The sequence below is a fragment of the Phytohabitans aurantiacus genome, assembly GCF_027923225.1.
GTDB classification, from domain to species: Bacteria; Actinomycetota; Actinomycetes; order Mycobacteriales; family Micromonosporaceae; genus Phytohabitans; species Phytohabitans aurantiacus.
The window spans coordinates 1-57175 of the sequence record NZ_BSDI01000063.1; the positions used below are offsets into that span (position 1 = coordinate 1).

Consider the following 57175-nt stretch of genomic DNA (forward strand, 5'->3'; position numbering starts at 1 on the left):
GAGACGGTGGAGATGTGCACGCCGGACGCGCGGGCGACGTCGCGGATGGTGGCGGGCACAGCGGCGTCTCCATTCCTGCTCGTGTGGTGGTCGTCACTGGGATCGGCCAATTAATGCAAACGGTTGCGGCCGTGTCAACGGATCTTGGTTTCAAATGTGTTGCGGTGGCGCGCCTATTGGGGGTGTGAGCGATACAAAACGGACGTCGTCGGTGCAAACCTTTGCAGCCAGAGATCGGTTAGAACGGGCTGGTTCCGGGAAGGTACGGTTGGCGGAACCACCGGCACCCGAACGGACAACGCGCAATGACCACCTTCGACCACCCGGCGCTGCTCTATCGCGACTCCGCTGAGTACCTCGCGGGTACGCTGCCGTTCATCGAGGCTGGGCTGGCGGCGGGCGAGCCGGTGCTGGTGGCGGTGCCAAGGGGCAACCTCGCGCTCATCGAAGACGGTCTCGGTGAGCAGGCCGCGATGGTGACGCTGCGCGACATGGGCCAGGCCGGGCGCAACCCCGGCCGCATCCTGCCGGGCGTGCTGCTGGCCTTCGCCGCCGCGCACTCCGGCCGGCCGGTACGCGTCATCGGCGAGCCGATCTGGGCTGGGCGCAGCGCGTTGGAGTACCCGGCCTGCGTGCAGCACGAGGCGCTGATCAATACCGCGTTCGCCGACCGCGACGGCGCCATTCTGTGCCCCTATGACGTCGCGCGGCTCGCGCCCGATGTGGTCGACGACGCGTACCGGACGCACCCGGTCGTCGAGACCGCGACCGGCCGTGCCGACAGCGCCCACTACGGAGATCCGGTCGTGTTCGCGGCCCGGTTCAATCAGCCGCTGTCCGATCCGCCGCCCGGCGCGGTGACCATGGTCGTCGATGGCGGCAGCCTGGCGGCGGTGCGGCAGCTGGTGGGCGCGCGCGGCGCGGCCGCCGGTCTCGACTCGTTGCGGATCGCCGACTTCACGGTGGCGGTCAACGAGCTCGCCACCAACTCCGTCAAGCACGGCGGCGGCGCCGGCACGCTGGCGGTGTGGTTGGAAGGCGGCGCGCTCGTGGCCCAGGTGTCCGACAGCGGCCACATCGCCAACCCGATGTCCGGGCGGGTGCCGCCGCCGCTCGACAGCGCGAACGGTGGGCGCGGGCTGGTGCTCGTGAACCAGCTCTGCGACCTGGTTCGCGTGCACACCACGCCCGACGGCACCACCATCCGCGTGCTGCTGTACCTCTAGGCCGCCGTGCGGCGGCGGAACAGCGCGCCGGCCGCGGCCACCGACACCAGCAGGATGCCGCCGCTCCACGCGAGTGCCAGCCACGGGGCGGTGCCGAGGTCGGTGCCGAGCATCAGCCCGCGCAGCGTCTCGATGATCGGGGTGGCCGGCTGGTGCTCGGCGAACCCGTGTATCCAGCCCGGCATCGTGTCGATCGGCACGAACGCGCTGCTCGGGTACGGCAGGAACATCACGAAGAACGTGAAGCCGCCGGCCGCCTCGGCGGAGCGTACGAGCAGGCCCACCGCCGCGGACAGCCACGAGATCGCGAACACGAACAGCAGCAGGGCACCGGCCGCCGCCAGCCATTCGAGCGGCCCCGCCGTCGGCCGGAACCCGATGATCAGCGCGATGCCGAGCACGAGCAGCGTGGAGGCGACGTTGCGGATCACACTGGCCACGACGTGGCCGGTCAGGAACGCGACGCCGCCGACGTCCATCGACCGGAACCGGTCGACGATGCCGCCGGTCACGTCCTGACTGACGCTGACCGCCGTCGTGGACGCCCCGAACGCCGCGCACAGCATGATCACGCCGGGCACCACGTAGGTGACGTACTTCGTGCCCGTCTCGATCGCGCCGCCGAACAGGTACACGAACAGCAGCATCAACATGATCGGCAGCATCAGCGCGGTGAGCAGGGCGTCGAGGTTCCGCCGGGACAGGCGCACCGAGCGGTCGACCATCACGAGGGCGCTAGACATCGGCGGTCTCCTTCTCGCGTGCCGGCGTTCCGGTCAGGGCCAGGAAAACGTCGTCCATGGTCGCCGCGTGCAGCGCGAACCGGTCCACCGCGCGCCTGCCCGGATCGATCTCGTCGAGCAGCGCCCGCACGTGCGCGGCGCTGCCGTCGGTGGCCACGCCGAGCGTCCGCCGCGCCGGGTCGCGCAGCAGCACCCGATCGCCGAGGCGGGCGGCGGCCGCGTCGTACGCCGCCGGGTCCGCGAGCGTCAGATCAAGGCGCCGGCCACCGACCTGCTCCTTGAGCCGGGCCGCGGTGCCGTCCGCGACAAGTCGCCCATGATCGAGTACCGCGATGCGGTCCGCGAGTTGGTCGGCCTCTTCCAGGTACTGGGTGGTGAGGAAGACCGTCACGCCACCGCGTACCAGATCGCTGACCACGTCCCACATGGCCTGCCGGCTGCGCACGTCGAGCCCGGTCGTCGGCTCGTCCAGGAAGATCACGGACGGCTGGCCGACCAGGCTCGCGGCGAGGTCGAGGCGGCGCCGCATGCCACCCGAGTACGTGCCCGCGCGGCGGTCACCGGCGTCCACCAGGTCGAATCGCTCCAGCAGTTCCGCGGCCCTTCTCCGGGCGTCCGGCCGGCTGAGTCCGGTGAGTCGGGCCATCATGCGCAGGTTCTCGGCGCCGGTCTGCAACTCGTCGACCGCCGCGTACTGGCCGGTGAGGCTGATCGCCCGGCGCACCCGGTGCCGCTCGCGCACCACGTCGAACCCGGCCACCGTGGCCCGGCCGCCGCCCGGCTCGGTCAGCGTGGCCAGGATGCGCACCATCGTCGTCTTGCCGGCACCGTTGGGCCCGAGGAGGGCGAAGAGGGTGCCGGGCGCGACCCGAAGGTCGACGCCCGTGAGCACCCGCTTGGCGCCGTACGACTTCTGCAGGGCGGTCACCTCGACCGCCGGTACGTTGTACGAACACATGTGTACACCGTACGACGCCTTCTCAAACAGCGCAAACTGTACTAGGGTAGGGCTGTGAGTACTAGTACAGATGCGCCGTACGCGCGGATCGCCAGCGACATCCGGCGGCGGATCGCGGCGGGAGAGTTGCGCCCGGGCGACAGGGTGCCGTCGACGCGGCAGCTCATGCGCGAGTTCGGCGTCGCGCTCGCCACCGCGACCAAGGCCCTCGCCATGCTGCGCCAGGAGGGTGTGGTGACCGCCGTGCCCCGGGTGGGCACGGTGGTGGCCGGCTCTCCGACGGGCGCTTCGGCTCCTGCTCCTGTCGTTCCCCGCCGCGCGCGGCCTGGGGAGCCTGCCGTCGATCGCGACGGGATCGTCCAGGCCGCGATCCGGATCGCCGACGCCGAAGGGCTCGCCGCGCTCTCGATGCGCCGCGTCGCCGCCGACATCGGCATCCCGACCATGTCCCTGTACCGCTACGTGCCCAGCAAGGAGGACCTGCTGCTGCGCATGGTCGACGCGGTGTTCGCCGAGGATCCACTCCCCGAGCCGGCGCCGCACTGGCGCACGAGCCTCGAAGACCTGGCCCACCTCCAGTGGGCGATCTGCCACCGCCACCCGTGGGTCGCGCGGCAGGTCTCGATCACCCGCCCGATGGCCGTACCGAACGGGATGGCGCACACCGAGGCGTCGCTGCGCGCCCTCGACGGCCTCGGCCTCGACAAGGCGACGATGGTGCACGCGGCGGTGACCATCGCCGGGCACGTGGTCGGCACCGCCCTGCACCTGGAGCAGGAGGTCGAGGCCGAGCAGGACACCGGGCTGAGCAACGAGGAGTGGTACGAGGCGCAGGACCTGACCCTGGGCAGGCTGCTCGCCTCGGGCCGCTTTCCGATGCTGGCCAGCCTCGACGAGATCCCCGACTTCGACCTCAACCTCGACATCGTCTTCGAGCTGGGCCTGCGCCTGCTGCTGGACGGCCTGGCGGCAATGATCGGCGCTGAGCGGGCTTTGCAGCGCGATCATGATCAGTTAGGGTAGGCATGCCTTAGTCGAGGGAGGGTGCTGTGACGTTTCGGGTTTTCCGGGTCGAAGTGCGGGCGGTGCGCAAGCTCAGCCCCAGCTTCCTGCGCGTGACGTTCACCGGCGACGACCTCGACGCGTTCGAGGACACCGGCTGGGACCAGCGCATCAAGCTGGTGCTGCCGCTGCCCGACAGCGGCGTCGCGCACATGCCCGCCGGCCCCGACTGGTACGCGAAGTGGCGCGAGCTGCCCGAAGAGCGGCGCAACCCCATCCGCACGTACACGACTCGCTACGTGCGGCCGGCGGTGCGCGAGCTCGACCTTGACGTGGTACTGCATGGCGACGGCGGGCCGGCCGCGCGCTGGGCGCAGACCGTGCGCCCCGGCGACATCGTGGGCCTGGTCGGGCCCGATGCCGATGCCGGCGGCCCGCACGGCGGCATCGAGTTCCATCCGCCGGCGGATGGGCGTCCGCTGCTGCTCGCCGGCGACGAGACGGCGGTACCGGCGGTCGCCACGATCGTCGAGCAACTGCCCCGCGGCGCGCGCGGGGAGGTCCTGCTGGAGGTACCCGAGTCCGGCGACATCCTGGAGCTCGGCGCGCCCGCGGGCCTGCGGATCACCTGGCTGGCACGCGACGGCGCGGCGCACGGCAGCCTGCTCGTACCCGCCGTCACGTCGGCGGCCGGCCGGCTGCTGGCGAAGGCTCCCGCGCTCGCGGCCGTCGGCGGCGGCACGGTGCTCGACGACATCGACGTCGACACCGAGATCCTCTGGGAGGTGCCCGAGGACGGCGCGAGCGGCGGCGACCTGTACGCGTGGCTGGCCGGCGAGGCCGGTGTGATCAAGACACTGCGCCGCCACCTCGTCAGCGAGCGCGGCGTCGACCGCAAGGCGGTCGCCTTCATGGGCTACTGGCGCCTGGGCCGCACCGAGGACGACCTCTAGAGCTTCCACCATCTAGCTCAGAGCCTGGTCCCGAACCTGATCCTAAAAAGTCTCTAAAGAGCAGGTTCAGGATCGAGCCTCGAGCTGCCGCGATGCCCGTCGCGGTAGCTCGGAATTTTCTGGGCATTTGACGCCGGAACACCTCGAGGCCGCCCGGCCAGCGCTCGGGTCGGCGTGCGTAGCAGCAGTATCAGGGATATTGCTGCATCAACGCGCTGCGGATGCCGCAAGAACCCCGAACATGCGGCATCCGACCGTCTCCGCGCGGCGGTGGTTGCGCTTGAGCTGCGCGCAGCGCAGGTTCCGCCCTTGCCGTCGATCAAGGGAAGTCCCGTCGATCAAGGGCGAACGCACGTGAAAAGAGATCGAACCACGTGCGTCTGCCCTTGATCGACGGCAAAAGGGCGCGCGGGGGCGGGGCGGTGCGTGGGCGGCGCGGGGCGGGGCAGGGGTTGTGGTGTTAGAGGGGGCGGGCGAGCATCCATTGGTGGCCGAAGGGGTCTTGGAAGCGGCCGCCTCGTTCGCCGTACTCCTGGTCGGCTATCGGGTAGATCACGGTGGCGCCGGCCGACGAGAGGCGTTCGCCGAGGGCGTCGACGTCGTCGACGTACAGGGCCATGATGACTGGCGTGCCGCCCAGCGTCGTCGGTGAGCGGTCGGCGTCGTCTTCGTCCTTGACGGCGACCGTCGCGCCGGCGATCACCAGCTCGGCGTGCACGATCTTGCCGTTGGCGTCGGTGTGGCGGGCGGTCTCCTTGGCGTCGAAGGCGGCGACGTAGAACTCGATGGCGCGAGCGGCGTCGCGTACCACAAGGCGTGGATAGAACATGTCCTCATCGTCGCGCCGGATCGGCCACCACGCTTGTAAGAATCAGACCGGCGCTTGTAAGAATCAGACCGGCACGTGGTTCGCCTCGCCCGGCGAGCGCGGCGCATAGCCTGTCGGGAGCATGCCCGCCAGCTCCCGGAACTCGTGGATCATGTGGGCCTGGTCGTGGTAGCCGCACGCGGCCGCCCGGCTCGCCCAGTCGCCGTCGGTCGCCAGCAGCCGCTGCAGGCGCCGCACCCGCGCGAACCGTTTCGGCGTCAGCCCCACGCGCTCCACGAACCGCCGCGCCAGGCCGCGCGGCGTCCAGCCCAGCCGGTCGGCGGTCTCGGCGACGGTCGCGCCGCGCGCCAGCGACCGCACCGCCACGCCGGTCGCCGGGTCGGGCGACAGCGGCCGGCACGCCGCCTCCAGCAACGCCCGTTCCATCACGGCGAGCATCGCCTCAGCCCGCCGCTCGCCGCCCGAAAGCCCGCCGCCGCCTCCAAGCCGAGCGCTGCCGGCGAGCGGGGAGCTGGCGAGGCGGTCGCGGAGGTCGGTGCCGGGCCACAGCTCGTCGAGCGGCACGAGCTGGTCGCGCACCGCCGAGGCGGGCGCGGGGAAGAAGGGGTACGCGCCGCCGGGGCGGAACGCCACCCACGCGATGGCGCGCTGTTCGGCCGGGTCGATCAGCGACGGGCGGCCGTGCGCGCCGAGCAGCGCCGCGCCCGGCGCGCTCTGGGTGACACCGCCGTCGATCGGGTACGCGTGCAGCGCGTCAGCGTCGAGGTTGACGAGCAGCTGGGCGGTGCCGGTGGGCAGCGACAGCTCCCGCGCATGCGCGAACCGCCCCTCCAGGTAGCCCATCGAGGAGACGAACGGCGCCAGCGCGGGTGACCTGGGCCTCATCGACACGTACATGCCACCACCGAGCCTATCGGCAATCATGGGGGCATGCCGGTGAGCGAGGAGGAGAGCGCGGTCTGGACGCGCGTCGATGGCATCTGGGAGACCGGCATCGACCTGCTCAGCGCCCGCTTCGTCGGCCACCGGTACGCGCCGCACCTGCATGACGAGTACTCGATCGGAGTGTGCACCGGCGGCGCCGAGCGGATCGACTACCGCGGTGCCAGCCACATCGCGGTGCCGGGCACGGTCGCCCTGCTGGAGCCCGGCGAGCCGCATACCGGCGAGGCGGCCGCCAGCGGCGGATGGTCGTACGACGCGGCCTATGTGCCGCCGGAGCTGTTCGGCGACGGCCCGCCGCACTTCCCCCAGCCGGTGGTCACCGACCCGGACGCCGCGCGCATGCTCGGCGCCGCCTACCGGGCGCTGATGCGCGGCGCCGACCCGCTGGAGGGGGAGACGCGGCTGCTGCTCGCGCTCGACACGGTCGTCTGCCGGTACGCCGTTGGCGTCACCGCCGCCGAGCGCCGCCTCGGTGGCCGGCTCGTGGCGACCGTCATGGCGAGCCTCGGAGACCGCATCGTGGCACCGCCGAGCCTCGCGGAGATCGCCGGCGAGGTGGGCCTGTCGCGGTACCAGGTGGTGCGCGCCTTCCGCGAGGCGGTGGGCATGCCGCCGTACGCCTGGCTCGCCCAGCACCGCGTGCGGCGCGCTCGCACGTTGTTGCTGGCCGGCCACCGGCCAGCGGACGTCGCCGGCCTGGTGGGCTTCGCCGACCAGGCGCATCTGACGCGGTGGTTCCGGCGCGTGATGGGCGTCACGCCGGCGGTGTACCGCAACAGCGTTCAAGACATCGGGCGCGCCAGCGGGTGAGCATGTCCCCGTGACTCGACGGGGATGGCTGCTGTTCGTCGCGATGGGCCTCATCTGGGGCACGCCGTATCTCATGATCAAGGTCGCGGTCGACGAGGTGTCGCCGCCGATGGTGGTGTTCGTCCGGTGCGTCTTCGGCGCGATCGTCCTACTGCCGGTGGTCGTACACCGGAAGCAGCTGGCGTCGCTGCGCGGGCGCTGGTGGTGGCTGATCGCCTTCGCCGTCACGGAGATCGTCGGCCCGTGGCTGCTGCTCTCGGACGCCGAGCGGACGCTCTCCAGCGGCACCACCGGCCTGTTCATCGCGACCGTGCCGGTCATCGGCGTGGTGCTCGCGTGGATCGCGGGGGACCGAGGGGTGACGCCGGCGCGCTGGGCGGGGCTGCTGCTCGGGTTCGGCGGCGTGGCGCTGCTGGCCGCGCCGACCGTGGAGAGCAGCGGTGCCTGGCCGGCCACGGAGATGCTGCTGGTGGCGATCGGGTACGCGGCCGCGCCGCTGATCGCCGACCGCGCCCTGCGCGACGTGCCCGGTCTCGTGGTGACCGCGACCTGCCTGGCCTTCGCGAGCCTTGTCTACGCCCCGGCGGCGGCGTGGACGTGGCCGGACAGCCTGCCGTCCGGGCGGGCGCTGCTGGCCCTCGCCGGGCTGGCCACGGTCTGCACGGCCCTCGCGTTCGTGCTGTTCTTCGAGCTGATCAAGGAGGTCGGCGCGGCCCGCGCCACCGTGATCACATACGTGAACCCGGCGATCGCGGTCGCCCTCGGCGCGGCGGTGCTCGGCGAGCCGCTGACGCTGAGCGTGGGCGCGGCGTTCGCGCTGATCCTGGTCGGCTCGGTGCTGGCGACCCGTGGCGGCGGCGCCATCTCAGAAAGCGTCAGCCCAGCACCGGTCAGCCCAGAACCTCTGCCAGAAACTCCAGGTGACTCGCCTTCTGGTACGCCAGACCGCCCTCATGACCGTTATACGGCCACACGTTGATGGCCTTGCGCCCCGCGTAGTGGTTGTACGCGGCGTACACGGTCGACGGTGGGCACACGTCGTCCATGAGCGCGACGGAGAAGTTGGCCGGTGCGGTGGCGCGGGTGGCGAAGTTGACGCCGTCGAAGTACGACAGCGTGTCGAAGACGGTGTCGACGTGGTCGCGGTGGGTCTTGAGGTACGTCACGATCTCCTGGTACGGGAACGCGTTGGTGATCTCGGTGGCCCGCCGGTAGTGGCACAGGAACGGCACGTCGGGCATCACACCGGCCAGGCCCTCCACGAGCCCGGAGACCGCGATCGTGATGCCGCCGCCCTGGCTGCCGCCGCCGATCGCGATCCGCTCCGGGTCGACGCGCTCGTGGCCGCGGGCGGCGTCGACGGCGCGCACCGCGTCGGTGAAGACCCGGCGGTAGTAGTAGTGCTGGGGGTCGGTGACGCCCCGGGTCATGAAGCCGGGCGTCTGCGGCCCGCCGCTGCCGTCGGGGTCGGGGGTGTCGCCGACGAGATAGCCGCCGCTGCCCTGGCCACGCGTATCCATGACGAAGTGCGCGTATCCGGCGGCGCTGTAGTGCAGCCAGTCGTGCGGCAGCCCGCGCCCGCCCCCGTACCCGATGTACTCGACCACGCACGGCAACGGGCCCTCGGCGTGCTTCGGCAGCAGGAACCAGCCGCGCACCGGCTGCCCCGCGAAGCCCGCGAACGTGACGTCGAAGACGTCGACGGTCTTCAGCCGGGTGGGGTGCGGCTCGAACCGCGGCTCGGTGCCGGCCGCCCGTGCCTGCTCCACAGTAGACTTCCAGAACGCGTCGAAGTCAGCGGGCTCCACGCGGTCCGGGCGGTACTCCTGAAGTTGCTCGAGTGGCCAGTCGACGAACATGCCCGCACGGTACGTCATGTTGACCATGGAAGGGAAGGGCGCGCGGTAGGGTGGTGGCGTGCCCGTCACGGCCGCTGAGACCTTCACACCGATCGCCCGGTACGCCGCGCGCCTGCACGCCATCGCGGGTGGCACGCATCACGTCGCGTCACCGCTGGGCGCGTGGCTCCTGCTGGCCCTGTGCGGCGCGGCTGGCCATGACGTCGAGGAGGCGCTCGGCGTCGACGCCGACGACGCGCTCGCCTTCGCCGCCGACCTGCTGGGCACCCCGCACGACGCCGTCCTGTCGGCGGCCGCCGTCTGGACCCGGGCCCGCGCCGACGCGCTGCTGCGCCGGCTGCCGGCCGCCGTCGAGACCGGCGACCTGCCCGGCCAGGACCGCCTCGACGCGTGGGCGCGCGAGCACACGCTCGGCCTGATCGAGAGCTTCCCGCTGCAGGTGCCGCCGACCGCCGTGGTCGTGCTCGCGACCGCGCTCGCCACGAAGGTGTCGTGGGGCATGCCGTTCGACGTGGTGCCGGGTTCGACGCTGGGCGGCCCGTTCGGGGCTCGACTCGCCAACGCGTTGCGCACGCCCGAGGGGCATGGGCACCGGCAGTTCGTCGCGTCGTCCGCACGCGCCGGCGACCTCGTCGTGCACACCGCACGGGCCCGCGAGGGCCTGGCGGTCACGTCGGTCGCCGCCGCGCCCGACGTGCCGGCCGCCGACGTGCTCGCGGCCGCGTACGAGGTGGCGGGCGGCACGGCTGTGGCGCGGTCGCTGTTCGACCTTCCGCTCGGCGACGGGCCACTGTGGACGATCAGCGAACGGCACGCGCCGGTCACCGCCGCGAGCGGGCGTGAGGAGCGGTGCGCGGCCATCCTGCCCGCCTGGGAGGCCCGCAGCGAGATCGACCTCGGCCACCCCGACCTCGGCTTCCCGGCGGGGGCGCGGGCCATCGCTGAGCTTCTGGGCCTGACCGAGTACGACTACGAGGCGCGCCAGTCAGCGGTGGCTCGCTACACGCGGGTGGGCTTCGAGGCGGCGGCGGTGTCCGCGATGTTCACGACGACCGGGTTCACGATGCCGCGCGAGGGCCTGGTGCGCACGGCTGAGCTGCGGTTCGGCCACCCGTACGCGGTGGTGGCGGTCGCGTCGGGCGGTGGACCGTGGGACGGCGTGCCGGTGTTCTCGGCGTGGGTCGCTAACCCCAGTGGGTCGGCCGGCTGACCGACGCCGGCAGGCGCGTCGTGCGGTCGCCCCGGGCGGCGTTCACCTGCGGCTGGGTGAGGAAGAGGCTGTCGCTCAGGTTGGCGCCGCGCAGGTCCGCCGCGCGCAGGTCAGCTCCGATCAGGTCGGCGAGCCGCAGGTCGGCGCCGCGCAGGTCCGCGCCGATGAGGTACGCGCCGCGCAGGTTGGCGCCCCGGAGGTCGGCACCCCGCAACCGGGCACCGATCAGGTCGGCGCGGGCCCTCTCGGGTCGCCGCCGCACGCCGGCCCGCGCCAGCTCGCTCACCTTGCGGAGCAGGGGGTCGGCTGCCTCCCAGTACACCTTGGGAGCGATCGTGGTGAGGTCGCTGCTCCGCGTCGCGGCCTCGACCCGGTCGTAGGTTGCGGTCAGGTCTTTGTTCATCGATCGGGCGGCGGGCAGCGCGCGTGCCTCGCGCAGGTACCAGAGCAGCTCGTGCAGCTCGCGCATGACCGTGAACGCCGCGAACATCGGCGCGGCGGTCTCGGGCGCCTCGCGCCAGCTCCGCCCGCCGAACGTCACCTGCGCCACCTTCTGCCCGGCGCCGAAGCAGTCGAAGACCACGCAGCCGGGAAAGCCGCGGTCGCGCAGGTCGCGGTGGATGCCGCAGCGGAAGTCGTCCTGGAGGTTGGCGCAGGCGTGGCCGGCCGGCTTGTCGATCGCGAAGTCGGCTGATTTGGCGAACGCGGGCGCGACGCAGCACAGCCCGAAGCAGCGCTCGCAGTCGGCGCGGAGCTCGTCGGTCACTGGGTTCACCGGCTTCACTATCGGATCTCCAGACCGATGTTCTGGGCGATCACCACCGCCTGCTCGGGCGTGATGATCGCGCCGCGCAGCTCGACGCTCGCCGGGTCGAGCGTGGTGAGGTCGCTGCCACGCAGGTCGCAGCCGCTGAGGTCGGCGCCGCGCAGGTTGGCGCCGGAGAGGTCCGCGCCGATGATGGTGGCGCCGGCACAGTTGGCGCCGCTGAGATCCACCTCGCGCATGCGTACGCCGTCGAAGGTGACCCCGCGCAGGTCGGCGCGCGCGAGCGAGGCGAACGACCAGTCGCCGCCCTTGACGCGCATCGGTCGCACCGGTGACTCTTCGAAGGTGCTGCCGGTCAGCTTGCACCCGTCGAACTCGGCCTCGAAGAGGTTGCACCGCGTAAAGGAGCACCGCAGAAACGCCGAGTCGGCGTGCCGCGACGCGTTCAGGCGCACGTTGCCGAACGTGCACTCGTCGAACACCACGCCCCGGGTCTGCGCCTCGGTCAGGTCGATGTCGTTGAAGTCGCACCTGCGGTAGACGCGCTCGACGAACTCGTCCCCGTACCAGTCCTCGTGCGCGAACGACTCGTCCTCGACCAGGGTCTCCATCTGTAAATCCTTGCCGCTAATCGTCAAGATGATGAAAGAATGTTACGTTCACCCGCATGATGCGAGCTTTGGGTGCCGCTGTGGGTGTCGCGGTACTGATGGTAGTGGGTGTGATCGTGGCACCGGCGGCGTCCGCCGCCACCGCGCTGACCGCCTCGAACTTCCGGCTGCAGGCGAGCGCGTACTCCAGCCTCATCGACGACCTGGACGCCGCGCTGCCGAACGTCAGCGTCCCCGCCGTGCTCGCGGACGCCAACCGGGAGGCGGAGGCGTGCGCGCCCACGGTCAGCAACCGGGTCGCGTCCTTCTGCTGGGACCCGGGTGACAACGGGGTGACCTACTGGTACCCGCAGGGCATCACCACCACTGCCGACGCGCTGGGCGCCGGCACGTACGAGGGTGCCACGGCGATCCTGGTGAGCTGGTACGACGACGGGACCAGCGGGATCGAGCGCGGCGTGCGAGTGTCCTTCGTGGACTACTCGACACCGTCGGCGCCGGTCTACCGGCACGTGCTGCTCGTCGAGCCGTACACGCGCACCGACGGCAAGGCCTCGTTCCGGGCCGTCAACGTGCACGCCGGCGGCATCTTCTGGTACGGCCACTACCTGTACGTGGCGTCGACAAGCCAGGGCTTCCGGGTCTTCGACATGCGGCACCTGTGGCAGACCAGTACGGCCAACGGTGCCGCGATCGGGCTGCAGTCCGACGGCACCTACCAGGCGTTCGGGTACAAGTATGTGCTGCCGCAGGCGTTGACGTACACGCGGTCCACGGCCGGCGGGTACGCGGCGCTGCGGTTCTCGTTCGCGTCGCTCGACCGCACCAGCACCCCGGACAGCGTGATCGTCGGCGAGTGGGACGGCGGCGGCGCCGGCACCCGCCTGGTGCGCTTCCCGATCGACGCGAGCACCCGGATGCTCACCGCGTCCAGCGACGGCCTCGTGCGGGGCAGCCAGGCGTACGACATGTCGATCGCCAGCATGCAGGGCGGCACGGCGATCCGCGGCAAGTACTACCTGTCGGTCAGCGACAGCGACACCGGCCGCGGAGAGGTGAAGACGTACACGCCCGGCGGGTCCGTGACGACGTACACCAACCACCTGCCCATCGGCCCCGAGGACGTCTCGTACTGGGAGGCACGCGACCAGCTCTGGAGCCTGACCGAGTACCCGAACACCCGGTCGATCTACGCGATCCGCGCGTCGGCATACTGAGCTGTGCTTATCGAAGAACCGCTAGCCGGCAACGCCACGGCGGGGGTGGTGCGCGTCGGTGACACCGTGCGCCGCCCCGCCGGACCGTGGAGCGACACCGTCGACGCCGTACTGTCGCACCTCGCGGCGGTCGGTTTCGACGGCGCGCCCCGGCCACTCGGGCGCGACGAGCGGGGGCGGCAGGTCCTCGAGTACGTGCCCGGCGAGGTCGGCGACGTCACCGGCACGTACTCCGAGGCCGAACTGGCATCGATCGGCCGGATGCTCGCCGACCTGCATCTCGCGCTGGCGTCCTTCCAACCGCCCGCGGACGCGGCCTGGAACGAGCTGATCCCACCCGATCGCGCGGACCAGGTCTGCCACAACGACGTGGCACCGTGGAACCTCGTCAAGTCGGCGCGCGGCTGGGTCCTCATCGACTGGGACGCCGCCGCGCCCGCCTCCCGCCTGTGGGACGTCGCCTACGCCGCCCAGAGCATGGCGGGCCTGCGCGCCAACCGCCCGGTACCCGAGTCGGCGGCCCGCCTCCGCGCGTTCGCCGACGGCTACGGACTCGACCAGGACGGCCGCGATGCCCTGCCCGCACTGCTGGGGCGGCGTGCCGGCGCGATGTGGGAGATGCTCCGCCAGGCCGCCGAGGAGCAGCGCCAGCCGTGGGCACGGATCTGGGTCGACGACGGCCCGTACTGGCGCTCCACCGCCGACTACCTGGACGCCAACGTGCCGGCGTGGCAGGCCACCCTGACTTGACCTGCCCTGACCTGGCCGGGGCGTCCGCGGGGCATGCTGCCCTCCTTTTGCGGCTTGGCGCCGTCGTGCCGCTGGCCGGTCAGCGCAGGCGGCGGTGCCCTTCGGATGCCGACGCGCCTGGGCACGCTGCCGGCGACGACCGCAACGCCCAGAGCAAGTGGGGCATCGCGCCGTCCGCCAATAAGATCTGTCAATGACGGTCGCCGGTCCTCCTACGTCCGCCTGTGGTAGATGTTGCGTCGGGGTCGACGTTCACTGTCCACATAGGGTGGTGGGATGAACTCGGGTCGGCCGTCGTCGGCTATCCGTACTTCCCATTCTCCGCGGTGGATGACCCGGTGGTGGTGTCCACATAGGAGTACGCCGTTGTTGAGGGCGGTGTCGCCGCCGTTTGTCCAGTGTCGAATGTGGTGGCCGTCGCACCATTGTGGTGGTCGGTCGCATCCGGGGAAGGCGCATCCGCCGTCTCTGACGACCAGTGCTCGTCGTAGTGGTCCGGTGAACAGGCGTCGTTGTTGTCCGACGTCGAGGATCTGTCCTTGTCCGCCGAGGACGATGGGGATGATGTGGGCGTCGCAGGCGAGTCGTCGCACCTGTTCGGCGGTGAGTCGTTCGCCGGTGTCGAGCTGCCCGACGCCTAGTTCTTTACGCACCACGTCGTATGGCACGGTGACTACGACCTGTGGGCGGTCTCCGCCGTTGGCTGGTAGTTGTTCGGTGCGTAGGGCGAGCCGGCATACCTCGACGAGGGCGTCGGCGCGGCGTTGGGCGGGTGTGCTTTCCAGGTCGGGTTTGCACAGCGGGTCGAGGGCGGCGTTGACGATCGCGGCGGCCTCAGGGTCGAGCCAGCCGGTGACCCGGAATCTGCCGTCGCCGTTGTTGGTCAGTGTGAACGCGCGGGTTTGTTGGGCGCGTTTCTCGTCGCGTTCGGTGGCGCGTCGGTCGGCTTCGTCGGCTGCTTCTGGTGCGACGTGGGTGAGGATGCGTTGGGCGGCTTTGCGGAGGATGGTTGGTTCCCAGTCGGCGAACTCTGTGATGAGGGCCTTTTCGGCGAGGTCGACCATGTCGGGGGTGGCTTCGGATGCCAGATCCTGGACGGTTTTGGCCACGATGTGTGCCTGCTCGGTGTTGACCGCCGCCGTGGACAGCGCCACATCCAGCGCCGGCCGTTGGTCCAGTGTCTTGGCCAGGTCGACGGTGCGTCGTGCGGTGTGGATGGTGATGTGGAGGCGTTCGCGGAGCCAGACGGCGGTATTGGCGGCTTCCTGGGCGATGGGCAGGTTGCGGCCTTCGATTTCGCGGATGAGGTGGAGTTTGGTGGCTGTGAGCATCTGCTCGGCGTCGTGGATGGTGTGGAGGGCGTCGACGAGGTCGGGGTTGGACAGCGTCCAGGCGGGGGTGCTGGCGCAGTGGCCGGCGGTGTCCCGTAGCTGTTCCAACGTTTCTCGCACGCATTGATTCTCGTACGTTCGTGCGAAGATCGTTGCCCCCGCAGGCGCCACGCCGACGCGACACGCCGGGCACCGCAAAATTAGTCCCGCGCGGCCGGCGGGAGCGGAGCGCTTCCGACCGCGGCCGCCCTACCTTGCAAGCCTGTGGCAAATGGCGTCCGCGAGTGAGTTTCAGCCACAACTGCCGAGATTCCTGGATTCGAGCTACCGCGATGGCCGTCGCGGTCGATGCCGTTGCTCCCGCGGCCTCACCCTCCGCGTCCTCACGACCCAGCCACACAGGGGTTGATCGTGAATCGCGGTGGGTGAGGCCGCGGGAGCTACGGTCTGGCGCACGACGGGCGTCGCGGTAGCCCAAAGCGCGATCCTGGGCCTGGTGCGGGCGTCGCGGTCTCGCGATTGCCGCGGCCGGCGCTTCGCGCTTCGGCTGACGAGCCACCGATCGACGACGACTCGAGCGCTTCGGCTCCGCCCTAGCGTGCCATCTCGGCGGAGGCTGGCGTGGCGCCGATCAAGGCCATGTCGATCGATCAAGGGCGAACGCACGCGGAAGAGAGAGCTGCAGGCGCCGGCTGCGGACCGGCGGAGGTCCATGCGCCGGTATCGCCGCTGCGAAGGGCGCGAGTTGGCCGCGCGGCGGGGCGGAGGCGTCGCCGATCAAGGGCATTCGCAAGGATCAAGGGCGAATGCACGCCGAAAAGAGATCGAACCACGTGCATTCGCCCTTGATCGGCGGGGAGAGGGCGCGGTGGGGCGGGCGCGGCGGAGGCGCGAGGGTGGGGGCGGGGTTAATGGAGGAGGGTTTGGGCTTCGGTGGCTAGTAATGGGTAGTGGTAGGCGGTGGCTAGGCGGTTGGCTTCCGTTGCCAGTTCGCCGGCGGACGCCGCCTCGCCCAGAGCCGCGCGGGCTCGGGCCAGGCCCAGCCGAGCCTGGACCGCTGGGTAGCGCTCGCCGGTGTCTTCGGCCAGGGCTAGCGCCTGCTCGTACAGGTCGGCGGCGGTGCGGGTGTCGCCGGTGGCCAGGTGGATGGATGCCACGGTCTCCAGGGCTACGGTCTCGGCTTGGGGGACGCCGGTCTCGCGGGCGAAGGCGAGCGCGTACCGGCCGTCGGCGAGCGCCTCGTCGTAGCGGCCGGCATCGCGGTGGACGGTGGCGAGGATGCGCCGGCTCTCGGCCTCGCCGGTGCGGTCGCTGACCTCGCGGTGGAGGTCGAGGGCGCGGACGAGGTGGTCGAGGGCGGCCTCGTTGTCGCCCAGATCGTGGTAGATCTCGCCGAGGTTGCCCAGCCCCATCGCCTCGCCGTACCGGGAGCCGATTTTCCGGTACAGCGCCAGCGCCCGCTCGTGGCAGTCGTGCGCCTCGGACAGCCGGCCCAGCTCGCGCAGGGCGAGCCCGAGGTTGCCGAGGCTGCCGGCGAGCAGTGGGATCTGGCCCATCTTCTCGAAGTGTTCGGAGGCGTCGCGCAGGTACCGTTCGGCCTGGTCGGTGCGGCCGAGCTGGCGGTACGCGTTGCCGAGCAGGCCGAGCGCCGCGCCCTCACCGTCGCTCCACGCTATCCGGCGGGCTAGGTCGAGCAGTTCCTCGAAGTGGGTGCGGGCCAGCTCGCCGGCGCCATCGCGCATGTAGACGGCGCCCAGGTTCAAGTGCATCGCGGCCTGGCCGCGCAGGTCGCCCTCGGCGATGGCCGCGCGCAGGCCGGCTTCCCCTGTGGACAGCCAGTCGGCCCGGCGGCCGCTCACGCTGTAGTAGCCGCGCAGCATGTCAGCGAGCAGCCACGATGCCGGCCGGTGCGCGCCCCCGGCGGCACTCCGGGCAACGAGAACGAGATTGTCGGCCTCGTCGTCCAGCCAGCCGGCCGCGGCGGACACATCGTCGAAAGTGGACTCCGGCGGGGTGGGCGGATGCAGGCGGATCCTATATGGATACATCGCTTGCGCCGCCGCGTCGGTCGTGTGCACGTACCAGTCGATGAGGCGGCGCACCGCCGCTGCCCGCTCCGGCTCGCCGTACCGCTCCTCGGCGCGGCTCACGGCGTACCGGCGCAGCAGGTCGTGGCAGGCGAACCGGCCGGGCCCGACCTCGTCGAGCAGGTGTGCGGCGGCGAGCGTGCGCAGCAGGCGGCCACCCTCCGCGGGTGTCAGGCCGGTGAGCGCGCCGGCCGTGGCCGCGGTGAAGTCGGCGGTGGGCGCGAGCCCCAGCAACGCGAACAGGCGCGCGGCGGCCGGCGCGAGCGTCGCCTCGGACAGCTCGAACGCCGACCAGACCGCGCTGTCACCGTTCAGCTCCAGCGCCGCCAGGCCGTCCGGGCCGCGGAGCGCGGCGGCGAGGTCGGCGATGCCGCGCCGCGGTTCGTCGGCGAGCTTGGCGGCCACGATGCGCAGCGCCAGCGGCAGGTGCGCGCACGCCTGCGCCAGCGCCGCCGCGGCGGGCGGGTCGGCGTCGACCCGCGCCGCGCCCAGGGTGTGGACGAGCAGCGCCCGCGCCTCGGCCGGCGGCATGGTGTCGAGGGCCAGCCGGTCGGCGCCGTCGCGGGCGACCAGGCCGGAGAGGTGGTTGCGGCTGGTGACGAGTACGAAACAGCCGGCGCTGCCGGGGATCAGCGGGCGTACCTGGTTGGCACCGGCCACATTGTCCAGTACGACGAGGACGCGCTTGCCGGCGAGCAGGCTGCGGAAGAGTCCGGCCGCCTCGTCCACATCGGACGGTATCCGCTCGGGTGGGACGCCCAGCGCTCTGAGGAACACGGCGAGCGCCTCGGCCGGCGGCACCGGGGGAGTGGTGGCGAACCCGCGCATGTTCACGTAGAGCTGCCCGTCCGGGAAGTGCCGCCGAGCGGTGTGTCCCCAATGGACAGCCAGCGCGGTCTTGCCGACCCCGGCGGTGCCGACGATCGCGCACACGCCGACCGTGGACGCGGTGGCGCCGCGGGCCGCGTCGAGCCGGTCCAGGTACGTGCCGCGGCCGGTGAAGGCGGGACTGCCGGCGGGCAGCTGTGCGGGGGCGACCGCCGGTGCCGGGTCGCGCTCGGGTCGCAGTACACGCTGATGCGCCGCGCGGAGCTCGGCGCCCGGCTCCACGCCGAGGTCCGCGACAAGTCTCTTGCGGGCCCGGTCGTAGGTCGACAGCGCGTCCGCCTGCTGGCCGCTGGCGGCCAGCGCCAGCATCAGCTGCGCCCACAGGCGTTCGCGCAGCGGATGGCGCGCGGTCAGGGCACGCAGCTCGGGTACCACCTCCGCGTGCCGGCCGAGCGACAGCTCGGCGTCGACGCGGCGCTCGATGGCGTTCAGGTGTCGTTCGTCCAGTAGCTGGGCGACCTCGCTGGTCGACTCGATGTCCGGAAGCGCGGGCCCGCGCCACAGCGCCAGCGCCCGGCCCAGGTGCGCGACCTCGGCGGCGGTGTCGCGTGTGGACGCCGCCTCGTCGGCCGCGGCTATCGCGGCGTCGAACTCGGCCAGGTCGAGCTCGTCGCCGGGCGCCAGCGCGATGAGGTATCCGGGTGGGCGGTGGACGACCCGTTCGGGGCCGTGCCCGTCGAGCGCGCGCCGCAGCCGCGAGATGTGCACCTGGAGCGCGGCGCGCGCGTTGGCGGGCGGGTCGTCGCCCCAGACGTGGCGGACGAGGGTGTCGGCGGAGACGACCTGCCCCGGCTGGAGCAGCAGAGCGGCCAGCAGCGCCCGCTGCCGGCCGGATGCCACCGGAACGCTCGTGCCCGCCGCCTCGACGAGCAGCGGGCCGAGCAGTCCGAATCTCACCGCGCCATCCTCACATGGCGATGCGCTACGCGGGGAAGAGGCGGATCGCCACGCCGGTGCTGCTGTAGACGGGCAGGGCGCGCAGGCCGGGAACGGTGACGCGGACGGTGCCGAACGTGCCGCGGACCCGGCCGGCCCGGATCAGCTGCACGGTGCGGCCGGTCGCGGGAACGTGCTTGGGGTCCAGCCGGACCTCCAGCGTGCTCTCGCGGGCCAGGGTGAGCGCGCCGCCGACCACCAGTGCGGGCCGGCCGTCGGTGCCGGCGGTCACCGCGAGGGTGCCGGCGCCGACGTGCACGTTGCCGCGGCCCAGGGCGTCCCGGGAGCCGGCGACGAGGGTGCCGGCCGCGATGGTGGTGCCGCCGCTGTACCGGTTGTCGCCCGACAGCGTCAGCGAGCCGCTGCCGCGCTTGGTGAGCCCGCCGCAGCCGGCGATGTCGTTGCGCCACGCGTCGGCCGCGTGGAAGCCGCCGAGCGCGGCGTCGAGCGTCACGTCGACCGCGGAGTCGAAGGCGCCGTAGCCGTCCGCGGCGGCGAACAGGTTCAGGCGGCCCCACAGCTCCGGGCTGTCGAGCAGCACGTACCCGGACGGCAGCGCGGTCGTGCGCAGTACCTCGCGGCGCTGGGCCGCCGACAGGTACGGCTGGCGGGTCTCCAGGAGCACCTCGGCGCCCTTGGGGACGACCATCTCCCGGCGCCGGCCCTCGCGCGGCAGGATGTACGTCATGCGGGGCGTGAGCGCGCGGAGGTTGGCCTCGCGGTCCGCGTACGGGTCGGTGTCCAGGCCGGACGAGTGCGCGTACGCCCACAGGTCGGTGGTGCCGGTCTGCGCGGCGAAGTACTCCAGCGCCTGCGCGCGGGCGGCCGCCTTGAGCTCGGCGTTCACCGGGTTCGACAGCGTCGCCGCGGCGAGCGCGGTGCCGAGGATGCGCCCGCCGATGACGTCCACAGGGGAGTGCATGCCGGCGACGATGCGGGTGTGCGCCTCGGTGGCCGCGTGTGCCATCAGCTCCTGGAAGCGCTCCGGCACCGCGTACGCGTAGGCCAGCCCGGCCAGGTACACGGCGTTGGTGTGGCCGCTGACGAAGCCGGCGTCGTCGACCGGGGCCTTGCTGCGCTGGCGGAGCAGTTGCGGTGCCACGATCACGTCGGTCTCGTAGACCGGGTAGCCCAGGTCGTCGAGGGCGCCGGTGTCGACGACCACGCTGTCGGGGTTCAGCCGCCAGGGCCGCGGGTACTGGTAGCCGTACTTGCTGGGGTTGCTCGACGTGTGCGGGCCGCGTACCGCGTTGACGAGCTGCGCGACGAGACCGAGGGCCGAGTCGGTGGCGCCGGAGCCGAGCGCGGAGCCGGGCGGGGCGTCCGCCGGCAGGGTGTCGCTGATCGTGGTCGGCGGGGTGCCGTCGGGGGCGCTGGTGATGCCGGTGACCGCCTTGGCGCCGGTCCGGTACAGCTCGGCGAGCGGTCCCAGGCCGGCGATCATCGAGTAGCTCTGGTGCTGCCGGTCGACGATGAACGCCTGCTTCGCCTCGGCGTCGGTGCGCTTGGCGGTGACCAGGGCGCAGTACCCGACGTTGGCCCGCAGGAGGTCATGGTCGACCGGGACGCCGCTGTCCCACGTACTGCCGGTCTTCCACACGCGCTGCATGCCGCTGAGGATGACGACCGCGGCGTTGTTCTCAGCCGTGGTGTTGGGCAGCTCGTTGGTGTGGTACCAGTCGACGAACGGCAGCAGCGCCGCGGACTCGGCGACGGCGGCGTTGAGCGACTCGGCCCGTGCCGCCGAGCTGACCAGCGGTCCGGCGGCGATGCCGGCCGCGACGCCGGTGGCGGCCCCGAGGGTGGTGCGCAGGAAGCGCCGACGATCGATCATGCTGTTCTCCCATCTCCGGGCACGAGACACTAGCCGAGTAGCGGTGACTTTGGAAAGACGTCCTTACAAACTCATGCCTAAAACCGGACGAACCAGGGGACTGTCGCGAGCGGTGGGTGGAATGGCACACTTTCGCGGAGTGTGACGGGGAGGCGGCCCGGCCGGGGTCGCGCACAAGCGGGGTGACCTTTCATGAAGGGCGAGGCTGGGTCGCGCACGGCGCCACTGCGCCCGAGCGATCCCGCGCGGCTGGGCCGCTACGAGCTGCTGGGGCGGCTCGGCGAGGGCGGCATGGGCACCGTGTACCTCGCGCGCGGCGCCGACGGCAAGCTCGTGGCGCTCAAGGTGGTGCGCGCCGACGTGCTCGACGACGAGTTCCGGCGGCGGTTCCGCAGCGAGGTCAACCGGGCCCGGCAGGTGCCGCCGTTCTGCACCGCCGAGGTGCTCGACGCCGACCCGGACCACGAGCGCCCCTACCTCGTCGTGGAGTACGTCGACGCGCCCAGCCTCTCCACCGTCGTCAGCGAGCGCGGCCCGCTCAGCCCGGCCAACCTGCACAGCTTCGCGATCGGGGTGGCCACCGCGCTGACCGCGATCCACGGCGCGGGCGTCATCCACCGCGACCTCAAGCCCAGCAACGTGCTGCTGGCGCCGGGCAGCCCGAAGGTCATCGACTTCGGCATCGCGCGGGCCGTCGACCCCACGAGCCGGCACACCGACACCCACCAGATGCTCGGCACCGTGGCGTACATGGCGCCGGAGCGCTTCGGCCCCGACTCCGGCACCGACGTCACGCAGGCGGCGGACGTCTTCGCCTGGGGCGCGGTCGTCGCGTACGCCGGCACCGGCCGCACCCCGTTCGCCGCCGACTCGCCACCGGTGATCGCGGCACGCATCCTGACCCAGCCGCCCAACCTGACCGGCCTGGTGCCGCCCATCCGCGACCTGGTCGAGCGGGCGCTCGCCAAGACGCCCACCGAGCGGCCCACCGCCCGCGAACTGCTCGACCTGCTGCTCGGCGCCACCTCCGACCGGTCGCCGGAGCTGGCGGCGGCGCTGGATCGGCAACCCGACCTGCGGGTCGCGGCCGAAGAGGCGCAGGCCGCCACCGAGCCGCACGCGTCGCGCCATCTCACGGCCGTAGCCGTGCCCGGGTACCTGGCGGATGTCGCCGCCGGCGCGACCGAGGCCGCCGGGCCCGCGACCGAGGCCGAGACGCCGGTGTCGCCGGCGCCCACCGTGCCGGCACCGCCGCCGGCGCGAAGCGGCCGGGCCGGGCGGATCGCCGTCGTCGCGGTGGCGCTCGCCGTGCTCGTGACCTCGCTGACCGTGGCCGGCATCGCCGCGGGCGTGCTCCCGCTGGAGAAGACCGGAAGCCCGCCGGCCGGCGCCACACCGTCGGCGACGGCTTCGACGCCGAGCGGCGCACCGAGTACCCCGGCCGCGCCGCCGACGATCGTCAGCCCGCCGCCCAGCAAGGTCGTCATGGCGGACCCGCTGACCAAGCCGGGCCTGTGGCCGACCCGGGAGGAGCCGGGGCAGCTCGCCACCTGCGACTACGAGGACGGCCTCGTCGTCACGCGCGGCAAGCAGGGCCCGTACCGGTGCCGCGGCCCCATGGACCCGTTCACCGACTTCATCTTCTCCGTCGACGTGCGGCTGCGCACCGAGGGCACCTGCGCGGGCATGTGGTTCCGCTTCGCGCAGAACGCCGGCTACCTCGCGCGGATCTGCCCGGAGGGCTTCTACGTGGCGACCCACGGCGTCAACGACGCGGCGGAAGTGACGGTACTGCGCACGATGCTGTTCGCCACCCCGATCCCGCTCGACACGAAGACCCGGGTCGCCATCACCGTGCGGGGCTCGTCGATCGCCCTGGACCGCGACGGCTACCGGATCGGCGAGCTGAGCGACACCACGTTCACGGAGGGTCGCGTGGTGCTGGGCATATATCCCGAAATCACCGAGCACCAGCCGCCGTTCAGTGTGGCGTTCACCAATGTGGAGGTTCGCACGATCACCGGCCGATGATCACGACCCTACGATGGTCAGGTGATTCTGGGGCGCCGCGGGGAGCTCCGGGCGGTCGACGAGCTGCTCCGGGCCGCGATCGATGGGGCGGGCGGCGCGCTGGTGCTGCGCGGCGAGGCCGGCATCGGGAAATCGGCGCTGCTGGAGCACGCCGTCGCGCGCGCCGGCAGGTACGGGATGCGGGTGCTGAGCACGGCGGGCGTACAGGCGGAGGTGCACGTCCCGTTCGCGGGCCTGCACCGGCTGCTGCGCACCGCACCCGACCGCGGCGGACCGGCGGCCGCCTTGCTGCACGACCCCGACACCCTGCCGTACCGGGCCGCGATGGCACTGCTCGACCTGCTCAGCGAGGCCGGCGGTGACACGCCGCTGCTGGTGGCCGTCGAAGACGCGCACTGGCTCGACGAGGCGAGCTGGGAGGCCGTCGCCTTCATCGCGCGCCGCCTCGAGTCCGACCGGGTCGCGATGGTGCTGACCGCGCGCGACGGTGAAGACGTCGACCGCCGGCTCGCGGGCGCCGGCCTGCCGGAGACGCGGCTGGAGCCGTTGAACCGCGCCGACTCCGGTGCCCTTCTCGCGCGGGTGGTGCCCGGGCTGCGGCCCGCGCTGCGCGAACGGGTACTCGCCGAGGCGGCCGGCAACCCGCTGGGCCTGGTCGAGCTGGGCGAGGCGGCGGTCCGCTCCGGCGGCGCGGCGCTGCTGCCGTCCTGGCTGCCGCTGAGCACCCGCCTGGAGCGCACCTTCTCCGGCCTGGTCGCCGAGCTGCCCGAGACGACGCAGGCGCTGCTGCTGGTCGCCGCGCTCGACGACGGCGACGACCTCGACGAGATGATCGACGCGTGCCGCCGGGTGCAGCGCGCCGAGGTCGGGCCCGACGACATCGAACCCGCCGTGACGACCCGGCTGGTGCAGGTCGACGACCGGTTCCAGGTCAGCTTCCGGCATCCGTTGCTGCGCTCCGCCCTGTACCAGCGTGCGACCCCCGCGCAGCGCCGCAGGGTGCACGCGGCCCTGGCCGGCGTGGTGGCCGGCGATCCTGAGCGACGACTCTGGCACCGGGCCGCCGCGGCGAGCGGCCCGGACGAGAAGCTGGCCCGGGAGCTGACCGAGGCGGCGCGGCGCGCGAACCGCCGGCAGGCGGCCAGCATCGCGCTGGCCGCCTTCGAACGCGCGGTGCGGCTCAGCGAAGACCCGGTGGCGCGCGCCAGCCGGCTGCTGTCCGCTGCGGACGCGGCCATGGACCAGGGTGACGTCACGACCGTGCGCCGGCTGCTCGGCGAGGTGCGGGAGCGCGAGCTCGCCCCCGCCGACCTGGCGTTCTACGGCCTGCTCAGGGAGATCTACTTCGGCACCGGCTGGAGCGGCAGCGGGCGCGTGGCCGCTTTCGCCGAGGCGGTCGAGGCGATGTGCCGCGACGGCGCCACCGACGCCGCGCTGGATTCGTTGCTGGCCATCAGCCTGCGGGTCTACTGGTCCAATCCGGACGGTGAGATGGTCGACCGGCTGGTGCGAGCCGCCGAGGGCATCGCCGCGCATCCCGACGACCCGCGGCTCGTGGCGACCCTCGCCACGATCGCGCCCGTGGCGCGCGGCGCGTGGGCGCTGCGGCGGCTGCACGCGCTCCGGGCCGGCGGCGACCTGAGCTCGCGCGACGAAGGCAGCCTGGGTCTGGGCGCGGCCGCGCTGGGCGCCAACCCGCTCGCGATCGCCTTCCAGACCACCGCCGAGGCCGGCCTGCGCGCCCAGGGCCGGATCGGCGTGCTCAGCAAGACCCTCGTCAGCCACGCGATGAACGCCGCCTACCTCGGCGACGCGCGGGCCGCGCGGACGCTCGCCGCGGAGGCCGACCTGCTCGCCGCCGAGACCGGGGAAGGGGGCCGGCGGCGACACCGTCGGTGGCCTGCAGTACCAGTTCCCGGGTACCAAGCTGGGGCTGGACGCGCTCGACCTGCGGCCGATCACGCTCCCCGACGGCAACCCGAGCTACGACGCGTACGTCAAGAAGGCGGTCTTCCGCGAGGTCTTCGCCGGCGACCTGCCGGCGGCGACGGCGGCGGTCATGGCGGCCACCCAGCGCCCGGCCGACGCGAACGCGCTGCAGCAGGCGTCCGGCCCGCCCGCGTGGCGGGGCATCCCGTCGTGGTACCTGGTGGCCCGCGACGACCAGCTGATCCCGGCGGCCGCGCAGCGCTTCATGGCCCAGCGGGCCGGCGCGCGGGTCACCGAGGTCCGTAGCTCGCACGTCGCGATGATCTCCAAGCCCGACCAGGCGACAGCGGTCATCCTCTCCGCGGCCCGCTAGCCTCCGGGGTCCTGCCGAGCTACTCGGCGGGACCCCGGCCCGGTGTGACGAACTCGGGCTGGTCGAGGACGCGGAGCCAGCTGCCGTCGGGCTGGCGGCGGACGACCTGGGCGCGGGCGCCGGCGCCGTCGCGCGGTGGCGTGGAGGTCAGCGCGATGTCGCCGTTGACCAGCGTCGGCAGGGGCTGCTCGGGCTCGAAGTGCGGCCGGTTCGCGAGCACCTTCTCCCACAGCGCGCGGATCGCCTCGCGGCCGACCGTCTGGCCGCCGGGCGGGTACGCCAGCACCGCGCCCTCCTCGTACAGGGCGGCGACACCGGCCGCGTCGCCGGCGTTGGACCGCTCGACGAACAGCCGGGTGATGTCCTCGGGGCGCAGAGCCTTCTCATAATCCGTCATGCCTCCAGCCTCGCTCGCACACTCTCATGAGTCCAACAGCTAGTTCGGATGCGAACTAGAATCACCAGTTATGGAACTTCGGCACCTGGAGTACTTCGTCGCCGTCGCCGAGGAGCGAAACTTCACCCGCGCCGCCGCGCGCGTGCACATCAGCCAGTCCGGTGTGAGCGCCCAGATCCGGCAGCTGGAGCGGGAGTTGGGCGCGGAGCTGTTCGACCGGTCGGCGCGCGCGGTGACGCTCACGGTCGCCGGCAAGGCGGCGCTGGACCACGCCCGCGCCGCGCTCGCCGCCGCCGGTGCGGTGCGGCAGGCCGTGAGCGAGGTGACCGGTGTACTGCGCGGCCGCCTCGCGGTCGGCATGGTGATCGGGTGCACGATCACGCCCCTGTTCGACGCCCTCGCCGCGTTCCGTCAGGCGCATCCCGGCGTGGAGATCTCGGTACGGGAGGACAACTCCGACCTGCTTGTCGCAGGAGTACACGATGGCGCTCTTGATCTGGCTCTTGTCGGCGCGGCGGCGCCCCCGGACGGCCTGGAGTCGCTGACGATCGTCAGTGAGCGGCTCGTCGCGGCCTTTCCGGCCGGGCATCCGCTGGCCGGGCGGTCGCGGGTGCGGTTGCGCGACGTGCTCGCCCATCCGGTCGTGTGCATGCCGCCCGGCACCGGGCTGCGCACCGTCTTCGACGCGGCGTGCGCGCGCCAGGGCCGCGAGCCGGCGGTCGCGGCACAGGCAAGCGCCGCCGACGCGATCGCCGACCTCGCCGCGCGCGGCCTGGGCGTGGGGATCCTCAGCGAGTCCATGTCGGAGGCGTACCGCGACCGCCTCACCGCCCGCGTCATCGCGGACGTCGCGTCGCCGACGCTGCTGGCCTTCGGGTGGCGGCCCGCGCCCGGCCCGGCGGTGCGCGCCTTCCTGACCCACGCCCGCCGCGCCTTCGGCGTCGATGCCCGCTGAGTTTTGTTTCATGGGTTGACCTAAACCGAAACCGGGTCGTAACCTGCTGCGGAGCAACTCCTCGGGAAGGGATCGCATCCCCCATGGTCGATCGACTCGCAAGATCCGTTAACCGTAGGGACCTCATCCGCATGGCCGGTCTGGCCGGTCTCGCCGGGCTCGGGCTGTCGGCGTGCGGCCGCGGCTTCGGCGGCGGCGACGACGAGCCGGAAGGCGGCACCGTCCAGCTCAACATGGTCTGGTGGGGCGACGCCAAGCGGGCCGAGAAGACGCAGGCCGCCCTCGACATCTTCCAGCGCAAGAACCCCGGCATCACCGTCAAGACCGAGTACCAGGACAGCGGGCCGTACAAGGACAAGCTCGCCACCAGGTTCGCCGCGGGCGACGCGCCGGACCTGATGGCGATGCGGATGGACAGCGTGCGCGAGTACGCCGACCGCGGCGCGCTGCTGGATCTGACCCCGCACTCAGGCGCGGTCGACCTGTCGGGGCTCAGCGAGGGCGCCCGCACGCTGGCCGCCGTCGGCGACAAGACCTATGGCGTACCGGCCGGCCTCAACGCGATCGGCTTCGTCATCAACAAGACGCTCACCGACAAGTTCGGCGTCCAGATCCCCGACGGCAACACGTGGAGCTGGGCCGACCTGAGCACGTTCTCGCAGGCGGTCACCAAGGCCAGCGGCAAGAAGGTGTACGGCACCCACTTCGACGCCGCGACGCTGGCAAACCTCATCGTCTTCGTCCGCCAGCAGGGCGAGGACTTCTACACCGCCGACGGCGCGCTGGGCGTCACCGAGGCCACCATGGTTGCTTGGTTCGACCTGTTCAACCAGATGCGGGCCAGCGGCGCGATGCCACCGGCCGGGTTCATCGAGGACGTGGGTGCCTCGGCCGCGGCGTCGTACCTGGCGAAGGGGTCGATCGCGTCCCAGATCATCCCGACGAACAACTTCCTTGTCTACAAGGAGGCCGCCGGCGGCAACCTGGCCCTGCTCCGCATCCCCGGCGAGACCCAGGCCCGGCGGCGCGGCCAGTCCGTCGACTGCCCCCACCTGTGGTCGGTCGCGTCCGCGTCCAAGCACCAGGCCGAGGCGCTGAAGCTGCTCAACTTCCTGGTCAACGACATCGATGCGTCGAAGGCCACCGGCACGACCCGGGGCGTCCCGGCCAGCTCGAAGATCGCCGAGGAGCTCAAGCCGAGCCTCACGCCGGACGACCAGCTCGCCACCGACTACCTGATCGGCCTGCAGGGCGAGAAGCTGCCGCGCTCGTACACGTACCCGCCGGGCTCCAGCAAGATCCAGTCCAGCCTGGAGTCGATCGCGACGGAGGTCGAGTTCAAGCGGCAGACGCCGCAGCAGGCCGCGAAGGCGTTCCTCGACGCCGGCCGGAAGGCGCTCGGCAAGTGACGTCGGGTACCACGACCGGGTTGCCGGCCGGGGTCGTCGCGCGTGACGTCCCGGCCGCGCCGCGGCGGCGGGCCAAGCGGCGCAAGGACCGCGCCGGCTACCTGTTCCTGCTGCCGTGGTTCATCGGGATGCTGTTCACCGTCATCCCGTTCTTCGCCTCGCTGTACCTGGCCTTCACCGACTACAACCTCCTCAACGCTCCACAGTGGATCGGTCTCGGCAACTTCCGGGAGATGCTCGACGATCCGCTGCTGCGCCAGTCGTTGAAGGTCACCTTCATCTACACCTTCGTGTCGGTGCCGCTGTCGCTGGTGGTGGCGCTCGGCGTGGCGATGATGCTGAACCAGGGCATCAAGGGCCTGCCGGTCTACCGGGCGGTGTTCTACCTGCCGTCGCTGCTCGGCGGGAGCGTCGCGATCGTCCTGCTGTGGAAGTACATCTTCGGCTTCGACGGCATCGTCAACGGCTTCCTGGGCTGGTTCGGCATCGACGGTCCAGGGTGGACCACCGACCCCGACTACGCCCTGACCACGCTGATCATCCTGCACATCTGGACGTTCGGCTCGCCGATGGTGATCTTCCTGGCCGGCCTGCGGCAGATTCCCACCATGTACTACGAGGCCGCCGCCGTCGACGGGGCCTCGCGGTGGCGGCAGTTCCGCTCGATCACCCTGCCGCTGCTGAGCCCCATCATCTTCTTCAACCTGATCCAGTCCCTGATCTCGTCGTTCCAGACGTTCACGCAGGGCTTCATCATGAGCGGCGGCACCGGCGGCCCGGCGGACTCCACCATCTTCTACAACCTCTACCTGTACCAGCAGGGCTTCTCGCAGTTCCACATGGGATACGCGTCGGCGATGGCATGGGTGCTGCTGGTGATCATCGCGGCGTTCACCGCGCTGAACTTCCTGGCCGCCAAGTATTGGGTGTTCTATGACAACTAGAAGGCGCTTCGCGAGACACGTCGTGCTCTGCGTGCTCGGCGCGGTCATGATGTACCCGTTGCTGTGGATGGTCTCCAGCTCGCTCAAGCCCAGCCGCGACGTGTTCACCGACCTGTCGCTGTGGCCGTCCAACTGGGACCTCGGCAACTATCCGGACGGCTGGACGGCGCTGGAGCACCCGTTCACCGTCTACTTCGTCAACTCGCTGGTCATCGTCGTGCTGAGCATCATCGGCAACCTGGTGTCGTGCTCGCTGGCGGCGTACGGGTTCGCCCGGCTCAACTTCACCGGTCGCAAGCTCTTCTTCGCGCTGATGCTCGGCACCATGATGCTGCCCGGTCACGTGCTGCTCGTGCCGCAGTACATCGTGTTCGCCAAGCTCGACTGGATCAACACGTACTACCCGCTGCTGGTGCCGAACTTCCTCGCCACCAACGCGTTCTACATTTTCCTGATGGTGCAGTTCATGCGGTCGCTGCCGAGCGAGCTCGACGACGCCGCCCGAATGGACGGCTGCGGGCCGTTCCGTACCTTCTGGAGCGTCATCATGCCGCTGTGCATGCCGGCGTTCGCCACGACCGCCATCTTCACGTTCATCTCGGTGTGGAACGAGTTCTTCGGCCCGCTCATCTACCTGACCGACTCCGAGCTCTACACGGTGCCGCTGGCGCTGCGGCAGTTCATCGACTCCGAGGGGCAGTCGCAGTGGGGCCAGATGTTCGCGATGTCGTTCCTGTCGCTGGCACCGGTCATCGGGTTCTTCATCGCCGGCCAGAAGTACCTGGTCAAGGGCATCGCGACGACGGGACTCAAGTGAGCATGAGACGGTACGCGTTCGTGGGCACCGGCTCGCGGGCCCAGATGTACCTGGGCGCGCTGCTCGGCTCGCACGCCGACGCCGGGTACCCGGTCGCGTTCTGCGACACCAACGAGGTGCGGATGGCGTACCACGACCGGGTCGTCGCGCGCACGCGGCCGGACCTCGCGGTGCCGCACTACGCCGCCGGTGACTTCGACCAGATGCTCGCCCGGGAGCGGCCCGACGTCGTCGTGGTGACCTCGCCGGACGCCACGCACGCCGGGTATGTGAGCGCGGCGTTGCGGTCCGGCGCCGACGCCGTCGTGGAGAAGCCCATGACGACCGACCTGGCGGGGCTGCGGCAGATCCACGACGCGCTCGCGGCGCCCGGCGCGGGGCGGCTCACCGTCACCTTCAACTACCGGTACTCGCCGCGCAACACGCTGGTGCGCCGGCTCATCGCCGACGGCGCGATCGGCGAGGTCACGTCGGTGGCGTTCGAGTGGTGCCTCGACACCGTGCACGGCGCCGACTACTTCCGCCGGTGGCACCGCGACAAGGCCACGTCGGGCGGGCTGCTGGTGCACAAGGCCAGCCACCACTTCGACCTGGTCAACTGGTGGCTCGCCGACCTGCCCGAGGTGGTGTTCGCGCGCGGCGGGCTGCGCTTCTACGGCGCCGACAACGCCGCGCGCCGGGGGCTCGGGCCGCGTCCGGAGCGTAGCCGCGACGCCGCCGACCCGGCCGATCCGTTCACTTTGGACATCACCGCCGACGGCAAGCTGCGCGAGCTGTACCACGCGGGCGAGCACCTGGACGGGTACATCCGGGACCGGGACGTGTTCTCCGGCGGCATCACCATCGAAGACAACCTCAGCGTCGTGGTCGGCTACCGGCGGGGCGCCTCGATGGCGTACACGCTGCACGCGCACAGCCCCTGGGAGGGGTACCGGGTCGCGGTCAACGGCACCGCCGGTCGCATCGAGCTCGACGTCGTCGAGCGCGGCCACGTCGCGAGGGCCTCGGCCGGCGCGTCGATCGGCGCCGCCACGGCCGTCGTCGACCCCAGCGCCGCGGCGGTGGTCGCCAGTGCCGGTTCGCGGCCGCGCGGGGCCCGACTGCTGCTGCAACGCCACTGGGAGGCGGCGGAGGAGGTACCGATCCCGAGCGGCACCGGCGGCCATGGCGGCGGCGACACGATGCTTCTCGACGACGTGTTCCGTGGACCAGACGGTGACCCGCTGAGCCGGCAGGCGGGCTATGTGGACGGTGCCGCCAGCGTGCTCGTGGGGGTGGCCGGCAACGAGTCGCTGCGCACCGGGCAGGCTGTGTACGTGGCGGACCTGGGGCTGCCGCTGACGGGGGAGAGTTGAGATGACAGCGCCGTGGGTCGCCGACAACGGCGACGGCACGTACCGCAACCCGATCCTGCACGCCGACTGGTCCGACCCCGACGCGATCCGGGTCGGTGACGACTTCTACCTGGTCGCGTCCAGCTTTCACCGGGTACCGGGGCTGCCCGTCCTGCACAGCCGTGACCTGGTGACCTGGTCGGTCATCGGGTACGCGCTGGAGCGGCTGGAGCCGGTGGAGGAGTTCCGTACGCCGCAGTGGGGGTGCGGCGTGTGGGCGCCGGCCCTGCGTCACCACGACGGGCTGTTCTGGATCGTCTACCCCGACCCCGATCGGGGCATCTTCGTGGTGACCGCCACCGACCCGGCCGGCCCCTGGAGCCCGCCCCGGCTGCTCAAGGGCGGGCGCGGGCTGATCGACCCGTGTCCACTGTGGGATGACGACGGCTCGGCGTACCTGGTGCACGGCTGGGCCAAGAGCCGGGCCGGCGTCAACAACAAGCTCACCGCCCACCGCATGCGCCCCGACGCCACCGAGCTGCTCGACGAGGGCCGCGACGTCGTCGACGGGGACGCCCTGCCGGGGTACCGCACCCTCGAAGGTCCGAAGTGGTACAAGCGAGACGGCTGGTACTGGATCTTCGCACCGGCCGGTGGGGTCGCCACGGGATGGCAGTCGGTGTTCCGGTCCCGGCACGCCTTCGGGCCGTACGAGGACCGGATCGTGCTCGCGCAGGGCGGCACCGAGGTCAACGGGCCGCACCAGGGCGCCTGGGTCACCACCCCGAAGGGCGAGGACTGGTTCCTGCACTTCCAGGACCGGGGCCCGTTCGGGCGGATCGTCCACCTGCAACCGATGCGGTGGGGCGCCGACGGGTGGCCGGAGATGGGTGCGGGCGGCGAACCGGTGGCCCAGCACGCGAAACCAGCGGTGGCCGACCCGCGCGTCGCGCCACCGGACGACCGTCTCCAGTGGACCTGGTCCGCCAACCCCGAGCCCCATTGGTCAGAGGCCCTGCCTGGCGGCGGCTTCCGGCTCGCCTGCGTGCCCGGCGGCGACGACCTGCGTGCGCTGCCCAACGTGCTCGGCCGGCGGCTCCCGTCCGACCGGTTCCGCGCGACCGTCACGTTGCAACTGACCGGCGCCTCAGCGGGCACGCGGGCCGGCCTGACCGTGCTCGGCGCCACCTACGCCTGGGTCGGCGCCGTCCGGACCGCTGACGGTGACCGGCTGGTGTGCCGGGTGGCGAGGGAGGGCGAGTCCGAGGTGGACACCGTCTCAGCGACCACTGTGGACACGCCGGTGACCCTTGGCGTCGACGTGTACCCGGACGGGACGTGCCAGTTCCGCGCGGGCGGCGAGCCGGTCGGGCCGCCGTTCCAGGCCACCGGTGGGAGGTGGGTCGGCGCCACCCTCGGCATCTTCGCCACCGGCGACGGCGGCACCGCCGACTTCGCCGATCCCCGGATCAGCGCATGACGCGTACCCTCCGCGGCGCGCTGAGCCTGCGCCTCGACGGGCACGCGGTCGCCGAGTACGTGTGGCGCCCCCAACTGCCCGCGGACGTCTCGCCGCGCCCCTACCTGCACCCGGTGCGGACGCTGGGCGGCACCGAGGTCACCGAGCTGATGCCCGACGACCACCTGCACCACCTGGGCGTCAGCGTCGCGGTCGCCGATGTGGACGGTGCCAACTTCTGGGGCGGGCGCACGTTCGTGCGCGGCCGCGGCTCGGTGCGCCTGCCCAACCACGGCGTCCAGCGACACCACGACTGGACCCGCCGCACCAGCGGCGACCTCACCCACGAGCTGCGCTGGATCGGCCCGGCGGGCAACGACCTGCTGCGGGAGCGCCGCAGCATCGCCGTGCGCCCCGCCGGCGAGCAGGCGTGGGCGCTGGACTTCGAGTTCGCCCTGACGAACGTCACCGCCGGACCACTCACGTTCGCCAGCCCGGCGACCAACGGGCGCTCGGGTGCCGGGTACGGCGGATTCTTCTGGCGGGCCCGGCGCGGCCACCAGCGCATCCACGTCCTGGGCCCGGAGCGCACGGGGGAGCGGCACCTGCACGGGCGGCGGTCGCCGTGGCTGGCGCTGACCGGCACCAGCACCGACCCGTGGACCCTTGTCTTCGTACCGGTCGCGCCGGCGCAGCGGAGCGACCTGTGGTTCGTGCGCAGTCGCGACTACGCCGGCGTCGGCTCGTCGCTGGCCTGGGACCAGCCGCTGGTCGTCGCCGCCGGCGGGCGCGTCCACCGCCGGATCCTCACCGTCGTCGCCGACGGCAGGCTACGCTCCGGTCAAGCCGCCGACCTCGCTGGCGCGGTCCTGGCGGGCGCGGGGGCCGGGTGATGAGAGGCGGCGAGGCAACGATGACAGCACCGCGGTCCGTGGTCGTCGAGCAGCCACGCGGCACCGCCGTGCTGCGCCTGCGCGGGCAGGAGGTCGCGCGCTACGTGTGGCAGCCGGAGGTCCCGCTGGGCAGTTCGCCGCGGCCGTACCTGCATCCGGTGCGCACGTTCGCCGGCGCCGCCGTCACCGACGCCGCGCCCGACTCGCACCCGCACCAGTTCGGCATCAGCGTCGCCGCGCCCGACGTCGACGGGCACAACTTCTGGGGCGGGCGCACGTTCATCGCCGGTCACGGACCGGCCTGGCTCGACAACCACGGCACGCAGGCGCACCAGCGCTGGCTGCGCCGCACCGACACCGAGCTGGCGCACACTCTGCTGTGGACCGGCGCCCATCACACACCGCTGCTGCGCGAGGAGCGGTCGATCAGCTGCTGGCCGGTCACCGGTACCGCGTGGGCCCTCGCGGTGCGCACCGAGCTCACCAACGCGCTCGACCGGCCGCTGCCGGTCCGCAGCCCCGCCGCGCACGGCCGGGTCGGCGCCGGATACGGCGGCGTCTTCTGGCGGGGTCCGGCTCTCGCGGGCACCGCGCGGGTGTTCAGCGCCGCCGGGGCGGACGTGCCAGCGGTACACGGCAGCGCCGCCGCGTGGGTGGCGGTCACCGGCGACGCCTGGACCATGCTCTTCGCCCCCGGAGACGAGACCACCGCGCGCGACAGGTGGTTCGTGCGCGCACGCGACTACATCGGCGTCTGCTCGTCGCTCACCTGGGACGAGCCGCTGGTGCTGGCGCCCGGCGAAACCATCGCCCGGCGCGTCGTCGCCGTCATCGCCGACGGCGCCCTCTCCACCGAGGCCGCCGCCGAGCTGGTCGCCGCCGCCGGGCGAGCCCCGTGACCGGGCTGGTCCGGCCCAGCAGCACCCGCCAGGCCACCGAGCCGGTGCGGCAGGAGGGGCTGCGAAGCATCAACCTCGAGCTGGTGTTCCGGCACATCCTGGCCGCGCCGGTGCCCATCTCGCGCACCGAGCTGGCCGCAGGCACCGGCCTGACCCGCCCCACGATCAGCCGCATCGTCGACGAACTGCTCGCCGGCAAGCTCATCACCGAGTCCGGCCTCACCCACGACGGCCGCGCCGGGCGCCCGCGCGTCGGTCTGTCCATCTCGGACGAAGGACCGGCCGGCCTGGGGCTCGACATCCGCTCCGACGGCCTCGCGGCCTGCGTCGTCGACCTCACGGGTACCGTGCGGCACCTGGCTTTCGCACCGTCCACATACGACGATCGGGGCGCGCCGGCGGTGCTCGCCGAGCTGGCGCGCATGGCCGGCACCGCCATCGAGGCCACCGCCGCCGAAGACCTGACCGTCGTCACCGCCACCCTTGCCGTGCCCGGCCCGGTCGACGCCGGCATGGTGCGCTCCGCGCCCGCCCTCGGCTGGCGCAACGTCGACGCGGGCGCGCTGCTGCGCGGCGCCACCCGGCACCTCGACCTGCCCATCACCGTCGACAACGAGGCGAACCTCGCCGCACTCGGCGAGCTGTACGCCAGCGACAACACGCTGAGCGGCTTCGTGTACGTCTCGGGCGGGCTCGGCATCGGCGCCGGCATCGTCCTAGATGGACAGTTACTGCGCGGCGTGCGAGGCTGGAGCGGCGAGCTCGGGCACGTCACCGTGTACCCAGACGGCAAGCCCTGCCCGTGCGGCTCGCGCGGCTGCCTCCAGACATACGCGAGCCTGCCGGCCATCCTCAGCGACGACCCCGTCCCCCCGCACAGCACCCCCGACGCGGCCGTGACCACCCGCGCCGACGCCGGCGACCCGGCCACGCTCGCCGCCCTCGACACCGCCGGCACCGCCCTGGGCATCGCGCTCTCCGACGCGATCAACATCCTGGACATCGACACGGTGCTGCTGGGCGGCGCGTTCTCGCTCCTGTCGTCGTGGCTGACCGCGACCGTCCGCACCGAGCTCAACCAGCGCGTCCTGACGGCCGCGTGGGCCCCGTTGACCGTCCGGCCGGCGCAGCTGGGCCCGGACGCGGCGGTGATCGGCGCCGCCCTGACCGCCATCGACCAAATCCGCCAACACCCCACAACCTGGCTAGCTCGCTAACCCCGCCGCACTGCCCACGCCGCGCGCCGCGCGCGCCGCTCTGGCCGCCGATCAAGGGCGAATGCACGTGCTTTGATCGCGAAAGCGCGTGTATTCGGCCTTGATCGATGCGATTGCCCTTGATCGGCGTGCCGGGCCGCGCTGGTCGCGCGCGGCGGCCCTGCGTCGCTTGGCCGGGCGCCGGTCGCGCTGGGCCGCGCCCGCGGCCGCCCCTCCTTCGCCGATCAAGGGCGAACGCACGCGGTTGGATCTCTTTTCCGCGTGCCTTTGCCCTTGATCCACGCGGATGCCCTTGATCGGCGAGCACCACGGCGGCTCGCCGCCGCCCGCCGCCACGGCCCGCGCCGCCACGGCCCGCGGCGCCGCAGACGCGGCCGGCGCGGACCCGGCACCCACGACGCAGCGGACGCGGCACCCACGACGCGGCGGCCGCGGCACCCACGCTCGACGGCGACCGCAGCCACGACGCAGCGACGGCCGCGGGCGAACCACACGGCCTTGAGCTGCCGCGACGGCCGTCGTGCGCTATGCCGTTGCTCCCGCGGCCTCACCGGCCGCATTCCCACGGCCCACCCCCGGCCGCGGGTACGATGCGGCGTCCCGCGGCGTGGTTGGGGACCGCGGAGGGTGAGGCCGCGGGAGCAACGGTCTCGCCCGCGACGAGCGTCGCGGTAGCCCGTATCTCGATCTCTTACGAGCGACCCACCCGTGGCCGCCCGTGCGAGCGTGTGGATCGGTAGGGAGGTGTCCAGCGGTTGAGTCCAGAAGAGTCGTTCCGGGCCTATGTCGGCGGTCGCATCGCCGCGCTCTCGCGGGTTGCTTACCTGCTGACCGGTGACCGGCACAGTGCTGAGGACCTGGTGCAGATGACGCTCGTGCGGGTCGCGCGGCACTGGGAGCGGGTTATCAAGAACGGTGACCCCGACGGATACGTGCATCGGACCATGTACAGCCAGCATGTCTCGCTGTGGCGCAGCCGCCGGCGCGACGCGCGACCGGTGGCGGACTCGCCCGACCGGGCCGGTCCCGACAGCACCGCCGGTGTGGCCGACGCGCTGGTCGTCAGGCAGGCTCTCGCCAGGCTCACGCCGAAGCAGCGTGCCGTGCTGGTGCTGCGGTTCTTCGAGGATCGCACCGAGGTCGAGGCGGCCGCCGTGCTGGGCTGCTCGGTCTCCACGGTGAAGAGCACGACCCGCGACGCGCTGGCCCGGCTCCGCGCGCTCGCCCCCGAACTGGCCGACCTCGTGGGTGTCGGCGTGCTGCCCAACGAGGGAGGTGGCCGATGACCGCGCGGCTGGAGCGAGCACTGGCTGAACTGGCGGAGCAGATGCCACCGGCGCCGGCCCGGGACGACCTGTGGCGGCGCGGGCGGCGGCAGCGGCGCCGGGACCGGCTCGCGGTCGCGGCCGGCGTCGCGGTGGCCGCTGTGGCTGTGCTGTTCGCGGTGCCCGGCCTGCTGGCGCGGCCGGCGCCGATGGAGGTCGGCGGCGGCACCGACGCGGTGCCGTCGACCGTGTACCTGCCGTGGATGTGGCAGGCGACGGTGCGGCAGGACCCGCGCGGTCCCGCCTCCATGCTGGTGAGCGGGGACAGCATCGGGTTGCGGGGGCCGGATCCCGTCGACCACGAGGGCAAGATCGCGGTGATCGGGCGCGACGGCTCGTACCGGATGCTGCTGTCCGGCGGCTCCGAGCGGGTCGCGGGCGAAGGCTCGATCCTCTCGCCGGACGGCCGGTACGTCGCCCAGGATCACCTGTCCGGCGAGCGCGACGGGTATGTCCTGGTCACGGACCTGACCAACGGCAAGACCAAGCGGTACGAGGGCCCGGCCGGCGCTGAGTGCTGCGCGATACCGGTGGCGTGGCGGCCCGACGGTGGCGCGCTGGTGCTCGCGGAGCTGTACCGGGTCGACTCCGACCGGGCCGACCCGGTCTCCGGCATCTACCTCCAGCCCGGCCGCCTGGTGCAGCTCGACCTGAAGACCGGCGCGACGCGGCCGCTGCTCCCGTTCGACAATTTCAGCAACGTGCGGACGGCGTCGCTGGCGGCGTACTCCCCCGACGGGAGCCGGATCGCGGTGGCCGTCGACCAGCGGTTGCGCCTGCTGGACGCCGCCACGGGCGGGACACTGTGGACGGCGGAGCTGGGAGAGCGCCGCTACCTCGCCGGTCCCGGCGCGTTCACCGCGGACGGCCGGCGGATCGCGACGGTGTCCCTCGACGGCTGCCTGAACGACTGCGACACGGCGCGGCTCGCGTCACGGCAGTGGCGGGTCGGCTATCTGGACGCCGGCAGCGGCGCCGACACCACCGGACCGGCGATGCCGCCCGTGACCGCGATGGCGGTACGGGCGCTGGGCTGGCGCCAGGGCACCGACCTGGTCGCCGTCGCCTACGGGCCGGAGGAACGCGTGCGCAAGGAGGCCGCGAGCGGCTGGAACGACACCGGCTTCTGGGAGGTCGGCGACGCCTCGCTGGTGGCGCTGCGGCCGGACGATACGGTGGAGACGCTGATCGATCCGCCGGACGCCGTGCTGTCGATGGACGTGGCGCGGGACCTGCTGGAGGCCGGGCGCTTCGGTGGCGAGGCGAAGGAACCGGACATCTTCCCGGCGCGCCGGATCATCATCGTGCCGGTCGCCGTCTACAGCTCGCCCGTGCTGATCGTGGTCGGCGGCGCGCTGATCGGGTGGTGGGGCTGGCGCCGCCGGCACGGGCGGCGCTAACCGGTCAGGTGTACGACGCTGTGTCGACGATGATGTCGGCGCGTTCGCGGGTGCCGTCGGCGGCGAAGAACTCGTCTTCCTCGGCCATCCACCGCCGCCACAGCTCGTCCTTGCCCGCGAAAGTGGTGTCTCTGGCCATGCCGCGCGCGAGCCGCAGCTCCGCCGGCGCGTCGACCCAGACGGCGTAGGCGATGCGGCCGATGGTGTCGCGGCGCGTGCAGGTGACGCCTTCGAGGATGACCGTCGGCGCCCACGGCTGGGTCTTCCACTCGCCGAGCGACGAGCCGTACCAGTCGCTCCAGTCTCTGGCCTGGAACCGCGCGTCGCGGCCGGCCAGCAGCGGCCCCAGCACCTGCTCTTCGAACCGCGGCCACCAGCCGGCGAAGCAGTCCCACGAGACGAAGTCGTCGATCTCGATGACCGGAGCGTCCAGTATGGACGCCAAGCGCGCCGCCAGGTGGCTCTTGCCGGAACCGCTCGGGCCGTCGACCCCGACGATCCGGATGCCGCCAACCGGCTCGCGTGCGCGAACCGCGGCTGCGATCTCCACCGCGACATCTCCGGTCATGTGGTTCAGGCTCCCACCGCGACGCCCATCGGGCGGACGGTCACGCCGACGATGAGGTTCGCGGCCGCGTACGGGTCGTCGAGCAGCATCCGCCGTACCGCGAGGATGTCTTCGCCGCGGACGATGAGGACCGCGCTGTCGACCGGGTCGAGCGTCGCGCCGGCCAGGATCAGCCGGCCGGCCTCGGCCCGCTCCTTGAGCCACGCGATGTGCGCCGGGCGGCTCTCGGTGCGCCGCTGCTCCATGTCGGGCACGTACTGGTAGATCACGAGGAACGTCGGCAAGGTCTCGGCCATACCGCCGATCATGCCGTACCGCCGGCGGGTGTGGCGCGGCGGCCAGCCGGCCGCCGCGCCACGGTGCCCTCGATCACGCCGTCAACTTGTCCCGCAGGTCGCGGTGGGTGTGGTGTTGTTCCCGTTCTTGTAGAGCGTGATGCCGAAGTTGTTGCCGTTGCCGTTCGGCCGCGCGGTGAGCGTGCCGCTGGTGCCGCTGATCGAGGCGTTCCAGCTGCTCTGCAGGCTCTGGCCGCCCTGCGTGGCGATCCGGACGACCCAGTTGTTGGTGCCGCTGACCGAGAGGTTCACGTTGAAGCGGTCGGTCCACTCCTGGCCGCGGCTGACGCTGACCGTGCAACTGCCGCCGCCCGGGTTCCCGGTCGTGGGGTTGGTGCCACCGCCGCCGACGGTGATGTTGGAGCTGCCGCTGCTCTGGAAGCCCTCGGTCGCCATGATCTGGTAGTCGTGGTTGCCGAGGTTCATGCCCCTGCTGGCCCAGGCGTCGAAGTGGGTGCCGGCCGTGATCGTGCCGCCGACACGCTTCGACTGCCGCACGCTCCAGTACTGGTAGAAGGTCCGCGTGCCCTCGATGGAGGGCTGGTTGACCCGCTGCGTGCGGTAGATGTCGTACGTGCCGCCGTCGCTGGTGACCGTGCCCATGTGGCCCGAGCCCGGTGGCCGCCAGCTTCCCCAGCTGTCGACGATGTAGTACTCGATCAGCGGGTTCCTCGTCCACCCGTAGAGGGTCAGGTAGGAGTTGCCGTTCGGGTTGAACGTGCCGGAGTACGACACCGTCCGGCGGGCACCCGGGTTCCAACCCTTGCCGGCGACGAAGTTGTTGATGTTGCTCCACTGGACGTCGTACTGGCCGCCGTTACCCATGTTCATGGTGACGTTGCCGCTGTCTTTCCAGAACGAGTAGAAGTAGCCGTTGTGCGTGCCCGTGGAGTTGCTGGTCACCGTCTGGGCGTGCGCGGTACCGGTCATGACCATCCCGGCGGTCGCCACCAGCGCCGCGACACAGGCGCCGCCGATGAGCATCCTGGTGCGACCGCGCCGGCGACCCCCAGGGCGGTCGGGAGCGTCGTTCATCTGCGCGTTCCTCTCGTGAGCCGATCGAAACCAATTGATGTTCGCCGATGGCACAGTATTGATTTGATCTGTCCAGGTTGTCAACGGTTTCCGGAAGGGTTTCGGAAGTAAGATGCGAATCTTCCGGAGCGGAGGAGTGGCCGGCCCGTGGCCGGGATGTCACACTTCGGGCAGGTGCGAGCCGTCACGATGAGGTGAGACGATGCCGCTGCCCGACAACGGTCTGCGTCCAGCGACCGAGACCTTCGAGTACGCCGGTTGCCGGATCGGCGTGGTCGGCTTCGACGAGATCATGAGTGCCGCCGCCGACCAGCGCGTCGAAATCCTGCGCGGCGCCGTGCGGCTTTCCGTCTCCACCGGGGCGCGCGACGGTGACCCCGCCTGCCACCTGGACGCGTCGATCCGCCTCGGCCGCGAGCCGCAGCCGGCCTTCGCCGTGCTCGGGCGGGACCCGATCGGCGTACTGCTGGCGCGGCGGGCGGCCGCCGGTGACGACTGGGCGATCCGGGTCGTCGACGGCGTCGGTGCCGCGGTTTCCGAGGTGTCACGCTGGATCGGCCGTTCTCCCGCGCCGGCTCGGGAGGAGCAGCCGGTCCGCTCGGTGGTGCGCACCGACGAGGCGACCGGCCTCCGCGCCACCGTGACGTACCACCGGGTCCCGCCCCGGTTCGCGGGCGGCGGGCCCCTCGTCACGGTGCGCGCGACGGTGCCGGTCGCGCGGATGTCACCGCGGCACCTCGCCGCGATGCTGGGGGTGGTGCTCGACATCGCCGGACCCGGCACGGAACGCGAGTACGTGCTGTCGCCGTACCCGATGGGCGCGTCCTCCGCGAGCGCCGCCGAACGCGTGACGCTTGACCACGTCGGCGGCCTTGATCCGGTCGTGGCACAGTTCCGCCAGATCGCGGTGTCGTTCCAGCATCCGCAGGTCATGGCCCGCTGGGGAGCGCGCCGCCCGCAGGGCATCCTGCTGTACGGGCCGCCGGGCACCGGCAAGACCATGCTCGCCCGCGCGCTGGCCGCCGAGATCGGCGCGACGTTCCGCGAGATCCGCACGCCCGAGATCCTCGACAAGTGGCTCGGCGGCTCCGAACGCAACATCAAGCGGATCTTCCGCGACGCGCGCCGCTACCGCGAGCCCACCGTGATGCTCTTCGACGAGTTCGACAGCATCATCAGCTACGCCGGCGCCGGCATGGACGCCGCCAGCCAGGCGATCAACGCCGTGGCCGGCATCTTCAAGCAGGAGATGAACGACCTCATCGAGGACAATCCCAACGTCATCGTGGTCGCGACCACCAACTTCCCGGAACGCGTCGACGACTCGCTGATCCGGTCCGGTCGCTTCGACATCAAGCTGGCCATCCCGCGACCCGATCACAGCGGGCGGGCACAGATCATCGCCAAGATGATCCGGCAGCTGATGGCGCGGCACGAGATGGGCGGCTTCCGGATGTTCGCCGACGACATCGACGTGGACGGCCTCGCCACCGCCAGCACGGGCATGACCGGCGCGGACATCAAGGAGGCGCTGCGCCGCGCGCAGCTGGCCAAGGCGATGCAGGAGGCCCGCACCGGAGTCACCGCGACACCGATCAGCCAGCACGACCTGGCCGGCCAGCTCGCCTCGCTGGCGTGAGGGTGGTGGGGCGGATCGCGCGCGTCCGGGATGTGCGGCGACGGCTGGCGACGGACGGTCCACCGTGGACGCGGCCGCACGAGCGGGACTTCGAGACGGTGACGTTGCCCGAGCGCGACTGCGACCTGGTGCGCGACCTGCTGATCGCCGAGGGCGTCGCGACCGTCGTCGAGGTCGGCCTCGCGTACGCCAGCTCGGCGCTCGCGATCGGCGAGGCGCTCGTCGCGCTCGATCCGCCCAACCCGCGGCACGTCATCGTCGACCCGTTCCAGGAGACCGCGTACGCCAACGTGGGCTGGGACCTGATGCGCGACGCGGGACTGCACTCGATCGCCCAACTGCTGGTCGAGCCGTCGTCGATCGCGCTTCCGCGGCTGCTCACCGGCGGGCTGGTCGCGGACGCGGCGTTCGTCGACGGCAGCCACCGCTTCCACGAGGTCTTCGTCGACCTGTACTTCCTGCGCAAGCTCGTCCGGCCGGGCGGGCTGGTCATCATGGACGACGTGTGGACGCCCTCGGTGCGCACGGCGGTCCGCTACTACGAGCGAAACCTGGGCTGGACGCCGATTCCGGAAGCGTTCGCCGGCGGAAGCGTCTGGCTCGTCGACGGCGCGCCGGTGATCCGCTGCGCGGCGTTCCGCCTCCCCGACCGCCTCACCGAGCCCGCCTTCGAGGCCTTCCACCCGTTCTGATCGCGGGGCGGCATCGAGGCCAACACCCGGAAGATCAAAGGACTCCGAGCTACCGCGACGCTCGTCGCGGGCGAGACCGTAGCTCCCGCGGCCTCACCCTCCGCGGTCCCCAACCACGCCGCGCGGGCGGCCGCATCGTACCCGCGGCCGGGGGTGGGCCGTGGGAACGCGGCCGGTGAGGCCGCGGGAGCAACGGCATAGCGCACGACGGCCGTCGCGGCAGCTCAAGGCGGTGTGGTTCGCTCGCGGCCGTCGCTGCGTCGTGGCTGCGGTCGCCGTCGAGCGTGGAGCGCCGCGGCCGCCGGGTCGTGGGTGCCGCGGACGCGGCCGGCGCGGGCCGTGGCGGCGCGGGCCGTGGCGGCGGGCGGCGGCGAGCCGCCGCGGTGCTCGCCGATCAAGGGCATCCGCGTGGATCAAGGCCGAATACACGCGGTTTCGCGATCAAAGCACGTGCATTCGCCCTTGATCGGCGGGGAGAGCGGCGCGCGCTGGCGCGGCGGGCGGCGGCGGCGTGGACAGTGCGGCGGGCCGCGGCCACGCGGGCGGGTGAACGCGCGGCGTGGGGTGCGCGGGCGGGGCGGGGGCGAGCGCTAGGGGTGGTGGGCGTGGGGGAGCCAGCCGTCTAGCTCGCGCACGAAGGTGCGTGGGTTGATCGGCTTGGCCATGTAGTGGTCGAAGCCGGCCGCGAGCGTGCGTTCGCGGTCGCCGACCATGGCCACCGCGGTCACCGCGATGATTTTGATGTGGGCCGACGCCGGCAGGGCGCGCAGCGCGCGTAACACCTCGTAGCCGTCGAGGTCGGGCAGTTGCAGGTCGAGCAGGATGAGGTCGGGCTGCTCCGCGCCGGTGGTCCGCACCGCCTCGACGCCGGTGCGGGCGCTGCGCACCTCGTGCCCGTGCGCGTGGAGCAAATATGACATGAGCTCCAAGCTGTACGGGTTGTCTTCCACGATGAGGATGCGTGCGCCCACCGCGGTCACGCGGCGAGCGTGAGGTAGAAGACGCTGCCGGTGCCGGGTTCGCTGTGCACCCGGATCTGGAAGCCCATCAGCTCGGCGAGCTTGTGCGAGATGTACAGGCCAAGGCCGGTGCCCTCGTCGCCGTGCTGGCGGGTGGCGCTGGTGCGCTCGAACGCCCGGAAGATGCGGGCCTGGTCCTCGGGCGCGATGCCCGGCCCGGTGTCGCTGACCCGCAGTGTCCATGGCGAGCCGATGCGCGGCCGGGTCAGACTTATGCGCACCTCGCCGTCGGTGGTGAACTTGACGGCGTTGTGCACGAGGTTGATGAGGATCTGGCCGAGGGCCCGGCGGTCGGCGACGGCGACGATCTCCTCGGCGGGGAGCTCGATGCTGAGGGCCAGTGACTTCTGCTCGACGAGTGGCCGCATCGACTGTACGACCTCTTCGACCACCGCGCGGCAGTCGATCCGTTCCGGGGTGATCTCCACCTTGCCTGATTCGATCTTGGCGAGGTCGAGGAGGTCGTTGATCAGTGACAGCAGGTGCTGGCCGCTGGTCTCCACGAGCTGGAGCTGGCGGGTCTGCGCCTCGTTCAGCGGCCCCGGCATCCCCATCAGCAGCGTGCCCGTGAAGCCGATGATGGCGTTCAGCGGCGTGCGCAGCTCGTGGCTCATGCTGGCCAGGAAGGCGTCCTTGGCCTTGCTCGCCTTCTCCAGCTCGACGTTCTTCTCCCGCAGTTGGCGCTCGAAGCGGATGCGCTCGGACACGTCGCGGATCGCCGCCGCGACCAGCTCGCCCTCGTCGGTATCGATCGCGGACAGCGAGATCTCGGCTGGGAACTGGGTGCCGTCGCGGCGCAGCGCCGACAGTTCCAGGCCGGCGCCCATCGGGCGCGGCTTCGGCCCCCGCAGGTACCGGCGGCGGTGCCCGGGGTGTACGTGGCGCGCGTGCTCCGGCACCAGTACCTCCATGAGCTGGCCCAGCAGCTCCTCGCGGTGGTACCCGAACAGCCGCTCGGTCTGCGCGTTGACCAGCGTGATCCGGCCGGTCGCGTCGACGGCGACGATCGCGTCCGGAGCCGCCTCCAGCATCGCCCGCCACTTCGCCTCGACGCGGCGCAGCCGGCCGACGTCGCGCGACATCGTGGCCACCCCGATGATCTCGCCGGTGGCGTCGACGATCGGCGAGGCGCTCATCGTCACCGTCATCGTGCCGCCGTCCCGGTGCACGCGCTCGGTGACGTACTGGTCCACCCGCTCGCCGGAGCCGATCCGGCCGAGGATCGTCGACTCCTCCTGGCGGCGCTCGGGCGGGTACAGCAGCTCGGCGTGGCGGCCGATGGCGTCGCTCGCGCGGTAGCCGTAGAGCTGCTCGGCGGCGCGGTTCCAGGTGACGATCACGCCGTCGAGCGTCTTGCTGATGATCGCGTCGTGCGACGACCGTACGATCGCGGCGAGCTGCGCGTGCGCGGAGTTCACCCACAGATGGTGACGGCGTGCCAGCCCGGGCGATCGGACAACGAGTGCGGGTGCCCCCGCCATTCCGCCCTTACCATCGGGCCCGATGGCAACGCTGCTCGTCGTCGACGACGACCCGATCAACCGCGAGTTCCTGCGTACCCTGCTCGGCTACCGGGGACACGAGGTCCGCGAGGCGGGCGACGGTGACAGCGCGCTCGCGCTGGCCAGCCGGGAGCTGCCGGACGCGGTGATCACCGACGTGCTGATGCCGGGGCTGGACGGGTACGAGCTGGCCCGCACCCTGCGCGCGGCGCCTCCCACCAGCACGATCCCGATCGCCTTCAGCACCGCGCACTACGACCGGCAAGAGATCCAGCCCCTCGCGAAGGCGTGCGGCGTACAGGGCGTGATCTTCAAGCCGACCCGGCCGAAGGCCGTCTTCGCGGTCGTCGACGCCCTGCTGTCGGGTCCCGGGTCGGCGGGCACGGGCGAGGAGGACTTCGCCGACCGGCACCGCCAGGCGCTGAAGGCCAAGCTGCTGGCCAAGAGCGAGGCCCTCGCCGAGCTGATGGACCGGCTGGCCGAGACGCAGCGGATGACCCACTCCGGCACCTGGGACCTCGACCCGCGCACCGGGCTGATCACGCTGTCGCCCAGCCTGAGCGCCCTGCTCGGGATGCCCGCCACCACCGTGACCCGCGAGCAGATGTGGCACCGCGTCCACCCCGACGACGTGCCCCGCGCCGCGGCCGCCGCCGAGGAGACCGCGCGCACCGGAAAGCAGCAGGTGGTCGAGGTGCGCGTCGCCGGCCTCGACGGGATCGTGCACGAACTCGTCGTCTCGTGCCGGGCCGCGGACGGTGCCGCGCCGCGCCACGGACTGTGGGGCGTCGCGCAGGACATCACCGAGCTGCGCGACCGCGAGCGGGCGGTGCTGCGCGAGCAGTGGGAGCGGTACACCGAGCGCCGGGTCATCGACTCCTTCCGCCGGGCGATGCTCCCCAGCGACCTGCCCGCCGTCACCGGCGTCGACATGGCCGCGGTACACCGGGTCGCGCCGGACCGGGTGGACATCGGCGGCGACTGGCACGACGGCTTCCCCGTGGCCGGCGGCCGGATGCTGCTGTCGGTGGGGCGGGTCGCCGGCCACAGCCAGCCGGCGGCCGCCGTCATGGGGTCCGTGCGGGCCGTGCTGCGGGCCAGCGCCATCGAGGACCCGGACCCGGTCGGCGTACTGGCCCGGCTGAACCGCTTCGTGGCCCAGAACTACCGCGACACCACGTTCGCGACGGCCGTGGTGGCGCTCTACTCCCCGGCGACCGGCGCGCTCCACTACGCGAACGCCGGCCACCCGGTGCCGCTGATCGCGATGGCGGACCCGCACAGCGCCGAACCGCAGGTGCTGGCGCTCGCCGGGCGCGGGCCGGCGCTGGGGATCTTCCCCGAGGCCCGGTTCGCCGGGGACACCCTCACCATGCCGCCGCATGCGGCGCTGTGCCTCTACACCGACGGGCTCACCGACCGGCACCGCGACCCGCTACCCACCGCCGGCCACCGCCTGGCGCAGGCCGCCGCGCGGGCGTTCGGCCTGGTCACGGGCGGCCAGCGGCAGCCTGTACCGGCCGCGCGGCGGCTGGCCGAGCAGTTGGTCGCCGAGATGCTGGGCGGCGAGCCGCCGGACGGCGACGCGACCCTCGCGGTGCTGTGGCCGAGGTGAGGATCTAGGTGAGGGGCAGCAGGACCGACTTGGTCTGGGTGTACTCGTGCAGTCCCTCGGGGCCGTACTCGCGGCCGTACCCGGACTGCTTGTAGCCGCCGAACGGCACCGTCACGTCGAGCATGCCCCACGTGTTGACCCACACCATGCCGGCCTTGAGCTTGCCGGCCACCCGGTGCGCCCGGGCCACGTCGCGGGTGTGCAGGCCGGCCGCCAGGCCGAAGGAGGTGCCGTTGGCCATCGCGATCGCCTCCTGCTCGGTGTCGAACGGCTGCACGGTGACGACCGGGCCGAAGATCTCCTCCTGTACGAGGCGGGAGCCCTGGTCGACGTCCGTGATGACGGTCGGCGCGAAGTAGTACCCGTCGAGGGTGTCGACGCGGCCGCCGCCGGCGGCGATCGTGGCGCCCTCGGACGCGGCCAGCTCGACGTACCCGCGGACCTTGTCGAGGTGGCGCTGGCCGGCCATCGGGCCGACGACCGTCTCCGGCGAGAGCGGGTCGCCGACGGGCACATGAACGGCACCGCCGACGACCCGGGTCACCATCTCGTCGTACACCGGGCGCTGCACGAGCAGGCGGGTGCCGCCCATGCAGAACTGGCCGGTGTTGAAGACGAAACCGCTGACGGCCGCCTGCCCTGCGGCGTCGAGGTCGGCGTCGGCGAACACGATCTGCGCCGACTTGCCGCCCAGCTCGACGGTGACGGGTTTGAGCGTCTCGGCGGCCGCGCTGGCGATGCGCCGGCCGACCGCGGTGGAACCGGTGAACGCGACCTTGTCGACGCCGGGGTGGCGGACCAGGGACTCGCCGACCGGTCCGCCGCCGGTCACCACGTTGAGTACGCCGGGCGGCAGGCCGGCCTCGGTGAGCAGCTCGGCGATGCGCAGCGCGGTGAGCGGGGTGTCCTCGGCGGGCTTGTGCACGACCGTGTTGCCGGCCGCGAGCGCCGGGGCGATCTTCGACGTCGACAGGATCATCGGGAAGTTGAACGGTGTCACGGCGGCCACGACACCGATCGGCTCGCGCACGGTATAAGCGAGGGCGGGCATGCCGGTCTGCCGCGTGGCGCCGTCGATCGAGTACGCCAGGCCGGCGTAGTACTCGAAGTGGGTGACCGTGTTGCCCACGTCGACCATCCGGCTGAACTGGATCGGCTTGCCGGTGTCGGTGGTCTCCAACTGCGCCAGCTCCTCGGCGTGCTCCTGGATGAGCGCGGCGGCGCGGTACAGCACCCGCGAGCGCTCCCGGCCGCTCAGGCCCGACCAGGCGCCGGAGTCGAAGGCGCGCCGGGCGGCGTCGACCGCCGCGTCCACCTCGGCGGGGGTGGCGTCCGGCACCGTGGTGACCACCTTGCCGGTGGCCGGGTTGACCACGTCGCGCATCGCGCCCTGGCCGCCGCGCCAGGCGCCGTCTATGTAGAGCCGTCCAGCGGCGCCGATCACAGTCATGCCATCTACCGTGACGCACGTGCAACAAGATGTCAACATTTCGCGCGGCCAACATTAGGGCTATGCTCTGACGCTCGTAAGGGAAAGTGTCATAGGAGGTCTCCGATATGGCCCGCACCGCCACCGCCGCCGTCGTCCCCGAGGTCGGCGCACCGTTCGCGCTCACCGGCGTCACCCTCGACGCGCCCCGCCCCGACGAGGTGGTGGTGCGCCTGGTCGCCGCCGGGCTGTGCCACACCGACCTGTCGGTACGCGCCGGCAAGCTGCCCTCGCCGTTCCCGGTCGTACTCGGCCACGAGGGCGCCGGCGTCGTGGAGGAGGTCGGTTACCGGGTCACGAGCGTGGTGCCCGGCGACAAGGTACTGCTCTCGTTCACGTCCTGTGGCGCGTGCGGCAACTGCCTGGCCGGGCACCCCGCGTACTGCGCCGGCTTCCTGCCCCTCAACTTCGGCGGCGCCCGCGCCGACGGCACCGGCACGATCAACGGCGCCGATGGGCGGGTAGCCGGTCACTTCTTCGGGCAGTCGTCGTTCGCCACGTACGCCCTCACCGACGAGCGCAGCCTCGTCAAGGTGGCGCCGGACGCGCCGCTGGACCTGCTCGCCCCGCTCGGTTGCGGTATCCAGACCGGCGCCGGGACCGTGCTCAACGTGCTGCGTCCCGAGATCGGCAGCACGCTCGCCGTCTTCGGGGTGGGCGCGGTCGGGCTCGCGGCGGTCATGGCCGCGGCGCTCGGCGGGCCATCGCGGATCGTGGCGGTGGACGTGGTACCCGAACGGCTGGAACTGGCGCGCGAGCTCGGCGCCACCGACGTGGTCGACGCCCGCGGCCCCGATGTGGCCGCCGCGCTGCGCGAGCTGACCGGCGGCGCCGGCGTGGACTACGCCGTCGAGGCCTCCGGAAACGTCGCCGCGCTGCGCGCCGCCATCGACGCGCTCGCGTTGCGCGGCACCTGCGCGATCGTCGGCGCGCCGGCGTTCGGTACGACCGTGCCCGTCGACGTCAACGGGCTGCTCGGCGGTAAGCGGATCGTGGGCGTGACCGAGGGCGACGCCGACCCGCGCCGGTTCGTGCCGCTGCTGGCCGACCTGGTATCGCGCGGCGCCCTGCCGTTGGACAAGCTGGTCCGCCGCTACCCGTTCGTCGACATCGAGAAGGCCGTGCTGGCGACGGAACGCGGCGAGGTGGTGAAGGCCGTGCTGACCTTCGAGTGAGGGCCGGCTCAGCCGGTGAAGTCGCTGGTGTGGCTGCGGACCAGGTGGGCCAGGTCGGCGTCGAACTGGCCGACCACCTGCACCACCCGCTGCTCGGAGAGCTGTGCGAGCCCGTCGTACAGCTCGATGAACAGCTGGCGGGCCTGCTCCCGGGGCCACCGCTTCGGCAGCAGGCCCGCGGGCAGCTCGGGGTCGAGGTTGGGGAAGTTGCGCCAGTCGTCCATGAGCGCCGTGCGGGCCACGAGCGCCTCGGCGGTGCCCACCTTGCCGTCCCGCCACTTCACGCGCACCGGCTCGTACTCCTCCAGCAGCCGCTCGTACTGGACGCGCAGCGCGTCCAGGTCCCAGGCGTGGATGGGGTGGCCGCCGGGCGGGCTGCCGTCGGCGAGCTCGGACGCGAACACGGTGGCCCGGTCGATGCCCAGCTCGGCGAGGACCGCGGTCACCTGGGCCACCCGCTCGTGCGGCGAGACCCAGAGCCCGTCGTAGAGGGGCGCGAACCCGTACCAGCCGAGCCTCGTGCGCAGCGCGTGCCGCAGGTCGCGCTGGTCCTCCGGTACCGAGAACGCGGCGACCGTCCACCGCCCGGACCACGACGACTCCGCGCCACCGAACGACATGATGTGCCGGCTGCCCTCGCGCAGCACCTCGGCGGCGCGCTCGCTGAGCGCGTACGACGTGCGCCGCCCGGTCTTGGACTGCTCCAGCAGCCCGCGCCGGGCCAGCCGGCTCAGCGCGGCCCGCGCGCTGACCTCGGTGATGCCGAACTCGCCGAGCAGCGCCACGAGCGCCGCGGAGGGCAGCGCGGCGCGCTGGCCGTACCAGTAGTCGCCGAGCAGCGTCAGCAACAGGTGCTGCGGGCTGCCCCCGGCCTGCATCCGGGGCAGGTCGAGGTCGTTGTCGGTGGTCGCGGCGGGCATCACTGACATGCGCTTACTCTACGCACGGAAAATATTCGGCACTAGTGTTGACCCTCGACCAATAGGTGTCTAGCTTCGGCGTATCACATCGATAGGGAGGACAACCGTGCGACGTCCAACCCTCTACCTCGCCGCGCTAGCTCTGGCCATCGTGACGGCCGGCTGCGGCGACGACTCCTCCGACAGCTCAGACTCAGGGGGCGAAGGCCCCATCAAGGTCGGCCAGATCGTGTCGCTGACCGGCAACTACGCGCCACTCGGCACCGAGAACGAGAAGTCCGTGAAGCTCGCCGTGGAGCAGGTCAACGCCGCCGGCGGCGTACTCGGACGGCAGCTCGAACTCGTCGTGCGCGACGACAAGAGCCAGCCCGACCAGTCGGTGCTGGCGTTCAACGACATCAAGGGCGACGTCGCGGCGGTGATCGGTTCGCCGTTCTCCAACTCGGCGCTCGCCACCATCCCGCTCGTCGACCGCGAGAAGATCCCGTACATCTCGCTTACGCCAGCGGACGAGCAGGTCAAACCCATCCACCCGTACGTCTTCGTGGTGCCCGCCACCTCGGCGACGTACGCCGCCCGCATCCTCGCGTCCCTCAAGGCGCAGGGTGTCACCAAGCTCGCCGTGGCGTACGACGGCAAGAGCTCCTACGCCAAGGCCGGCTTCAACGGCACCAAGGAACAGGCGGGGGAGTACGGCATCACACTCGTCGCCACGCCCGAGTTCCAGACCACGACGACCGAGTTCAGCGCGGTCTTCAACCAGGTCCGCTCCTCGGGGGCGGGCGCGCTGCTGGTGTGGGCGACCGGCCCGCCCGGTGTGGCGCTGGCCAAGCAGTACGCCACGGCCGGGCTGAGCGTGCCGCTGGTGTTCACCGGTGCGCAGGCCAGCAAGCTGTGGCTGGAGCCGGTCGGCGCGGCGGCCGAGGGGGTCACCGTGGCCAGCTCGGTCGGCGTGGTCGGCGGCAGCCTGCCCGACGGCGCGCTCAAGCAGGCCATCGACCAGCTCGCCGGCCCGTTCCAGACCAAGTACGGGTACGCGCCGCCGCAGTTCGCGCAGGACGGGTACACCGGCGTCAAGCTGCTCGTCGCCGCGATCGAGAAAGCGGGCAGTACCGATCCGGAAAAGGTGCAGAAGGCCCTGGAAGGGTTGTCGCTGACCACCCCGAACGGCGCGTACACCTACAGCGCCGAGGACCACGCGGGCCTGTCGGCCGACTACATCTCCATCAACACCGTCAAGGGCGGCGCGTTCGTGCCCACCGAGTGGTCGGCGTGGCAGCTCGCCACGGTGGCCGGCAAGTGAGTGAGCCGCTGCTCTCCGTCGAGAGTGTGTACCGCTCGTTCGGCGGCGTGTTCGCCGTGCGCGGGGTCGATCTGACCGTCGCGCCCGGCGAACTGCGCGGCGTCATCGGGCCGAACGGCGCCGGCAAGTCCACGCTGTTCAGCCTCATCGGCGGGCAGCTCGCCGCCGACCGCGGCACCGTCACGTTCGCCGGCGACCGGATCGACCGGTTGCCGGCGCACCGGCGGGCTCACCTCGGCATCGCGATCGTCTTCCAGGGCGCGCGCATCTTCCGCGGGATGACCGCCCTGGAGAACGTCATGGTCGGCGCGCACGCCACCACCCGCGCCGGCTTCCTGCGGGGGACGCTGCGGCTGCCGCCGCATTACCGCGAGGAGCGGGAGATCCGGCAGCGGGCCCGCGAGGCGCTCGGCCGGGTCGGGCTCGCCGACTGGGCGGACCGCGCCGCCGAGGCGCTGCCGCTGGGCCAGCAGCGGGCGCTGCAGGTGGCTCGCGCGCTGTGCGGGCGCCCGCGCCTGCTGCTGCTCGACGAGCCGGCCGCCGGCCTGCGCGCCGCCGAGCGGGAGGCCCTCGCGCAGCTCATCGAGGAACTGAAGGCGGGCGGGCTCACGATGATCAAGATCGAGCACGACGTGGCGTTCGTGACCCGGCTGGCCGACCGGGTCACGGTGCTCGACCTGGGCAGGGTCATCGCCGAGGGCACGCCGGCCGAGATCCGCGCCGATCCCGCCGTCGTGGCGGCCTACCTGGGGACGGCGGCATGATCGAGGGCAGCGTGATCGAGGTTCGGGACCTCACCGTCCGGTACGGGGCGGCCGTGGCGCTCGACGGCGTCAGCCTGACCGTCGGCGCGGGCGAGATGGTGGCGCTCATCGGCCCCAACGGCGCCGGAAAGTCCACATTGGTCAACACGCTGTCGGGCATCCTGCGCCCCGCGTCCGGCCGGGTCACCATCGGCGGGCGGCTCGCGCAGGTCCCCGAGGGACGGCAGATGTTCCCTGATCTCACCGTCGACGACAACCTGCGGCTCGGCGGCTGGCGGGTCCGCAACCGCGACACCGGCCCGATCTACGAGGTGCTGCCGGACCTGGTGAAGCTGCGCCGCCGCCGTGCCGGGCTGCTGTCCGGCGGGCAGCAGCAGATGGTGGCGGTCGGCCGGGCGCTGATGAGCCGGCCCGACGTGCTCGCGGTCGACGAGCTGTCGCTCGGGCTGGCGCCGCTGGTGGTCGCCGACCTGGTGCGGCACCTGCGCGAGCTCAACGCCGAGCGCGGGCTGGCGGTGCTGCTCATCGAGCAGAACGCCCGCATCGCGCTCGACCTGTGCACCCGCGCCTACGTCCTGGAGGCCGGCCGCATCGCGGTTTCCGGCTCGGCGGAGGAACTCGCGGCGAGCCCGACGGTCGCCGCCGCCTACCTAGGTGCGGACGCCCCCGTGATCAGGGCGTCCCTCAAGTCGCTAGAACAGCTTGAGGGACGCCCTGATCACGAAGAGGAGGGGGTCGCGCGATGAGCGAGTTGTTGCAGTACCTCATCACGGGGGTGGGGGGTGGGTGCGCGTTCGCGCTGGTGGGTAGCGGGCTCGTCGCCATCTACCGGGTCACGCGGGTGGTCAACTTCGCGCAGGGCGCGTTCGCGGTCATCGCGGCGCTCACCGCGTCGACGCTGCTCGCCACCGGCCTGCCGCACGGCCTCGCCGAAGGGCTCGCGGTCGCGGTCGGCGCACTCACCGGGCTGCTCGTCGGCCTCGTCGCCATCGGCAAGCCCGGTACGCCACCCGGCGCGGCGCTCATCGCCACGCTCGGGCTCGGTGTGTTCGCGTACGCCGTCGAGGTGCTGATCTGGGGCGACCAGCCGCGCTCGTTTCCCGGCGTGCCCGGTGCCGTCGAGATCTTCGGTGCCCGGTTCCAGGCGCACTACCTGCTCATCATCGGCGCCACACTCGCGGTGTTCGCCGGGATGGGGCTGCTGTTCACCCGCACCGACGTGGGCCGGGCGCTGTCGGCGTGCGCCTCCAACCCGTACGCGGCGAAGGTCGTCGGCATCAGCGTGACCCGGATGGGGCTGGTCTCGTTCGCGATCGGCGGCGCCCTCGGCGGGCTGGCCGGCGTGCTGGTCACCCCGATCCAGCTGGTCACGTTCGACTACGACGTCACGCTCATCGTCGGCGGCTTCGCCGCCGCCATCCTCGGCGGGCTGGTCCGCCCGGCGCTCACCCTCGCCGGCGGGCTGCTGCTCGGCGTCGCGCAGGCGCTGGTCGCCGGGTACGGCAACGCCGCGTACCAGATGGAGGTCGCGCTGGTGCTGATGCTCGCCGTGATGGTCTGGCAGGCCGCGCGCAAGCCCATCGTCCAGGAGGAAACGGCATGAGGTCGCGGGTCGTTCGCTGGCTGCCCGGGGTGGTGGTCGCCGCCGGTACTCTCGCGCTGCCGCCGCTGCTTTCGAGCGGGCACCTGTCCGTGTACATCCTGCTCGGTCTCGCCGCCATGGTGACCATCGGGCTGTCGCTGCTGATGGGGTACGCCGGGCAGGTCTCGCTCGGGCAGGCGTCGTTCTACGCGATCGGCGGGTACACGGCCGGCCTGCTGAGCGTGCACAGCTTCCCGCCGCTGCTGGGACTGCTCGCCGCGCCGGTCGCGGCGGCGCTGTTCGCCCTGCTGGTGGGCGTACCGCTGCTGCGCTTGCGCGGGCACCACCTCGCGTTCGCCACGCTCGCCACGCAGCTGATCCTGCTGTCGCTGGTCGGGCAGGCCGACTGGGCCGGGGGAGCGATCGGGCTGCAGGGCATCCCGCGGCTGTCCGTGGGCGGGTACGAGTTCGCCGAGGACATCTCGTACGCGTACCTGACCTGGGCCGCCGTCGCGCTCACCCTGATCGTGGCGCACAACGTGGTCGCGTCCAGATCGGGGCGCGGCCTGCGCGCCCTGGCGACCAGCGAGACCGCGGCCGCGGCGAGCGGGGTGCCGGTCGGCGGGTACCGGCTGGCGGTGTTCGCGCTGTCGGCGGCGTTCGCCGGCCTGGCGGGCGGGATCTACGCGTTCTACCTCGGCTACATCGCGCCGGGCTCGTTCCCGGTGCTGCTGTCCATCGAGTACGTCGTGATGGCGGTCGTCGGCGGTCTGGGCACGCTGTGGGGCGCTCTGGTGGGTGCGACCGCGATCGTGCTGCTCATCCAGGTGCTCACCACGATCGGCACCCAGCCCGGGATGCCCAGCTACGCCCCGAGCGTGCTCTCGTACGCCGTCTACGGGCTCCTGCTGGTCGTCGTGGTGCTCTTCCTGCCGCACGGGATGGTGCCAGCGGCGCGCCGGGCCGTCGAGCGACGTATGACACAAACCTTGACGGTGGAGAAGCGATGAGTCAAGCTAACCTCATGACCGGCGACCCGTACGACGCGATCGCGCGGCTCGGCACCGCCCCGCTGTGGCGGTACTACGGAAACCTCTTCGCCGCCGAGCCGAAGAGCCGGGCGGTGCCGTACCGGTGGAGCTACGCCGCGCTGCGGCCCTACCTGCTGCACTTCGCCGACGTGCTCTCCCTGGAGGAGGCCGAGCGCCGGGTTCTCATGCTCGTCAACCCCGGCCTGACCGAGCCGCCCGCCACGACCACCAACCTGTACGCGGGCATCCAGGTGATCCTGCCCGGCGAGACCGCGCAGGCGCACCGGCACACGGCTGGCGCGTTCCGGTTCATCATCGAAGGCAACGGCGCCTACACGACGGTCAACGGCGAGCGGGTCCACATGCGCCCCGGCGACCTGCTGCTGACCCCCGGCTGGCACTGGCACGACCACGCGCACGAGGGCGACGGCCCGATGCTGTGGCTCGACGGGCTGGACTACCCGCTCGTCAACGCCCTGGAGGTCGGGTTCTTCGAGCTGTACAGCGAGCGGACGCAGAAGGCTGACGTGCCCGACGACATCTCCTCGCGGCAGTTCATCCACGGCCGGCTCACGCCCGCGTGGGACCCGAAGCCCAGCGCCAACTCGCCGATCGGCAACTACCCGTGGGAGGAGACCTCCCGGGCGTTCGACGCGATCGCCGACGACGCGAGCGGCAGCGACGCCGACGGTGTGGTGCTGGAGTACACCAACCCGTGGACCGGCGGACCGGTCATGCCCACCATCGGCTGCCGGATCGCGCGGCTGCGCCCCGGTTTTCGTGGCGTGTCGCGCCGGCAGACCCCCAGCACGATCTACCACGTGGTGCGTGGCGAAGGAGTGACCATAGTGGACGGCCAACGCCTGGAGTGGGGCGAGAAGGACGTGTTCGCGGTGCCCGGCTGGGCGGCGTACGAGCACCGGAACGCCTCGCTCTCGGACGACGCGATCCTGTTCTCGTACTCGGACACCCCCGCCGTGACAGCACTGGGCCTGTACCGCGAGGAGTACGTACGGTGAGGCTGTGTGTCTACCGCGACGGCGGGACGCGGCTCGGCGTCGTCGATGGTGGTGATGTGGTCGACGTGACCGACCTCGCGCCCGCGTTCGGGGTGCCTGGGCCGCTGCACGCCGTCCTGGAGCACGGCATCGACCTGGCCCGCCTGCGCCCGGACGGCCGGCCACGGCGGCCACTGGCCGATGTGGAGCTTCTCGCGCCGTTGCCGCGCCCGGGAAAGATCGTGGCGGCACCCGTCAACTACCGCGACCACCAGGCCGAGATGGACGCCCCGCTGACCGTGGCCGAGCTCGGCGTCTTCCTCAAGGCGCCCTCGTCGGTCATCGGCCCCGGCGGCACCGTCACGCTGCCGTACACCGACCTGCGCACCGACCAGGAAGCCGAACTGGCCGCCGTCATCGGGCGCACCGCCCGCGACGTGCCGGAGGCCGAGGCGCTGTCCTATGTGGCCGGCTACACCTGCCTGCTCGACATCACCGTGCGGTCCACGGAGGACCGGTCGACCCGCAAGTCGTTCGACACGTTCACGCCGATCGGCCCGTGGCTGACCACACCCGACGAGGTCGGCGACCCGGGCGGCCTCGACCTGCGCTGCTGGGTCGGCGGGACGCCACGCCAGTCGGCCACTACAGCCGACCTCATCTTCGGGGTGGCACGCCTGATCGCGTACGCCAGCTCGGTCATGACGCTGTGGCCGGGTGACGTGATAGCCACCGGCACCCCGGCGGGCGTCGGCCCGATCCACGACGGCGACCGGATCGTCATGGAGATCGAGCGCGTCGGCCGCCTCGAAGTGGGCGTGAGCGGCGCCGGCGCCCGCCCGTACGCCACCCGCCCCGGCGCCCGAGCGGTGGTGGCCTCATGAACCACCGTCAGGTCATCGTGGTGGGCGCCGGACCGGTCGGCATGGCGGCGGCGCTGTCGCTGCGGGCGCTCGGGCGGCCCGTCACGGTGCTCGAAGCCGGCGCCGAAGACCGGCTGCGCCCCGGCAGCCGCGCCATCTTCGTGCACCGGGCCACCCTGGAGGTGCTCGACCGCTCCAGCCCGGGCCTCGCCGCCGACCTGGCCGCGCACGGCCTGATCTGGCAGACCAAGCGCACCTTCTACGCCGGCACCCAGGTCTTCGCCCGCACCTACCCGCCGCCCCCGGCC

The 57175-nt window shown here is 72.2% G+C and carries 51 protein-coding genes and 1 pseudogene (1 of these 52 cut by a window edge); 34 read left to right on the top strand and 18 right to left on the bottom strand.

Features of this window, described 5'->3' with window-relative positions:
• Positions 1-305: 305 nt before the first annotated feature.
• Positions 306-1226, top strand: a complete 921-nt coding sequence (locus tag QMG73_RS38630; RefSeq protein ID WP_281903978.1) for a sensor histidine kinase — start codon at positions 306-308, stop codon at positions 1224-1226.
• On the opposite strand, the gene QMG73_RS38635 is transcribed toward QMG73_RS38630, so the two are convergent.
• Together QMG73_RS38635 and QMG73_RS38640 are read right to left on the bottom strand one after the other, a co-directional pair.
• The gene (locus QMG73_RS38635) at positions 1223-1969 is read right to left on the bottom strand and encodes an ABC transporter permease (protein ID WP_281903979.1); all 747 of its coding nucleotides are present in this window, start codon (positions 1967-1969) and stop codon (positions 1223-1225) included. The two genes, QMG73_RS38630 and QMG73_RS38635, sit on opposite strands and share 4 nt — an antisense overlap.
• Entirely contained in the window at positions 1962-2927 is a 966-nt protein-coding gene (locus tag QMG73_RS38640; RefSeq protein WP_281903981.1) for an ATP-binding cassette domain-containing protein, read from the bottom strand. Before QMG73_RS38640 ends, QMG73_RS38635 begins: the two co-directional genes overlap by 8 nt.
• Before the next feature lie 54 nt (positions 2928-2981).
• Here QMG73_RS38640 and QMG73_RS38645 point away from each other — a divergent pair, with 54 nt between their 5' ends.
• On the top strand, positions 2982-3950 hold the full coding sequence (locus QMG73_RS38645; RefSeq protein ID WP_281903982.1) for a TetR/AcrR family transcriptional regulator C-terminal domain-containing protein: 969 nt from the start codon (positions 2982-2984) through the stop codon (positions 3948-3950).
• 26 nt (positions 3951-3976) lie between these two features.
• Entirely contained in the window at positions 3977-4882 is a 906-nt protein-coding gene (locus QMG73_RS38650; RefSeq protein WP_281903983.1) for a siderophore-interacting protein, read from the top strand.
• A 460-nt stretch (positions 4883-5342) separates the two neighbouring features.
• On the opposite strand, the gene QMG73_RS38655 is transcribed toward QMG73_RS38650, so the two are convergent.
• Together QMG73_RS38655 and QMG73_RS38660 are read right to left on the bottom strand one after the other, a co-directional pair.
• Positions 5343-5711 carry a VOC family protein gene (locus QMG73_RS38655; protein ID WP_281903984.1) on the bottom strand — a complete coding sequence of 123 codons (369 nt, stop codon included), beginning with the start codon at positions 5709-5711 and terminating at the stop codon, positions 5343-5345.
• A 63-nt stretch (positions 5712-5774) separates the two neighbouring features.
• Positions 5775-6635: a helix-turn-helix domain-containing protein gene (locus QMG73_RS38660; RefSeq protein ID WP_281903987.1), complete on the bottom strand. Its 861-nt coding sequence runs from the start codon at positions 6633-6635 to the stop codon at positions 5775-5777.
• A gap of 6 nt (positions 6636-6641) precedes the next feature.
• Between QMG73_RS38660 and QMG73_RS38665 the strand changes: the two genes are divergently transcribed.
• Together QMG73_RS38665 and QMG73_RS38670 are read left to right on the top strand one after the other, a co-directional pair.
• Positions 6642-7466, top strand: a complete 825-nt coding sequence (locus QMG73_RS38665; RefSeq protein WP_281903989.1) for a helix-turn-helix transcriptional regulator — start codon at positions 6642-6644, stop codon at positions 7464-7466.
• Between the two features lie 10 nt (positions 7467-7476).
• Entirely contained in the window at positions 7477-8445 is a 969-nt protein-coding gene (locus QMG73_RS38670) for a DMT family transporter (RefSeq protein WP_281903990.1), read from the top strand.
• Here QMG73_RS38670 and QMG73_RS38675 read toward each other — a convergent pair.
• Positions 8357-9343, bottom strand: coding sequence for an acetylxylan esterase (locus QMG73_RS38675; protein ID WP_281903991.1), 987 nt, complete (start codon positions 9341-9343; stop codon positions 8357-8359). The two genes, QMG73_RS38670 and QMG73_RS38675, sit on opposite strands and share 89 nt — an antisense overlap.
• Positions 9344-9383: 40 nt before the next feature.
• Between QMG73_RS38675 and QMG73_RS38680 the strand changes: the two genes are divergently transcribed.
• Positions 9384-10535, top strand: a complete 1152-nt coding sequence (locus QMG73_RS38680; protein ID WP_281903993.1) for a hypothetical protein — start codon at positions 9384-9386, stop codon at positions 10533-10535.
• Here the strand turns inward: QMG73_RS38680 and QMG73_RS38685 are convergent.
• Both QMG73_RS38685 and QMG73_RS38690 read right to left on the bottom strand, forming a co-directional pair.
• Positions 10510-11310, bottom strand: a complete 801-nt coding sequence (locus QMG73_RS38685) for a pentapeptide repeat-containing protein (RefSeq protein ID WP_281903994.1) — start codon at positions 11308-11310, stop codon at positions 10510-10512. The genes QMG73_RS38680 and QMG73_RS38685 overlap by 26 nt on opposite strands.
• 8 nt (positions 11311-11318) lie before the next feature.
• A complete protein-coding gene (locus tag QMG73_RS38690) occupies positions 11319-11912 on the bottom strand; it encodes a pentapeptide repeat-containing protein (protein ID WP_281903996.1) in 594 nt (197 codons plus the stop codon).
• Positions 11913-11968: 56 nt separating this feature from the next.
• Here QMG73_RS38690 and QMG73_RS38695 point away from each other — a divergent pair, with 56 nt between their 5' ends.
• Positions 11969-13129, top strand: a complete 1161-nt coding sequence (locus QMG73_RS38695) for a hypothetical protein (RefSeq protein WP_281903998.1) — start codon at positions 11969-11971, stop codon at positions 13127-13129.
• A gap of 3 nt (positions 13130-13132) precedes the next feature.
• A complete protein-coding gene (locus QMG73_RS38700) occupies positions 13133-13879 on the top strand; it encodes a phosphotransferase enzyme family protein (protein ID WP_281904001.1) in 747 nt (248 codons plus the stop codon).
• A 212-nt stretch (positions 13880-14091) separates the two neighbouring features.
• On the opposite strand, the gene QMG73_RS38705 is transcribed toward QMG73_RS38700, so the two are convergent.
• The 3 genes from QMG73_RS38705 to QMG73_RS38715 all read right to left on the bottom strand — a co-directional run bounded on the left by QMG73_RS38705 (position 14092) and on the right by QMG73_RS38715 (position 20955).
• Entirely contained in the window at positions 14092-15330 is a 1239-nt protein-coding gene (locus QMG73_RS38705) for an HNH endonuclease signature motif containing protein (RefSeq protein ID WP_281904003.1), read from the bottom strand.
• A 788-nt stretch (positions 15331-16118) separates the two neighbouring features.
• Positions 16119-19082 (bottom strand): AfsR/SARP family transcriptional regulator, encoded by a 2964-nt coding sequence (locus tag QMG73_RS38710; protein WP_281904005.1) that lies wholly within the window; start codon positions 19080-19082, stop codon positions 16119-16121.
• Positions 19083-19107: 25 nt separating this feature from the next.
• Positions 19108-20955: a phosphatase PAP2 family protein gene (locus tag QMG73_RS38715; RefSeq protein ID WP_281904007.1), complete on the bottom strand. Its 1848-nt coding sequence runs from the start codon at positions 20953-20955 to the stop codon at positions 19108-19110.
• 192 nt (positions 20956-21147) lie between these two features.
• Here QMG73_RS38715 and QMG73_RS38720 point away from each other — a divergent pair, with 192 nt between their 5' ends.
• The 3 genes and pseudogenes from QMG73_RS38720 to QMG73_RS38730 all read left to right on the top strand — a co-directional run bounded on the left by QMG73_RS38720 (position 21148) and on the right by QMG73_RS38730 (position 25288).
• The gene (locus QMG73_RS38720; RefSeq protein WP_281904009.1) at positions 21148-22986 is read left to right on the top strand and encodes a serine/threonine protein kinase; all 1839 of its coding nucleotides are present in this window, start codon (positions 21148-21150) and stop codon (positions 22984-22986) included.
• Between the two features lie 21 nt (positions 22987-23007).
• Positions 23008-23442 (top strand): annotated as a pseudogene (locus tag QMG73_RS38725) (ATP-binding protein); the annotation flags it as partial.
• A gap of 1501 nt (positions 23443-24943) precedes the next feature.
• Positions 24944-25288 carry an alpha/beta fold hydrolase gene (locus QMG73_RS38730; protein WP_281904120.1) on the top strand — a complete coding sequence of 115 codons (345 nt, stop codon included), beginning with the start codon at positions 24944-24946 and terminating at the stop codon, positions 25286-25288.
• A 19-nt stretch (positions 25289-25307) separates the two neighbouring features.
• Here QMG73_RS38730 and QMG73_RS38735 read toward each other — a convergent pair whose 3' ends face one another.
• Entirely contained in the window at positions 25308-25664 is a 357-nt protein-coding gene (locus tag QMG73_RS38735; protein WP_281904121.1) for a YybH family protein, read from the bottom strand.
• Between the two features lie 91 nt (positions 25665-25755).
• On the opposite strand from QMG73_RS38735, the gene QMG73_RS38740 reads away from it, so the two are divergent.
• From QMG73_RS38740 to QMG73_RS38790, 11 genes are all read left to right on the top strand, one after another.
• A complete protein-coding gene (locus QMG73_RS38740) occupies positions 25756-26640 on the top strand; it encodes a LysR family transcriptional regulator (protein WP_281904012.1) in 885 nt (294 codons plus the stop codon).
• Positions 26641-26771: 131 nt separating this feature from the next.
• Entirely contained in the window at positions 26772-28049 is a 1278-nt protein-coding gene (locus QMG73_RS38745) for an ABC transporter substrate-binding protein (protein WP_281904014.1), read from the top strand.
• The gene (locus QMG73_RS38750; protein ID WP_281904015.1) at positions 28046-28993 is read left to right on the top strand and encodes a carbohydrate ABC transporter permease; all 948 of its coding nucleotides are present in this window, start codon (positions 28046-28048) and stop codon (positions 28991-28993) included. The genes QMG73_RS38745 and QMG73_RS38750 overlap by 4 nt, the downstream gene beginning before the upstream one ends.
• Complete coding sequence (locus QMG73_RS38755; protein ID WP_281904016.1) at positions 28983-29810, top strand: carbohydrate ABC transporter permease; 828 nt, start codon at positions 28983-28985, stop codon at positions 29808-29810. Before QMG73_RS38750 ends, QMG73_RS38755 begins: the two co-directional genes overlap by 11 nt.
• Before the next feature lie 2 nt (positions 29811-29812).
• On the top strand, positions 29813-31165 hold the full coding sequence (locus tag QMG73_RS38760; RefSeq protein ID WP_281904123.1) for a Gfo/Idh/MocA family oxidoreductase: 1353 nt from the start codon (positions 29813-29815) through the stop codon (positions 31163-31165).
• A gap of 1 nt (position 31166) precedes the next feature.
• Positions 31167-32624 carry a glycoside hydrolase family 43 protein gene (locus tag QMG73_RS38765; RefSeq protein ID WP_281904018.1) on the top strand — a complete coding sequence of 486 codons (1458 nt, stop codon included), beginning with the start codon at positions 31167-31169 and terminating at the stop codon, positions 32622-32624.
• Positions 32621-33496: a DUF6807 domain-containing protein gene (locus QMG73_RS38770; RefSeq protein ID WP_281904021.1), complete on the top strand. Its 876-nt coding sequence runs from the start codon at positions 32621-32623 to the stop codon at positions 33494-33496. The genes QMG73_RS38765 and QMG73_RS38770 overlap by 4 nt, the downstream gene beginning before the upstream one ends.
• A gap of 20 nt (positions 33497-33516) precedes the next feature.
• Positions 33517-34395: a DUF6807 domain-containing protein gene (locus QMG73_RS38775; RefSeq protein ID WP_281904023.1), complete on the top strand. Its 879-nt coding sequence runs from the start codon at positions 33517-33519 to the stop codon at positions 34393-34395.
• Positions 34392-35612, top strand: a complete 1221-nt coding sequence (locus QMG73_RS38780) for an ROK family transcriptional regulator (protein WP_281904025.1) — start codon at positions 34392-34394, stop codon at positions 35610-35612. Before QMG73_RS38775 ends, QMG73_RS38780 begins: the two co-directional genes overlap by 4 nt.
• Positions 35613-36367: 755 nt before the next feature.
• Positions 36368-36898 carry a SigE family RNA polymerase sigma factor gene (locus QMG73_RS38785; RefSeq protein ID WP_281904028.1) on the top strand — a complete coding sequence of 177 codons (531 nt, stop codon included), beginning with the start codon at positions 36368-36370 and terminating at the stop codon, positions 36896-36898.
• Entirely contained in the window at positions 36895-38337 is a 1443-nt protein-coding gene (locus QMG73_RS38790) for a WD40 repeat domain-containing protein (protein ID WP_281904030.1), read from the top strand. Before QMG73_RS38785 ends, QMG73_RS38790 begins: the two co-directional genes overlap by 4 nt.
• A gap of 4 nt (positions 38338-38341) precedes the next feature.
• Here the strand turns inward: QMG73_RS38790 and QMG73_RS38795 are convergent, their stop codons facing one another.
• From QMG73_RS38795 to QMG73_RS38805, 3 genes are all read right to left on the bottom strand, one after another.
• Entirely contained in the window at positions 38342-38905 is a 564-nt protein-coding gene (locus tag QMG73_RS38795) for a uridine kinase family protein (protein WP_281904032.1), read from the bottom strand.
• Between the two features lie 5 nt (positions 38906-38910).
• Complete coding sequence (locus tag QMG73_RS38800; protein ID WP_281904034.1) at positions 38911-39201, bottom strand: YciI family protein; 291 nt, start codon at positions 39199-39201, stop codon at positions 38911-38913.
• 81 nt (positions 39202-39282) lie between these two features.
• Positions 39283-40275, bottom strand: coding sequence for a glycoside hydrolase family 11 protein (locus QMG73_RS38805; RefSeq protein ID WP_281904036.1), 993 nt, complete (start codon positions 40273-40275; stop codon positions 39283-39285).
• 202 nt (positions 40276-40477) lie between these two features.
• Here QMG73_RS38805 and QMG73_RS38810 point away from each other — a divergent pair, with 202 nt between their 5' ends.
• A complete protein-coding gene (locus tag QMG73_RS38810; protein ID WP_281904038.1) occupies positions 40478-41914 on the top strand; it encodes an ATP-binding protein in 1437 nt (478 codons plus the stop codon).
• Complete coding sequence (locus QMG73_RS38815; protein WP_281904040.1) at positions 41911-42606, top strand: class I SAM-dependent methyltransferase; 696 nt, start codon at positions 41911-41913, stop codon at positions 42604-42606. The genes QMG73_RS38810 and QMG73_RS38815 overlap by 4 nt, the downstream gene beginning before the upstream one ends.
• A gap of 590 nt (positions 42607-43196) precedes the next feature.
• Here the strand turns inward: QMG73_RS38815 and QMG73_RS38820 are convergent.
• Together QMG73_RS38820 and QMG73_RS38825 are read right to left on the bottom strand one after the other, a co-directional pair.
• Positions 43197-43586, bottom strand: coding sequence for a response regulator (locus tag QMG73_RS38820; RefSeq protein WP_281904042.1), 390 nt, complete (start codon positions 43584-43586; stop codon positions 43197-43199).
• Positions 43583-45043 carry a PAS domain S-box protein gene (locus QMG73_RS38825; protein WP_281904044.1) on the bottom strand — a complete coding sequence of 487 codons (1461 nt, stop codon included), beginning with the start codon at positions 45041-45043 and terminating at the stop codon, positions 43583-43585. The genes QMG73_RS38820 and QMG73_RS38825 overlap by 4 nt, the downstream gene beginning before the upstream one ends.
• Before the next feature lie 85 nt (positions 45044-45128).
• On the opposite strand from QMG73_RS38825, the gene QMG73_RS38830 reads away from it, so the two are divergent.
• The gene (locus QMG73_RS38830; protein ID WP_281904046.1) at positions 45129-46742 is read left to right on the top strand and encodes a SpoIIE family protein phosphatase; all 1614 of its coding nucleotides are present in this window, start codon (positions 45129-45131) and stop codon (positions 46740-46742) included.
• Between the two features lie 4 nt (positions 46743-46746).
• Here the strand turns inward: QMG73_RS38830 and QMG73_RS38835 are convergent, their stop codons facing one another.
• Entirely contained in the window at positions 46747-48192 is a 1446-nt protein-coding gene (locus tag QMG73_RS38835) for an aldehyde dehydrogenase family protein (protein ID WP_281904048.1), read from the bottom strand.
• 107 nt (positions 48193-48299) lie between these two features.
• Between QMG73_RS38835 and QMG73_RS38840 the strand changes: the two genes are divergently transcribed.
• Positions 48300-49406, top strand: a complete 1107-nt coding sequence (locus QMG73_RS38840) for an NAD(P)-dependent alcohol dehydrogenase (protein ID WP_281904049.1) — start codon at positions 48300-48302, stop codon at positions 49404-49406.
• Positions 49407-49414: 8 nt separating this feature from the next.
• Here the strand turns inward: QMG73_RS38840 and QMG73_RS38845 are convergent, their stop codons facing one another.
• Positions 49415-50335, bottom strand: a complete 921-nt coding sequence (locus QMG73_RS38845) for a PaaX family transcriptional regulator (protein ID WP_281904052.1) — start codon at positions 50333-50335, stop codon at positions 49415-49417.
• 97 nt (positions 50336-50432) lie between these two features.
• Between QMG73_RS38845 and QMG73_RS38850 the strand changes: the two genes are divergently transcribed.
• The 8 genes in view from QMG73_RS38850 to QMG73_RS38885 are tightly spaced (each overlapping or abutting the next) and all read left to right on the top strand, a layout consistent with a single transcriptional unit that may run on beyond the window.
• On the top strand, positions 50433-51629 hold the full coding sequence (locus tag QMG73_RS38850) for an ABC transporter substrate-binding protein (RefSeq protein WP_281904054.1): 1197 nt from the start codon (positions 50433-50435) through the stop codon (positions 51627-51629).
• Positions 51626-52393, top strand: coding sequence for an ABC transporter ATP-binding protein (locus tag QMG73_RS38855; RefSeq protein WP_281904057.1), 768 nt, complete (start codon positions 51626-51628; stop codon positions 52391-52393). The genes QMG73_RS38850 and QMG73_RS38855 overlap by 4 nt, the downstream gene beginning before the upstream one ends.
• Positions 52390-53139 carry an ABC transporter ATP-binding protein gene (locus tag QMG73_RS38860; RefSeq protein WP_281904060.1) on the top strand — a complete coding sequence of 250 codons (750 nt, stop codon included), beginning with the start codon at positions 52390-52392 and terminating at the stop codon, positions 53137-53139. Before QMG73_RS38855 ends, QMG73_RS38860 begins: the two co-directional genes overlap by 4 nt.
• A complete protein-coding gene (locus tag QMG73_RS38865; RefSeq protein ID WP_281904062.1) occupies positions 53136-53996 on the top strand; it encodes a branched-chain amino acid ABC transporter permease in 861 nt (286 codons plus the stop codon). Before QMG73_RS38860 ends, QMG73_RS38865 begins: the two co-directional genes overlap by 4 nt.
• Complete coding sequence (locus QMG73_RS38870) at positions 53993-54985, top strand: branched-chain amino acid ABC transporter permease (protein WP_281904065.1); 993 nt, start codon at positions 53993-53995, stop codon at positions 54983-54985. Before QMG73_RS38865 ends, QMG73_RS38870 begins: the two co-directional genes overlap by 4 nt.
• Complete coding sequence (locus QMG73_RS38875; protein ID WP_281904066.1) at positions 54982-56025, top strand: cupin domain-containing protein; 1044 nt, start codon at positions 54982-54984, stop codon at positions 56023-56025. Before QMG73_RS38870 ends, QMG73_RS38875 begins: the two co-directional genes overlap by 4 nt.
• On the top strand, positions 56022-56888 hold the full coding sequence (locus QMG73_RS38880; protein ID WP_281904067.1) for a fumarylacetoacetate hydrolase family protein: 867 nt from the start codon (positions 56022-56024) through the stop codon (positions 56886-56888). Before QMG73_RS38875 ends, QMG73_RS38880 begins: the two co-directional genes overlap by 4 nt.
• A protein-coding gene (locus tag QMG73_RS38885) for an FAD-dependent oxidoreductase (RefSeq protein WP_281904069.1) crosses the window boundary here: on the top strand, positions 56885-57175 show its 5' end (the start). The gene runs 921 nt beyond the window's last position; only the first 291 of its 1212 coding nucleotides appear in the window; the start codon lies at positions 56885-56887; its stop codon lies off the right edge, out of view. The genes QMG73_RS38880 and QMG73_RS38885 overlap by 4 nt, the downstream gene beginning before the upstream one ends.

What these genes read in the sequence shown, in the direction of transcription:
- QMG73_RS38630 (WP_281903978.1), top strand. Translation starts at nt 306, where the DNA reads ATGACCACCTTCGACCACCCGGCGCTGCTCTATCGCGACTCCGCTGAG.
- QMG73_RS38635 (WP_281903979.1), bottom strand. Translation starts at nt 1,969, where the DNA reads ATGTCTAGCGCCCTCGTGATGGTCGACCGCTCGGTGCGCCTGTCCCGG.
- QMG73_RS38640 (WP_281903981.1), bottom strand. Translation starts at nt 2,927, where the DNA reads ATGTGTTCGTACAACGTACCGGCGGTCGAGGTGACCGCCCTGCAGAAG.
- QMG73_RS38655 (WP_281903984.1), bottom strand. Translation starts at nt 5,711, where the DNA reads ATGTTCTATCCACGCCTTGTGGTACGCGACGCCGCTCGCGCCATCGAG.
- QMG73_RS38660 (WP_281903987.1), bottom strand. Translation starts at nt 6,635, where the DNA reads ATGATTGCCGATAGGCTCGGTGGTGGCATGTACGTGTCGATGAGGCCC.
- QMG73_RS38665 (WP_281903989.1), top strand. Translation starts at nt 6,642, where the DNA reads ATGCCGGTGAGCGAGGAGGAGAGCGCGGTCTGGACGCGCGTCGATGGC.
- QMG73_RS38675 (WP_281903991.1), bottom strand. Translation starts at nt 9,343, where the DNA reads ATGACGTACCGTGCGGGCATGTTCGTCGACTGGCCACTCGAGCAACTT.
- QMG73_RS38690 (WP_281903996.1), bottom strand. Translation starts at nt 11,912, where the DNA reads ATGGAGACCCTGGTCGAGGACGAGTCGTTCGCGCACGAGGACTGGTAC.
- QMG73_RS38695 (WP_281903998.1), top strand. Translation starts at nt 11,969, where the DNA reads ATGATGCGAGCTTTGGGTGCCGCTGTGGGTGTCGCGGTACTGATGGTA.
- QMG73_RS38715 (WP_281904007.1), bottom strand. Translation starts at nt 20,955, where the DNA reads ATGATCGATCGTCGGCGCTTCCTGCGCACCACCCTCGGGGCCGCCACC.
- QMG73_RS38720 (WP_281904009.1), top strand. Translation starts at nt 21,148, where the DNA reads ATGAAGGGCGAGGCTGGGTCGCGCACGGCGCCACTGCGCCCGAGCGAT.
- QMG73_RS38740 (WP_281904012.1), top strand. Translation starts at nt 25,756, where the DNA reads ATGGAACTTCGGCACCTGGAGTACTTCGTCGCCGTCGCCGAGGAGCGA.
- QMG73_RS38745 (WP_281904014.1), top strand. Translation starts at nt 26,772, where the DNA reads ATGGCCGGTCTGGCCGGTCTCGCCGGGCTCGGGCTGTCGGCGTGCGGC.
- QMG73_RS38755 (WP_281904016.1), top strand. Translation starts at nt 28,983, where the DNA reads ATGACAACTAGAAGGCGCTTCGCGAGACACGTCGTGCTCTGCGTGCTC.
- QMG73_RS38760 (WP_281904123.1), top strand. Translation starts at nt 29,813, where the DNA reads ATGAGACGGTACGCGTTCGTGGGCACCGGCTCGCGGGCCCAGATGTAC.
- QMG73_RS38765 (WP_281904018.1), top strand. Translation starts at nt 31,167, where the DNA reads ATGACAGCGCCGTGGGTCGCCGACAACGGCGACGGCACGTACCGCAAC.
- QMG73_RS38770 (WP_281904021.1), top strand. Translation starts at nt 32,621, where the DNA reads ATGACGCGTACCCTCCGCGGCGCGCTGAGCCTGCGCCTCGACGGGCAC.
- QMG73_RS38775 (WP_281904023.1), top strand. Translation starts at nt 33,517, where the DNA reads ATGACAGCACCGCGGTCCGTGGTCGTCGAGCAGCCACGCGGCACCGCC.
- QMG73_RS38790 (WP_281904030.1), top strand. Translation starts at nt 36,895, where the DNA reads ATGACCGCGCGGCTGGAGCGAGCACTGGCTGAACTGGCGGAGCAGATG.
- QMG73_RS38795 (WP_281904032.1), bottom strand. Translation starts at nt 38,905, where the DNA reads ATGACCGGAGATGTCGCGGTGGAGATCGCAGCCGCGGTTCGCGCACGC.
- QMG73_RS38800 (WP_281904034.1), bottom strand. Translation starts at nt 39,201, where the DNA reads ATGGCCGAGACCTTGCCGACGTTCCTCGTGATCTACCAGTACGTGCCC.
- QMG73_RS38805 (WP_281904036.1), bottom strand. Translation starts at nt 40,275, where the DNA reads ATGAACGACGCTCCCGACCGCCCTGGGGGTCGCCGGCGCGGTCGCACC.
- QMG73_RS38810 (WP_281904038.1), top strand. Translation starts at nt 40,478, where the DNA reads ATGCCGCTGCCCGACAACGGTCTGCGTCCAGCGACCGAGACCTTCGAG.
- QMG73_RS38830 (WP_281904046.1), top strand. Translation starts at nt 45,129, where the DNA reads ATGGCAACGCTGCTCGTCGTCGACGACGACCCGATCAACCGCGAGTTC.
- QMG73_RS38835 (WP_281904048.1), bottom strand. Translation starts at nt 48,192, where the DNA reads ATGACTGTGATCGGCGCCGCTGGACGGCTCTACATAGACGGCGCCTGG.
- QMG73_RS38840 (WP_281904049.1), top strand. Translation starts at nt 48,300, where the DNA reads ATGGCCCGCACCGCCACCGCCGCCGTCGTCCCCGAGGTCGGCGCACCG.
- QMG73_RS38845 (WP_281904052.1), bottom strand. Translation starts at nt 50,335, where the DNA reads ATGTCAGTGATGCCCGCCGCGACCACCGACAACGACCTCGACCTGCCC.
- QMG73_RS38860 (WP_281904060.1), top strand. Translation starts at nt 52,390, where the DNA reads ATGATCGAGGGCAGCGTGATCGAGGTTCGGGACCTCACCGTCCGGTAC.
- QMG73_RS38865 (WP_281904062.1), top strand. Translation starts at nt 53,136, where the DNA reads ATGAGCGAGTTGTTGCAGTACCTCATCACGGGGGTGGGGGGTGGGTGC.
- QMG73_RS38870 (WP_281904065.1), top strand. Translation starts at nt 53,993, where the DNA reads ATGAGGTCGCGGGTCGTTCGCTGGCTGCCCGGGGTGGTGGTCGCCGCC.
- QMG73_RS38875 (WP_281904066.1), top strand. Translation starts at nt 54,982, where the DNA reads ATGAGTCAAGCTAACCTCATGACCGGCGACCCGTACGACGCGATCGCG.